The sequence below is a fragment of the uncultured Algoriphagus sp. genome, assembly GCF_963974835.1.
In the GTDB taxonomy this organism is placed as follows: Bacteria; Bacteroidota; Bacteroidia; order Cytophagales; family Cyclobacteriaceae; genus Algoriphagus.
Map to the genome: position 1 here is coordinate 57,672 of NZ_CAXBET010000014.1, position 53,831 is coordinate 111,502.

Annotated in this window: 55 protein-coding genes (1 of these 55 only partly in view); 39 read left to right on the forward strand and 16 right to left on the reverse strand. The window is 39.8% G+C overall.

What is annotated here, in order from left to right; all coding sequences use genetic code 11:
* Positions 1-555: the end of a sugar porter family MFS transporter gene (locus AACZ73_RS19635; RefSeq protein WP_339880531.1), read on the forward strand. It extends 849 nt beyond the left edge of the window; only the last 555 of its 1,404 coding nucleotides appear in the window; its start codon lies beyond the left edge, outside the window; it ends in the stop codon at positions 553-555.
* A gap of 142 nt (positions 556-697) precedes the next feature.
* On the opposite strand, the gene AACZ73_RS19640 is transcribed toward AACZ73_RS19635, so the two are convergent.
* Positions 698-1,891 carry an acetylxylan esterase gene (locus tag AACZ73_RS19640; RefSeq protein WP_339880533.1) on the reverse strand — a complete coding sequence of 398 codons (1,194 nt, stop codon included), beginning with the start codon at positions 1,889-1,891 and terminating at the stop codon, positions 698-700.
* Positions 1,892-1,896: 5 nt separating this feature from the next.
* Positions 1,897-3,336 carry a PhoPQ-activated pathogenicity-related family protein gene (locus AACZ73_RS19645; RefSeq protein ID WP_339880534.1) on the reverse strand — a complete coding sequence of 480 codons (1,440 nt, stop codon included), beginning with the start codon at positions 3,334-3,336 and terminating at the stop codon, positions 1,897-1,899.
* A 167-nt stretch (positions 3,337-3,503) separates the two neighbouring features.
* Between AACZ73_RS19645 and AACZ73_RS19650 the strand changes: the two genes are divergently transcribed.
* Positions 3,504-4,535: an LLM class flavin-dependent oxidoreductase gene (locus AACZ73_RS19650; protein ID WP_339880535.1), complete on the forward strand. Its 1,032-nt coding sequence runs from the start codon at positions 3,504-3,506 to the stop codon at positions 4,533-4,535.
* Positions 4,536-4,784: 249 nt separating this feature from the next.
* Here AACZ73_RS19650 and AACZ73_RS19655 read toward each other — a convergent pair whose 3' ends face one another.
* Together AACZ73_RS19655 and AACZ73_RS19660 are read right to left on the reverse strand one after the other, a co-directional pair.
* Positions 4,785-5,846 (reverse strand): hypothetical protein, encoded by a 1,062-nt coding sequence (locus AACZ73_RS19655; RefSeq protein ID WP_339880536.1) that lies wholly within the window; start codon positions 5,844-5,846, stop codon positions 4,785-4,787.
* Positions 5,839-6,471 (reverse strand): ABC transporter ATP-binding protein, encoded by a 633-nt coding sequence (locus tag AACZ73_RS19660; RefSeq protein ID WP_339880537.1) that lies wholly within the window; start codon positions 6,469-6,471, stop codon positions 5,839-5,841. The genes AACZ73_RS19655 and AACZ73_RS19660 overlap by 8 nt, the downstream gene beginning before the upstream one ends.
* A 230-nt stretch (positions 6,472-6,701) precedes the next feature.
* Here AACZ73_RS19660 and AACZ73_RS19665 point away from each other — a divergent pair, with 230 nt between their 5' ends.
* From AACZ73_RS19665 to AACZ73_RS19690, 6 genes are all read left to right on the forward strand, one after another.
* Entirely contained in the window at positions 6,702-6,953 is a 252-nt protein-coding gene (locus tag AACZ73_RS19665; RefSeq protein ID WP_339880538.1) for a type II toxin-antitoxin system ParD family antitoxin, read from the forward strand.
* Positions 6,946-7,245, forward strand: coding sequence for a type II toxin-antitoxin system RelE/ParE family toxin (locus AACZ73_RS19670; RefSeq protein ID WP_339880540.1), 300 nt, complete (start codon positions 6,946-6,948; stop codon positions 7,243-7,245). Before AACZ73_RS19665 ends, AACZ73_RS19670 begins: the two co-directional genes overlap by 8 nt.
* A 339-nt stretch (positions 7,246-7,584) precedes the next feature.
* A complete protein-coding gene (locus AACZ73_RS19675) occupies positions 7,585-9,114 on the forward strand; it encodes a prolyl oligopeptidase family serine peptidase (protein ID WP_339880541.1) in 1,530 nt (509 codons plus the stop codon).
* A gap of 172 nt (positions 9,115-9,286) precedes the next feature.
* Positions 9,287-10,300: a zinc-binding alcohol dehydrogenase family protein gene (locus AACZ73_RS19680; RefSeq protein WP_339880542.1), complete on the forward strand. Its 1,014-nt coding sequence runs from the start codon at positions 9,287-9,289 to the stop codon at positions 10,298-10,300.
* A 280-nt stretch (positions 10,301-10,580) separates the two neighbouring features.
* Complete coding sequence (locus tag AACZ73_RS19685) at positions 10,581-10,826, forward strand: AbrB/MazE/SpoVT family DNA-binding domain-containing protein (protein WP_339880544.1); 246 nt, start codon at positions 10,581-10,583, stop codon at positions 10,824-10,826.
* Positions 10,817-11,140, forward strand: a complete 324-nt coding sequence (locus AACZ73_RS19690; RefSeq protein ID WP_339880546.1) for a type II toxin-antitoxin system PemK/MazF family toxin — start codon at positions 10,817-10,819, stop codon at positions 11,138-11,140. Before AACZ73_RS19685 ends, AACZ73_RS19690 begins: the two co-directional genes overlap by 10 nt.
* Before the next feature lie 106 nt (positions 11,141-11,246).
* On the opposite strand, the gene AACZ73_RS19695 is transcribed toward AACZ73_RS19690, so the two are convergent.
* From AACZ73_RS19695 to AACZ73_RS19710, 4 genes are all read right to left on the reverse strand, one after another.
* On the reverse strand, positions 11,247-12,590 hold the full coding sequence (locus tag AACZ73_RS19695; RefSeq protein ID WP_339880547.1) for an ammonium transporter: 1,344 nt from the start codon (positions 12,588-12,590) through the stop codon (positions 11,247-11,249).
* A 221-nt stretch (positions 12,591-12,811) separates the two neighbouring features.
* A complete protein-coding gene (locus AACZ73_RS19700) occupies positions 12,812-13,468 on the reverse strand; it encodes an SDR family oxidoreductase (protein WP_339880549.1) in 657 nt (218 codons plus the stop codon).
* 230 nt (positions 13,469-13,698) lie between these two features.
* Positions 13,699-14,550: an N-acetylmuramoyl-L-alanine amidase-like domain-containing protein gene (locus AACZ73_RS19705; RefSeq protein WP_339880550.1), complete on the reverse strand. Its 852-nt coding sequence runs from the start codon at positions 14,548-14,550 to the stop codon at positions 13,699-13,701.
* Between the two features lie 45 nt (positions 14,551-14,595).
* Positions 14,596-15,258 carry a DUF6266 family protein gene (locus tag AACZ73_RS19710; RefSeq protein WP_339880551.1) on the reverse strand — a complete coding sequence of 221 codons (663 nt, stop codon included), beginning with the start codon at positions 15,256-15,258 and terminating at the stop codon, positions 14,596-14,598.
* 671 nt (positions 15,259-15,929) lie between these two features.
* Between AACZ73_RS19710 and AACZ73_RS19715 the strand changes: the two genes are divergently transcribed.
* The 3 genes from AACZ73_RS19715 (at position 15,930) to AACZ73_RS19725 (ending at position 19,723) form a co-directional block, all read left to right on the forward strand.
* Positions 15,930-17,018 (forward strand): DUF3500 domain-containing protein, encoded by a 1,089-nt coding sequence (locus AACZ73_RS19715; RefSeq protein ID WP_339880552.1) that lies wholly within the window; start codon positions 15,930-15,932, stop codon positions 17,016-17,018.
* Positions 17,019-17,816: 798 nt separating this feature from the next.
* Positions 17,817-18,176 carry a cupin domain-containing protein gene (locus AACZ73_RS19720; RefSeq protein WP_339880553.1) on the forward strand — a complete coding sequence of 120 codons (360 nt, stop codon included), beginning with the start codon at positions 17,817-17,819 and terminating at the stop codon, positions 18,174-18,176.
* A 20-nt stretch (positions 18,177-18,196) separates the two neighbouring features.
* On the forward strand, positions 18,197-19,723 hold the full coding sequence (locus tag AACZ73_RS19725; protein WP_339880554.1) for an amidase family protein: 1,527 nt from the start codon (positions 18,197-18,199) through the stop codon (positions 19,721-19,723).
* Between the two features lie 112 nt (positions 19,724-19,835).
* Here AACZ73_RS19725 and AACZ73_RS19730 read toward each other — a convergent pair whose 3' ends face one another.
* Positions 19,836-20,054 carry a DUF3820 family protein gene (locus AACZ73_RS19730; RefSeq protein WP_339880555.1) on the reverse strand — a complete coding sequence of 73 codons (219 nt, stop codon included), beginning with the start codon at positions 20,052-20,054 and terminating at the stop codon, positions 19,836-19,838.
* 484 nt (positions 20,055-20,538) lie between these two features.
* Here AACZ73_RS19730 and AACZ73_RS19735 point away from each other — a divergent pair, with 484 nt between their 5' ends.
* The 15 genes from AACZ73_RS19735 (at position 20,539) to AACZ73_RS19805 (ending at position 32,579) form a co-directional block, all read left to right on the forward strand.
* Complete coding sequence (locus AACZ73_RS19735) at positions 20,539-20,739, forward strand: hypothetical protein (protein WP_339880556.1); 201 nt, start codon at positions 20,539-20,541, stop codon at positions 20,737-20,739.
* Positions 20,740-21,371: 632 nt separating this feature from the next.
* On the forward strand, positions 21,372-21,512 hold the full coding sequence (locus AACZ73_RS19740) for a hypothetical protein (RefSeq protein ID WP_339880557.1): 141 nt from the start codon (positions 21,372-21,374) through the stop codon (positions 21,510-21,512).
* A 36-nt stretch (positions 21,513-21,548) separates the two neighbouring features.
* Positions 21,549-21,935: a hypothetical protein gene (locus AACZ73_RS19745; protein ID WP_339880558.1), complete on the forward strand. Its 387-nt coding sequence runs from the start codon at positions 21,549-21,551 to the stop codon at positions 21,933-21,935.
* Positions 21,936-21,952: 17 nt separating this feature from the next.
* Complete coding sequence (locus tag AACZ73_RS19750) at positions 21,953-22,474, forward strand: hypothetical protein (RefSeq protein WP_339880589.1); 522 nt, start codon at positions 21,953-21,955, stop codon at positions 22,472-22,474.
* A 4-nt stretch (positions 22,475-22,478) separates the two neighbouring features.
* A complete protein-coding gene (locus tag AACZ73_RS19755) occupies positions 22,479-22,697 on the forward strand; it encodes a hypothetical protein (RefSeq protein WP_339880559.1) in 219 nt (72 codons plus the stop codon).
* 1,081 nt (positions 22,698-23,778) lie between these two features.
* Positions 23,779-24,189 (forward strand): hypothetical protein, encoded by a 411-nt coding sequence (locus tag AACZ73_RS19760; protein WP_339880560.1) that lies wholly within the window; start codon positions 23,779-23,781, stop codon positions 24,187-24,189.
* Positions 24,186-24,623 carry a helix-turn-helix domain-containing protein gene (locus tag AACZ73_RS19765; RefSeq protein WP_339880561.1) on the forward strand — a complete coding sequence of 146 codons (438 nt, stop codon included), beginning with the start codon at positions 24,186-24,188 and terminating at the stop codon, positions 24,621-24,623. The genes AACZ73_RS19760 and AACZ73_RS19765 overlap by 4 nt, the downstream gene beginning before the upstream one ends.
* The gene (locus tag AACZ73_RS19770) at positions 24,620-25,072 is read left to right on the forward strand and encodes a preprotein translocase subunit SecB (RefSeq protein ID WP_339880562.1); all 453 of its coding nucleotides are present in this window, start codon (positions 24,620-24,622) and stop codon (positions 25,070-25,072) included. Before AACZ73_RS19765 ends, AACZ73_RS19770 begins: the two co-directional genes overlap by 4 nt.
* Before the next feature lie 1,039 nt (positions 25,073-26,111).
* Positions 26,112-26,942, forward strand: coding sequence for a hypothetical protein (locus AACZ73_RS19775; RefSeq protein WP_339880563.1), 831 nt, complete (start codon positions 26,112-26,114; stop codon positions 26,940-26,942).
* Positions 26,943-27,020: 78 nt separating this feature from the next.
* Positions 27,021-27,542, forward strand: coding sequence for an ATP-binding protein (locus AACZ73_RS19780; protein WP_339880564.1), 522 nt, complete (start codon positions 27,021-27,023; stop codon positions 27,540-27,542).
* Positions 27,543-29,039 (forward strand): PIN domain-containing protein, encoded by a 1,497-nt coding sequence (locus AACZ73_RS19785; protein ID WP_339880565.1) that lies wholly within the window; start codon positions 27,543-27,545, stop codon positions 29,037-29,039.
* Positions 29,036-29,413 carry an ASCH domain-containing protein gene (locus AACZ73_RS19790; RefSeq protein WP_339880566.1) on the forward strand — a complete coding sequence of 126 codons (378 nt, stop codon included), beginning with the start codon at positions 29,036-29,038 and terminating at the stop codon, positions 29,411-29,413. The genes AACZ73_RS19785 and AACZ73_RS19790 overlap by 4 nt, the downstream gene beginning before the upstream one ends.
* 43 nt (positions 29,414-29,456) lie before the next feature.
* Positions 29,457-30,749 carry a hypothetical protein gene (locus tag AACZ73_RS19795; RefSeq protein ID WP_339880567.1) on the forward strand — a complete coding sequence of 431 codons (1,293 nt, stop codon included), beginning with the start codon at positions 29,457-29,459 and terminating at the stop codon, positions 30,747-30,749.
* 4 nt (positions 30,750-30,753) lie between these two features.
* Entirely contained in the window at positions 30,754-31,899 is a 1,146-nt protein-coding gene (locus tag AACZ73_RS19800; protein WP_339880568.1) for a DUF262 domain-containing protein, read from the forward strand.
* A gap of 26 nt (positions 31,900-31,925) precedes the next feature.
* Positions 31,926-32,579, forward strand: coding sequence for an MAE_28990/MAE_18760 family HEPN-like nuclease (locus AACZ73_RS19805; protein ID WP_339880569.1), 654 nt, complete (start codon positions 31,926-31,928; stop codon positions 32,577-32,579).
* 382 nt (positions 32,580-32,961) lie between these two features.
* On the opposite strand, the gene AACZ73_RS19810 is transcribed toward AACZ73_RS19805, so the two are convergent.
* Complete coding sequence (locus tag AACZ73_RS19810; protein ID WP_339880570.1) at positions 32,962-33,420, reverse strand: hypothetical protein; 459 nt, start codon at positions 33,418-33,420, stop codon at positions 32,962-32,964.
* A 300-nt stretch (positions 33,421-33,720) separates the two neighbouring features.
* A complete protein-coding gene (locus AACZ73_RS19815) occupies positions 33,721-34,020 on the reverse strand; it encodes a hypothetical protein (protein ID WP_339880571.1) in 300 nt (99 codons plus the stop codon).
* A 422-nt stretch (positions 34,021-34,442) separates the two neighbouring features.
* Here AACZ73_RS19815 and AACZ73_RS19820 point away from each other — a divergent pair, with 422 nt between their 5' ends.
* The 5 genes from AACZ73_RS19820 to AACZ73_RS19840 all read left to right on the forward strand — a co-directional run bounded on the left by AACZ73_RS19820 (position 34,443) and on the right by AACZ73_RS19840 (position 41,194).
* Positions 34,443-34,643: a hypothetical protein gene (locus AACZ73_RS19820; protein WP_339880572.1), complete on the forward strand. Its 201-nt coding sequence runs from the start codon at positions 34,443-34,445 to the stop codon at positions 34,641-34,643.
* Between the two features lie 49 nt (positions 34,644-34,692).
* Positions 34,693-34,854 (forward strand): hypothetical protein, encoded by a 162-nt coding sequence (locus AACZ73_RS19825; RefSeq protein ID WP_339880573.1) that lies wholly within the window; start codon positions 34,693-34,695, stop codon positions 34,852-34,854.
* A gap of 252 nt (positions 34,855-35,106) precedes the next feature.
* Positions 35,107-36,501, forward strand: coding sequence for a TlpA disulfide reductase family protein (locus AACZ73_RS19830; RefSeq protein ID WP_339880574.1), 1,395 nt, complete (start codon positions 35,107-35,109; stop codon positions 36,499-36,501).
* Positions 36,501-39,722, forward strand: a complete 3,222-nt coding sequence (locus tag AACZ73_RS19835) for a SusC/RagA family TonB-linked outer membrane protein (protein ID WP_339880575.1) — start codon at positions 36,501-36,503, stop codon at positions 39,720-39,722. Before AACZ73_RS19830 ends, AACZ73_RS19835 begins: the two co-directional genes overlap by 1 nt.
* A gap of 122 nt (positions 39,723-39,844) precedes the next feature.
* Positions 39,845-41,194 (forward strand): RagB/SusD family nutrient uptake outer membrane protein, encoded by a 1,350-nt coding sequence (locus AACZ73_RS19840; RefSeq protein ID WP_339880576.1) that lies wholly within the window; start codon positions 39,845-39,847, stop codon positions 41,192-41,194.
* A gap of 47 nt (positions 41,195-41,241) precedes the next feature.
* Here the strand turns inward: AACZ73_RS19840 and AACZ73_RS19845 are convergent, their stop codons facing one another.
* Entirely contained in the window at positions 41,242-41,421 is a 180-nt protein-coding gene (locus AACZ73_RS19845; RefSeq protein WP_339880577.1) for a hypothetical protein, read from the reverse strand.
* A 523-nt stretch (positions 41,422-41,944) separates the two neighbouring features.
* Between AACZ73_RS19845 and AACZ73_RS19850 the strand changes: the two genes are divergently transcribed.
* Positions 41,945-42,541, forward strand: coding sequence for a hypothetical protein (locus AACZ73_RS19850; protein ID WP_339880578.1), 597 nt, complete (start codon positions 41,945-41,947; stop codon positions 42,539-42,541).
* Here AACZ73_RS19850 and AACZ73_RS19855 read toward each other — a convergent pair.
* Together AACZ73_RS19855 and AACZ73_RS19860 are read right to left on the reverse strand one after the other, a co-directional pair.
* Positions 42,538-42,777 (reverse strand): hypothetical protein, encoded by a 240-nt coding sequence (locus AACZ73_RS19855; protein WP_339880579.1) that lies wholly within the window; start codon positions 42,775-42,777, stop codon positions 42,538-42,540. The two genes, AACZ73_RS19850 and AACZ73_RS19855, sit on opposite strands and share 4 nt — an antisense overlap.
* Before the next feature lie 68 nt (positions 42,778-42,845).
* Entirely contained in the window at positions 42,846-43,034 is a 189-nt protein-coding gene (locus tag AACZ73_RS19860; RefSeq protein ID WP_339880580.1) for a hypothetical protein, read from the reverse strand.
* Between the two features lie 793 nt (positions 43,035-43,827).
* Between AACZ73_RS19860 and AACZ73_RS19865 the strand changes: the two genes are divergently transcribed.
* From AACZ73_RS19865 to AACZ73_RS19885, 5 genes are read left to right on the forward strand one after another with little or no spacing between them, the layout of a single operon-like run.
* Positions 43,828-44,823 (forward strand): glycosyltransferase family 2 protein, encoded by a 996-nt coding sequence (locus AACZ73_RS19865; RefSeq protein ID WP_339880581.1) that lies wholly within the window; start codon positions 43,828-43,830, stop codon positions 44,821-44,823.
* Positions 44,824-44,870: 47 nt separating this feature from the next.
* The gene (locus tag AACZ73_RS19870) at positions 44,871-46,703 is read left to right on the forward strand and encodes an ABC transporter ATP-binding protein (protein ID WP_339880590.1); all 1,833 of its coding nucleotides are present in this window, start codon (positions 44,871-44,873) and stop codon (positions 46,701-46,703) included.
* 4 nt (positions 46,704-46,707) lie between these two features.
* Positions 46,708-47,835, forward strand: a complete 1,128-nt coding sequence (locus tag AACZ73_RS19875) for a glycoside hydrolase family 99-like domain-containing protein (RefSeq protein ID WP_339880582.1) — start codon at positions 46,708-46,710, stop codon at positions 47,833-47,835.
* Positions 47,836-48,804, forward strand: a complete 969-nt coding sequence (locus AACZ73_RS19880) for a glycosyltransferase family 2 protein (protein ID WP_339880583.1) — start codon at positions 47,836-47,838, stop codon at positions 48,802-48,804.
* Complete coding sequence (locus AACZ73_RS19885) at positions 48,783-49,517, forward strand: glycosyltransferase (protein ID WP_339880584.1); 735 nt, start codon at positions 48,783-48,785, stop codon at positions 49,515-49,517. The genes AACZ73_RS19880 and AACZ73_RS19885 overlap by 22 nt, the downstream gene beginning before the upstream one ends.
* 196 nt (positions 49,518-49,713) lie before the next feature.
* Here AACZ73_RS19885 and AACZ73_RS19890 read toward each other — a convergent pair whose 3' ends face one another.
* Positions 49,714-51,210: a thiol-activated cytolysin family protein gene (locus AACZ73_RS19890; RefSeq protein ID WP_339880585.1), complete on the reverse strand. Its 1,497-nt coding sequence runs from the start codon at positions 51,208-51,210 to the stop codon at positions 49,714-49,716.
* A 372-nt stretch (positions 51,211-51,582) separates the two neighbouring features.
* On the opposite strand from AACZ73_RS19890, the gene AACZ73_RS19895 reads away from it, so the two are divergent.
* The gene (locus AACZ73_RS19895) at positions 51,583-51,810 is read left to right on the forward strand and encodes a DUF4372 domain-containing protein (RefSeq protein ID WP_339880586.1); all 228 of its coding nucleotides are present in this window, start codon (positions 51,583-51,585) and stop codon (positions 51,808-51,810) included.
* A gap of 562 nt (positions 51,811-52,372) precedes the next feature.
* Here the strand turns inward: AACZ73_RS19895 and AACZ73_RS19900 are convergent.
* Positions 52,373-53,269, reverse strand: coding sequence for a glycosyltransferase (locus AACZ73_RS19900; protein WP_339880587.1), 897 nt, complete (start codon positions 53,267-53,269; stop codon positions 52,373-52,375).
* Between the two features lie 153 nt (positions 53,270-53,422).
* On the opposite strand from AACZ73_RS19900, the gene AACZ73_RS19905 reads away from it, so the two are divergent.
* Positions 53,423-53,794, forward strand: coding sequence for a hypothetical protein (locus tag AACZ73_RS19905; protein WP_339880588.1), 372 nt, complete (start codon positions 53,423-53,425; stop codon positions 53,792-53,794).
* Positions 53,795-53,831 lie beyond the last annotated feature (37 nt).

A 53,831-nucleotide genomic window follows, 5' to 3' on the forward strand; every position in this document is an offset into this window, starting at 1 on the left:
AGCGGAATCAATGTGGTGATCTATTACGCAGCTGATATCTTTCAGGCAGCGGGTTATAATCTCAAGCAGATGATGCTGAATATCGTGGTCATTGGTGGGGTGATGGTGCTATCGGTGTTTATCACCATTTTTACAGTGGATAGATTTGGCAGAAAGAAACTCCTGTTGATCGGTACTTCTGCGATGGCGATTCTCTACGGGTTGATTGGTTACTTTTTCTTTAAAGATCTCGGCGGAAATGCAGTTGTATTTGCTGTATTGGCCAATGTGATGTTTTATTCTTTCACCTTGGCACCCTTGCTTTGGGTGGTGCTTTCGGAGATTTTTCCTACCCGAATACGTGGTGCAGCGATTTCCATAGGAGCGCTTGCGCACTGGGTAGGTAACTTCACCCTGACCTATTTCTTTCCCGCTATCCGTGAGAATCTAGGCTGGGCAAATAACTTCTGGCTCTATGGAGGTATCTGTGCTTTTGGGTTCCTCGTGATTTACTTTGTGCTGCCTGAGACAAAGGGCAAGTCCTTGGAAGAGATTGAAAAGGAACTGGTGGGGTGATAGAGGCAAGCGTTAAATTGTTGAATCCGCCAACCCGAGACCAAAGTGAACTCGTCGGAGGAAATATAAGAGGGGTTGAAGGCTGATTTGATCCTAAAGTCTAGAGTTTACCTGGATTTAAGGAGTCTTCAATTAGCTACTTTTAGTTGAGATTCATTTGGGCAAATTCCAGAAAATGCGACCAATCCTCCCAGGTCAAATTGTGCTCTCCTTCCCGGATATGGTAGCCCACGGCTTCCTGATGAATGGGTGAATTTATTGTTTCGAATTCAGCCGGAAATTCTATCCTCTTTCCATAAATCTCAGAATATACTCTGCTGCCAAGTTTGATTCCCAGAAACTCACCTTTGGGATCTGCCCATTGGTCGCCTTTGGCACTGGAATAATAGATCGCTCTTGGGGCGATCAGACCGGGTAATAGGTGCTGGTCAATCGGGAGCGTTTCCTCTTTTCCATTGTATTTATTGAAATTGTCTGCAAACCAATAGGGAAATCGAGTATTGATAGCTTCCACAGTTTCCCCATATTTCCGGCGGGAAATGGCAGCTCCTCCGCAACCGGATTCATTGGCGTAGGTGATCTCCCATCTGGGATCATTAGCGGAAGCCCAAAGTGCCGCTTTGCCTGTGCGTGAATGTCCTACGAGGATTGATTTTTTGGTGTCGATTTGAGGATGCTGATCGAAATAATCCATTGCCCGCATCGCTCCCCATCCCCAGGCGCCATAGGCTTTCATGCCGTTTGACATTCCGATTTGCTCAGGATAAAGGGTGGAAATAATTCCGGTAGTGTACGTGTCGTTATTATCCGGCGCAACAGTCTCAACGTGGAAAGAAGCGGTAGCATAGCCTCTCTTGATCAATTCCGGAACTGGCCAAAACTCCGCTTTCACGAGTTTCCCATCAGTGTAAGTAGGCTCATAATTAATCAGTAAAACTATAGGGAAGGGACCACTTTGATTTTTTGGTAAAAACAGATTGATTCGCATCGTATGAGATTTGCCATTTCTTGACACCTTAATATTGACTTCTTCAAGGTCTGCCGATTCCGGGTAGGGATTTTCTTTTTCATTGACTTTTTCGAAGGAAATAGAATCAAAATCTTTTGGTAGAATTCCATAGACCTCAGTCTCAAAAAGATTGAAAATCTCCGGCTTTCTGATATTTTCCCAGTCTGCCAAATTAGAAATCAGGAATCCTTTTTCACTTACAAAAGGATCGGGGAGGACCAAAGCTGGTACCTTACTCTCGTCGTAATTTGCCTGAGATTGAGCCTGCACTGTCATGGAAATTGTGATTAGGAGAGGGAAAATAGCGTATTGAATTTTAGTTCTCATATACATTAATTTTGGGGTGTTTCTTGCATTAGCTTGGACTCGTATGCAGGGAAAGGGTAGATTCTCGGCATGACTTCCACGCCGCTGGTGATTTTCAGGGGAGTTTTTCCTGCGAAAGTCGCCTCAATGAAATATGCTTTATATCCTTCTTCCGGATTCTCCAAGGCCAATTCATAAATCCCAGAATCAGTAATCTTCATTTCAGTGGATTTCCAATTTGGACCAAACTCATCCACCCGAAAGTCACGTGCATTTGGATTTGAAGCTGTCCAAGCTTTCACAGAGATCGGCTTATTCGCTGGATCGAGTGTCAGTTGGATTTTATCCTCCAGCATTTTCCAATCATAAACTGGTCTAGGACTGTCATTCAAAACAGAAGCATAAAAAGAAATCATATTCGGTAGCGCATCAGATTCCGATAGATCATGTCCGAAATTTGGGACGTACTGCATGTGCTTTTCCCCGATCAACTCATTCCAGTAAAACTCCCAACTATCAGGTTGGAAAAATTGATCCCCGGCAGCATTGATCAGAAGTTTTGGCATATCGAAATCTGAGCGAAAAGAATAAGGTTCGGTGATTTCCAGCAAGCGGTCAAATTCCGGAGTTCCCATCCAATCCATGACTCCTTCGCTCACATAGTTATCTACGGCAGGAGCCCAAAATCCGTAGTTTCTCCAGTGGTGTTCAAAGGATTCTTCCAGATTGAGCATATCGATCACGACAGGAATAATCGCAACTACCCGATCATCCGTAGCGGCAGTTGTCCAAGTGGTCCAGCCCCGCTTGGATGCACCGCCGACCACGAAAGAATCTAGCTTCTTTTGGTAATTCTTCTCTACCACCTCAGTCACTGCATCCATTCCCAGTTTCACAGCTTTGGTCATTGGCAATCGGGCGAGCCAAATGGCGTCCTCATCCTTTGCACCTCCTTCGAGAAATTTCCTCCAACCATAGGCGATTATTGCATCTTCGGTTCGCTTTCCTACCGAATCATTGACAAAGGTCAACGGCTGAAAAGGAATGTTGTGAATCTCGGCCACGATAGAATTGGTCTGCATCGCTGCAGCTAAAATCAACTCATTCGGTTTTTCAGGCATTTTCGTTCCGGTGCTTCCTCCTCCTATCCACATTAGACTGGTGGTGAATGGGGAGTTTTTTGGCACCACTACCGAGATCCAATGCCACCATTCTGTTTGATCCACCAAATCAGGTGTGAGCCAGTTTTGGGAAACCATCCGCAACACGTGAAAATCATATTCCTCGCCTGGCACTGAGTGGACGATTTCATAAGAAAAATCTGGGCTTGGACCATTTACGTAATCTTTGAGAAGCGTTTCTGATCTTTCCTGTGGAATTTCTTCGGTCGACTTTTCTTGCTGCTTACAGGAAAAACTGAGGATGATAGAGCAAAGAAGTAGACTTGATAAAAAGTGTTTTTTCATAAAACAGGTTAGCTGGGTTAATAGCTAGAAGGTAAGTAATTAGCTTTTTTGCATCAAGGAAAAGTAGCAGCAGATTTCAGGTAAGTGATTTTTTTGTGAAGCATAAAACATAAAATGGAATTGAAAAAGAGCGGTATTGGTTAAGTGAAAAATAATCAGGAAAAATCATGGAAATAGGCATAGATAGTTTTGCTGCGGCAGCACCGGCGGGAACAGATAGTCAAACTGAAAATCGGAGGAAATCGCTGACCGAACTCATAGATAGGATAGTCTATGCAGATGAAATGGGTTTGGATGTTTTTGGTATCGGGGAGCATCACCGTAAGGAATTTCTGGATTCTGCGACTGCAATAATTCTGGCAGCTGCAGCAACACGGACTTCCAGAATCAAACTCACCTCGGCGGTCACCGTCTTGAGTGCTGCAGATCCGGTTCGTGTTTTTCAGGAATTCGCTACACTGGATTTGATATCAAATGGTCGTGCGGAAATCATCGCGGGAAGAGGTTCCTTTACGGAGGCTTTTCCACTTTTTGGCTTGAGGCTGAATGATTACGATGCGCTTTTCTCCGAAAAACTGGATTTACTACTGAAGATTCGGGATGAGGAAATTGTGACTTGGAAAGGTCAGTTTCGTCCAGCACTGAATCAGCAGGCGATCTATCCCAGACCGCTGCAGGATTCTTTGCCGATTTGGCAAGGCGTGGGCGGAACCCCAGCTTCATTTGTGAGAGCTGGCACGCTTGGTTTACCTTTGATGGTGGCAGTGATAGGAGGGGAAACGCATAGGTTCCGTCCATTGGTAGATATGTATCGACAGGCTGGCGCCAAAGCCGGACATGCTCCTGAGAAATTGAAAGTGGGGTTACATTCTCTGGGATATGTGGCAGAATCTACGGATCAAGCAGTGGAAGCCTACTATCCAGGCTACGCTGAGACGTTCACCAAAATTGGCAGAGAGCGGGGATGGCCGCCTGTCACCAGAAATCACTTCAATGCCCAGACCGGTGAGTTGGGTGCTTTGGTAGTTGGTGGTGCAGAAGAAGTAGCTGAGAAAATCCTACGTCACAGCGAGGCACTGGGAGGCATCGACCGATTCACTTTCCAGATGGACAATGCTAATCTTAGCCATGAGCAATTGAAAAATGCGATTGAACTGATAGGGAAGGAAGTGATCCCGTACGTACAAAATCGAAAGTAAGAAGTCTTAAAACTATGTTGCATTGGAGCTGACTCCGCATTTCTGATTAAGTATTTTCTCATAAAGACTTAATCAGAAATGGTCATGTTGTTTGTCTTGTACTAGAAATTTAACTACAAAATGTTCCTTAGCGAAAGTGGTAGCCTTAATAAAGGAATGTTTGAGTAGGGTTATTTAGAGAAATGTCTCAGGCTTTAACTTCAAAAAATTGAAAAGCCACTCCAGATACCTGGAAAGTTGAAAAAGTAGTTAAATCGAATACCTAGACTTCACTGCTACCAAAAAAGGAATCAAGCAAAGCGCAGAAATAATCAGTGGATGAATCCCGAATATCACGAGCAGAAAAAGGAAAAAGAAAACCAAATAGCCTAGTTTCAATGCTCTTTCCTGAGCATTTCTCCACTTGATCAGACCATAAATCCCCATATTGATAGCGATCAAGAGGATAAGCAAAAAGACTAGATCTGGAATGTTTTCGAGGGTACCAAACTTAAAGACCAGCAAGGCAAGTTCTGGGAAAAGAATGAGTAAAATAGGAACTGAATGTTGCCAGATCTTTCTAGAAAAACTCAATGGCATATTGCGGAAATAGCTTAGTTCGGCTGATTCAAACCCATCTTTCTCCAGCCAAATTGGAAGGTGGATGTAAGCGGCGCAAAGCAAGCCAAACTCCAGCCAACGCAGGTCGTAGCCACCACCAAAATAGAAATAGAAAAACCCATTCAGCAGGAAGATGCTGATGATTTTCACTGCCAGAATCAGCAGGGTTCTGTTTTCTCTCAAATGCATCAAAAACCAAAATTCGAAGCTTAGATTCCTAAAAATTGCAGGTCTAACTCGGGTGCTTTCGGGAAAAGGCTTTTTAAGTTTAAAATATAGGAGCGTGATGTCAGCCAAGAAAATCCCGATAAGGAAAAGCCAAAGTATCCCAAGTTTTACTCCAGCATGAATCCCGATTCCTACATAAGTAAGCAAACCCGAATAGGCTAAAATCAGGGCATGATTTGCCAGCCAAACAGACAGAAAGTTTCGGGCAAGTTGTGGCCAGGTAAAAAAGCCAAGTTGATGAAAGATTCTATAATGCTTGTCATTCAGAAGTCGGATCTGAAATCGTTTTTGAACCAAAGTGTAAGCCAGAAAAATTAATAGGATAACATAAAATCCTGTGGAATTCTGAAGCAGTCGATTGGCTATCATGAGGTGTTGCTTCATTTCCATAAAGACACCAAAAATCAGGATGACCAATATGAAAAAGCCTAGAAAAGCCCGGTAGAAGGTGATTACAAAAGTCTTGAAAAACAGCTCATTCATGACTTTGGATCAGGTTGCCATCTGCGATAGTCAGTACAGAATCATAAGCGAAAAACTCTTCAAAATCCGCGATATGGGAGGTGAGAAGGAAGCTTACTCCGCGTTGCATTTTACGTTTTACCAGTTCGGTAAGTCGCTTCTGCGAACCCACATCGATGGTGGTGTAAGGTTCGTCCAGAATGATCAAGCTTGGTTTGCCCAAGAAAGCTAAGATCAATCCTGCTTTTTTCAACATGCCGGAGGAATAGGTAGAAATCGCATTTTTGGAATACTCTGCAATTCCTAGGATCTCTTTCAGAGAATCGATTTGAAAATGATCAGCTCCTTTGGTTTTTGATACAAAAGCGATCAACTCATCCAAACTTAGAAAATCAGGAAATAGGGGTTCTGCTTCAGAGTAATTAACCAGCTTGCGAAAAGAGATAGGTTCTTTCTTCAGTGAAATCCCATCCAACTTAATTTCGCCTTCAAAGTCATGAATCCCAGCAATGGCCTTCAATAGGGTTGATTTCCCCGAACCATTTTCACCCTTGATCAGATGTATGCCTTTTGACAATTGGAGTGAGTCAATCTCCATTTGAAAGCCTGTAGGATAAGTTTTTTTGAAGTGCTGTATTTCTAGCATAAAGTTATAACCGCAAGCAAATTTCACTCAAATGACACAGTTGTCCTGCTTCAACTGAATCTGGACTTGTTTTTTGCTTAAAAAGTCAATTTCAGAAATTCTAGGTTATGGTGGGAGAGGTTTAGGAATTTTAACCCTGCTGTATTCGATTATTATGAATAATTATCAAAAAACTGGAGCTTTAAATAGATATACCAAATTTTGGTATATTTGAACCAAACTGATTCGGGATGAACAAAAACACCTCCATATCTCTGGGAAATCATTTTGACCAATTTGTGCAAAATAGCATAAAGGATGGTCGATTTAATAATGCAAGCGAAGTTATACGCGCTGGGTTAAGGCTTTTGGAAGAGGAAGAAAACAAGGTGGTAGCTTTACGAAATGTCATTCAAGAAGGAATATCCAGCGGCATTAAAGAGGATTTTGACCCGAAAAAACATCTTGAATCCTTAAAAGCCAAAAAGCATACCAATGGCTAACTATAAACTGACAAAAAGAGCAGTTGTTGATTTGGCTAATATCTGGGATTACACATTTGAAATGTGGTCAGAAGACCAGGCCGAAAAGTACTATGAATCCCTGATAGCAACTTGTCAGGATATTGCAGACAATCCAGCTTTAGGTATAAGTTACCAAGGAATCGAACAGGATCTAATTGGAATGAAATCAAATCAACACATAATTTTCTGTAGAAATGTGGAGGAAACTTATGTGGAAATTACCAGGATCATTCATGAAAAAATGGACTTAAGAAACCGGATATTGGGATAAATCTATTTCTTAAAAACTAAAAGTGATACCGGTAACTTTTCAAGATAAGCGGAGTGTATTTTTTTAAATTGCTGGATTTCTAGCATAGGATTTTCAGAGCAAAGGTTCGCAAAGGGTGTACTTATCCTTCTTCCCCAGAAGATGGACTTGATTTTACCATTCTGATAACTAAAATATCATTTGTGATTCCGAATTGGATTTACATCAATTTCCAAACAACAAGGAAAGATTTAGGGATTTTAAGCAAACTTGATGTGAGTACGAAAATTAAAATCCTGAGCTTATCCTTAGTAAACTATCAAATGATTAATTTGACTTTTTAATACTAATTCCAAAACAATGCGATTAGCCATATTAATTGTATCCCTTCTGCTATCAACATTATATTCAGGACAGACATCTATACAAAAAATAAACCTTACTGCCGGAGAGTTCAACGTAGGTTTCAGGCATTATACGATCAATGATAGCACGAGATCCTACCGAATTCATAATGAGTTTAATAACCAACTTATCTACAGACCGATTCCAATAAGTATTTGGTATCCTGCGACAATTGAAGATAGTATTTCCAAGCAGTTGACAGTATTAGATTATTTAGAAGTTTTAAAGGAAGAGGAAGAGTGGGAAAATTTACCTGACTATTTTTTATTGGATTGGTTTCCTTATTTGTGGAATACCCCCGAAAACAAGGCTCATCTTTCTGAAAGAGTAAATGCTTTTGCTGACCCGGAATTTATAGACGGGCATTTTCCAGTAGTAGTTTATGCACCAAGTTATCAAGCCTCTTCAATCGAGAATTTCGCGCTTTTCGAGTATCTAGCCAGTAAAGGTTTCGTCGTGATATCAAGCCCTTCTAGGGGAACAGATACGCGTCTGTTAGAAGGTGGAACTACAAAAGATATGGAGACACAATCAAGGGATGTAGAATTCCTTCTCAATGAAATTCACAGCTATAAGAATATCGATTCGGAAAAAGTGGCCTTAATGGGATATAGTTTTGGCGGTTTGGCCAACGCTGTAACTGTAATGAAAAACAAGAATATAAGAGCAATTGTAAGTTTGGATGGAACTGAAAGGTACAAATACGCAGTTTTGGAAAAATCACCCTACTTTGATTTGGATAAGTTTACCATTCCTTATGTCCATTTTGCGCAAAAAGAAATTCCGGAAGAAATTTTGAACATCGATAATATTCCTGCCGAATTGAATTACAAGTTCCAATTCTATGATTCTTTAAAATATAGCAATGCTTACAGTTATAAATTTCATGATTTAACGCATTCCTATTTTAGTTCATTCGGTGTTTTATTTGCCAATAGGGATAAGAGACAAGACAAAAGCGATGATGAAATCATGACTTCTTATAACTTACTTTCTGAGCATGCCTTACAGTTTTTAAATGCTACTTTAAAAAATGATGAGAATTCTAATGCGTACATAGAAAACAGCCCTGATAAAAATGGCTTTTCAGAAAACCTGATTTCTAAAAAAGAGAAAAAAGCCAATACAATTGAATTTAATTATAAGTATTTCAATGATTTAGCTTTCAATCAAGATTACCAGGATTTAATTCCCTTATACGAAAAAACACTTGCGAAATATCCAAATCTTCAGCTAGAAGAAGGTATGTTAAATACACTAGGTTTGAGATTTTCATTTGACCCATTAAAATTCCAACAAGGTATAAATGTGTTTTTATTGGCCTTACATATTTATCCAGACTCTTCGAATTTATACGATAGTTTAGCCGAAGCTTATTTTTATAATAAGGATTTTAAAAATGCTATTTCTAATTACAAAATGTCTTTGGAGTTAAATCCTGAAAACCAGAATGCAATTGACAGATTGAAACAACTTGATAAATAAAGCCAGGAGAATTTATTCAAAAAATGGTGGAATAGTAAGAGATAGAGCCTTGGTTGATGCCAAACATTGTATATAGTAAATTATTAGCGATTCCATACCGACCCAAGGCCATATCCAAAAGCTGGCTGCCACCCTTTTAATAAACTGTGTATTAATTACAAAAAAATAAAAAATGAAATCAATAGGATTTAGAACATCATTGCCGATTACCGAACAAGACAGTTTTCTGCTTTTCGAAAAAGAAATACCAACACCTGCAGGAAGCGATCTGTTGGTAAAGGTGGAAGCTGTATCTGTAAACCCGGTTGACTATAAGATACGTCAAAATAGTTTGAAGAATAAGGAACAAGACACACCTAAAATCATTGGTTGGGATGCTGTAGGAACAGTTGAGGCGGTAGGCCCAAATGTTTCTTTATTCAAAAAAGGGGACGTAGTATTTTACGCAGGAGACATTACAAAAGACGGTGCTTACCAGGAATATCAATTGGTAGACGAGAAGATTGTAGGTTTTGCTCCAGACAATTTTTCCTATGAAATGGCGGCAGCAATGCCTTTGACATCACTTACGGCTTATGAAATTTTGTTTGACAGGATGCGTCTAAGTGCCGAGAGGGATAAGGGTAAATCCATTCTGATAATCGGCGGTGCAGGCGGAGTAGGATCTATTGCTATTCAGATTGCCAAAAAGATAGTAGGACTTACAGTAATTGCCACAGCATCGAGAGAGAATTCTGAAGAATGGTGCAAAAAAATGGGGGCAGACTTTGTAGTTAACCACAAAAATTTAGTGCAGGAAATGGAAGACATTGGCTTTGGAACAGTAGACTTCATTCTTGATTTTGTAGATCTCAATCAATACTGGGATGCAATACCGAAATTAATAAAACCGCAAGGGCAAGTTGGATCTATCAGCGATCCTACGGAACCAGTAAATCTGCGCCAGTTAAAAAGTAAAAGTGTAAGTTTTCATTGGGAATTGATGTTCACCCGTTCTATGTTCCAGACTGAGGATATGATACAGCAACATCACATTTTAAATCAAGTATCCAAATGGCTGTCTGATGGGACTTTGCAGTCTACATTAACTACCACATTGGATGGCTTGTCAGTTGAAAATTTCAAGGAGGCACATGCGCAACTGGAAAGCGGAACCACGATAGGAAAGTTGGTGATAAAATATTAATGCGTGCGGTTTATATAGTTAAAGCGAATGGCTGAGACTGTATTGGCGATTTCGTATTAGATAATAGTCAACTCCTTTGGCCTGCTTCTCCAGAAGCTGGACTTGGTTGGAAATTCTCATTTCTAAACAATACTCCTGTCAAGTTGTGAGTTTCTATGCAATAGAAGAACGGATTAAGGGATTTTAACCTGTATCCGACTAATAATTCTTATTTTAGGGTAAGAAAGTAGATTAAAATACTGGCAATATGTGTTTACTTTGTAATAACAATTCGTGAATTATGGAAACAGCAATAATCAAAATTGGGAATTCAAAAGGACTTCGCTTGAGCAAGACGATTTTAGAGAAATACGACATAAAGGATAAAGTCGATCTGATTCTAGAAAAGGGACAAATCATTATTAAACCTATATCTTCTCCACGAAAAAACTGGGAAGAGGAGTTTAGAAAAATGAGCGAAAACGGTGATGATAAATTACTCATGAATGATGTTTTTGAGGATGAAAACTTGGAGGAATGGACCTGAAACAGTACAGCATCGTACTAGTTAATCTTGACCCAACTGTAGGAAGTGAAATAAAAAAGACTAGACCATGTGTTATCATTTCGCCAAACGAAATGAATAAGTATTTGAACACTATTGTGGTTGCTCCAATGACAACCAATCTAAAAAAGTATCCAACGAGAATTTCTGTCAAGCATAATGGGAAAACTGGAATGATCGCCATCGATCAAATTAGGACTGTTGACAAAACTCGAATTATTAAAGTTTTTAGTCTACTGATAGATAATGAAATTGAAAACTGTAAACAGGTAATAAAGGAAACCTTTGTAGATTGAAAAAGTAAAAATTCCAATAATTACGTGAGCCAGAAAAGACTATAATCCTTTTAAGTAAGAAGCCCCTGATTTCTCAGAGGCTTTTTTTCGTAGAGTGGTAAAATAATTATATCGACTCTCCATGCTGCGACATATCCAAACCCACTTCTTCATATTCCTCACGTACCCGAAGAGTTACGAATTTGTTTAGGAAAAAGAAAATCAAATAAGCCATAGCAAAAGAAAAAACACATACTCCAACTAATACCAGCATATGGGATGCGAATACTCCAACACCCCCGTGAAGTAGGCTAGAGCCTTCCTTTCCCGCGAAAATAGCAGTAAGGATCATTCCCATAATTCCGCCAATACCATGGCAGGCAAAGACGTCAAGGGTGTCATCAATCTTCTTTAGAAACTTAGCATTCATAGCCATATTAGAAACAATTGCACCAGCTGCGCCAAAGAAGAAGCTCTCTGGAACGGTGATATATCCAGCTGCCGGGGTGATCACTACCAGGCCTACCACTGCGCCAATACAAGCTTGAAGTGCAGAGATTTTCCTTCCCTGAATTCTATCAAAAAGTACCCAAGTCATCATCGCTGTCGCTGAACTGATCGTCGTGGTAGCAAAGGCCAGAGCGGCAGTGGCATTTGCCCCAAATGAAGAACCTGCATTGAACCCAAACCAGCCAAACCAGAGCATCCCGGTTCCTAGCAGCACATAGGTAATATTCGAAGGTTCGTGGTGAGGTTTATTTCTTTTGCCCAGGAACAAGGCTCCTGCGAGTGCTGCCATACCTGCACTGATATGCACAACCGTTCCCCCTGCAAAATCCAGCACGCCAAAATAGGAGCCTATCAGACCGTTTGGATGCCAGACCATGTGGCAAAGTGGCGCATAAACTAAGATGGAGAAGATTCCGATAAAGAATAGATATCCGATAAATCGTACCCGCTCGGCAAATGAACCGGTGATGATGGCAGGGGTAATCACTGCGAATTTCATCTGGAATAAAGCAAAAAGAATAAAAGGAATAGAAGTTCCCAAAGCTTTATGTGGCAATTCTGCAACTTGGTCGAAGAAAAGGTATTGAAAAGGATTGCCAATAAGGCCATACTTCACCCCGTCAATCGTAATTCCAATAGGATCACCGAAGGCAAGACTGAATCCCACGACCACCCAGAGCATGGTAATTACACCCAATGATATGAAACTCTGAAGCATGGTGGAAATCAGATTTTTCTTGTTGACCATGCCTCCGTAAAATAATGAAAGTCCCGGCGTCATCAAGAGCACCAGACAGGAGGCAGTTAAAAGCCAGGCTATATCGGCAAATACCAAGTCATTCTCTGTTCCAAAATTCTCAATTATAGGCTGGCTTTGCTTCCAAAATAAGCCCACCACCGGAGCCGCGATAGTAATCAGAAAAGCTACTTTCCACTTAAATTTCATTCCACTTTTTTTCATGCCCCAAAAGTAGAAAAATTTATGTTTTATTCTGTTTTATTTAATGATTACAAAATAAAAAATTAACCTTTTGAAATTTACGACTATAAAGTAGGGTAATTAATTTTTTTGTTTGGTTGTAACAAAGTAAAATACAGGCATTTATAGGGATATGTTTAGAACTTGCAGAAAATAGAAAAGCCCCTTTGGACATGGGCTATTGTTAGTGAAATTTTATACTACTATAGTTTTTTCAAGGCATCTTTTATTCTATCCTTTCCTTCTATTATTTCAAAGGAAATAACTGAAGCTATTTTGGAATCCAATACGTCCACTAAAGTCTGAGCCACATCTTCGCGTGCGATTTTCCCTTGTTTGCCAAGTTTTTTGGCAGCTTCGATCATTCCTGTACCACTGTCATTTGTCAGTCTTCCCGGACGAACTATCGCGTAATTTAAGTCAGTCTTAATCAAATGCTCATCGGCTTTGTTCTTTGCTAGTAGGTATTCGTATAATTCAGAGTCCTCAAAGTCCTCCGGATTTCCAGCTCCCATAGAACTAAGCAAAACAAACTTTTCTATTTTGTGTTTTTGGGCAAGATCTACACTTTTTATGGCTCCTTCCTGGTCAACTGCCTTGGTTTTGTCTGATCCTGTATCACCTCCCGATCCCGCTGCAAAAATAACTTTTGAAACACCTTTATATGCTTGCTCAAAATCCTTTTCTAGATCACCGAGTACCGTTTCTATACCTTTATTCTCAAAATACTTTTTCTGGGATTCTTCTCTGATCATAGCGACAGGAAGATAGGTAGAAGAGTCATTGAGTAGTGAGCTAACTAGTTTACCTGTGCTTCCATTAGCACCGATAATCAATACTTTTTGTTTTTCGGTATTCATGAGTTTTTTTATTACCCAAAACCCAATAAGCAAGCCATATCAAGTAGCCGTTTTACTCTAAGCTTATATGATCAAAAACGTAAGTTGGCTGAGAAGATATACATACAGAATCTGAGGTCTGTTGAAGTCCCAAGTGAAGGGAGCAAATGGTGCGATTGTAAAAACAATATTTACTTATTCAGAACTGCCTAATCCAGCCAAAAATTAGGAAAATGGGGCTATTCAGCTTATCAATCCTTGGATATTAGGCGACTTACCATGATGCCGGATTGGGTTTTATTTCCTTTCAAGTAATCGGCTAAGGGCAGCTCTGATATCTCCACTTCTCCATTTTTTGAACTTGCATGCATCAAATGAATTCTTTCATTTTTCTCTATTGCGAAGCCCGTATGTACAATATCCAAATTGGACATGCTGGTAGTAATGGCAATAATGTCCCCAGATTGAATATTTTTTTCAAGGGATTGGATTTCACCCTTGGGAATATAGAAATACCCACGTTTTTCTATTTTTGACTCAATCTCTTGGATTGCGCTAAGATTTTCGGATTCACTTAGCTGCCTGTAAAACTGAGGTTTTTCAGACATAAATGATGGCGCATTTGCATAAGGTGATCCCCCAACTTCCTTAGTAACATCCTTCAAAATTCCCTTTTGTTCATTTTCAAAAATCCAATCCGAAAAGTAATGTAAACGTGATGAGTACCCTTCATTCATCCCGTTTCGATACCTGAGTTTTTCCAGTTCTTTTTCAAAAGCTTCGAAATTAAATTTGCCGTTTTCTTCAAGACGGGTCATCGATACTACGGTTTCTACGAAAGTGGTACAGTCCACACCTTGTAGATTTATAACAAGCTTTTCGGATCCAGGAAGCTCCAGCGTTTTTTCCACATAGGGAGTCTCAAGAAACCACTTCCCGATTTCTATGTTAAGTTCATTGGGAGATTTGTCGGAATAGTTGCCCTCAGCAAGTTTGGCTAGAAAGCCTTCCAGTTTTTCACGACTTTCCAGTGTGCAAACGGTTTGGGCATAGGAAAAGAAAGAGATAAGAAGAAAAAGGCCTAGGCCAATAATTTTCTGCATAAAGAGAAGTAGTCAATCGGGAGCTTAATATTGCGTAGATAGAAATTAAATAACTCCCAAATAAACAGAATCAGACAGTTTCCTTTTTTTGGTTCTGCGGTTTTCTTGGCTAAATGCCAAATAAGCATGCCAATCACCACCAGAGGTTCCAAATGTATGCTTGAGCAGATACTCTTTCTTATTTCTAAAGCTACCCAGTTCCTTCCATACAGCTGCTTTTTGGGTAGGATTATGGATCACCAAGAAGGCTTCGTCCCAGGCCTGTGCGCTGGAAGTTCCGGAATTATCTTTCCAAGTAAATAAAATTCCTTCTTCAGTCCGCACGGCCTTTGCTTCTTCAGCACCCATGAGCGTGCCCGTACTTATTTTAAAAAGTGCAGGATCAATATGATAATCCGCTCCATTTTCCCTAAAACAATTTAAACGAGTGTGAGAGCCACAGGCATGGTAGGCATGTCTAGCGCCTTTGACTTGCTCCTGAAACCCAAATCGGATTGCGAATTTCAGCCCTTTTAAATGGGTGTGTACCATTGAGAATTTCCCTTGAGATCGTTCATTGATCGGCGACTTTCTCATTCGCTTTTTCTGGGTATTACTTCTCTTGGAGGGTTTACGTCTGGCATAAGTCACTCCATTGATTTGATAAAAAACCATATCTCCCATATGACCATTTAGGCCTGATAGGGAGCTGTTTGCTATTCGCGCCATATCTACTTGCATTTAAAGTCCTAGTTGAATATATGTATTCCATCTATAATTAGCTATAATTCAGCACTATAAATTTTATTATTAACTAATAAAAAGCATGGTAAAACCATTTTATAAATGTTTTTAATAAGCAATGAATTAGGTTTAGCTATGGTTTTAGTATGGTTTAATAGAAGATTATATGAAGCAACTTTATAATTGAAAGGAAGTGAAACCAGCGGTTAGCCAGAGGGTAACCTTAAAGGAAAGTGAGTGATAAATCAAATCTTCTTAGAAAAGGTCAGAGAATTGTCTGGGAACAGGAGGCTATCAACTAATTTTGATGCCATGGCATTTTTAAGAAGGGATATTCTGCAAGTAGAACCGTCTATAAAGATTTGGTAGTTTATTAGTTGACTGGAAGGGGAGATAATAGGGAATTTGTATTTAGATTAGGTGATAGTAGCCAAGGTGAGCTTTTTCAAAATGGAGAAAACTTTGTATAAAAAATGAAGTATTTGGAAATTCTTATGAGTATCTAGGGGACAATATTTTAGAGTATCCAGGTTTTCATGATTGCTCCTATATGAGAATCCATTTTATACCTGAATCTGCCCACGGGAAAAGGAAGATCCACTTTATCCAGGGAGGCTCAGAATTCAAACCAAAACATACATCAAAAAGTCCTGATAATGCAGCCTCGAATAATTTTAGCCAAGAAAGCGCTTTTAACTGTTTCTATTATTTTTCTTTTTGGTCAAGCAGCCATTTCCCAAACAGCAGAAAAACTACTCTCCACTACCCAATCCTTCATAGAGACACTTGATCCCGATCAAAAAAATCAAGTTATGCTATCTATGGAGGATAGCTTGAGAACTAAATGGACAAATCTTCCTCTGGGCCTCGCTCCACGAGCTGGACTTAGATACGGGGATCTTTCGGAGGAATCCATGATCGAATTCCATAAGATTCTCAGTGCAATTTTCAGCTCACAGGGATATTTGAAAACCTTCAGCATCATGCAGGTGGATGATATTTTGCATGAACTTTTTGAGATCAAATTTAAGAAAGGGGAGATGCCAGAGAGTTCAATGGAGATGATCCGTGGACTTAATTGGGACTATGGGAATTATTATGTGGCAATTTGGGGAGAACCTAAGGCTGATGGGGCTTGGGGACTTAAATTCGAAGGGCACCACATCTCCATCAACGTAACTGCAACGGGCTCGGAGTACGCTTTAACTCCACTGTTTTTTGGATCGGATCCTGCGGTAGTTGAAGATACTCAATATGCTGGCTTAAGGCCTTTGAGCAAGGAAGAGGATTATGGGTTTTGGTTTGTAAACTTGCTCGATGAGGGGCAAAAGGCTAAAGCTGTTTTTGAAGATGAAGTGCCTGGAGATATTATTACCAGTCCTGATAGACCGCAGTGGATTTCTGAATATAGAGGGATAAAAGGTTCTGAACTTACTCCCGACCAGCAAAAAATTCTTCATTACCTCATTGAGGAATATGTCAGAAACCTGGAAACTCTGAAAGCTGAAGAATACATGGCTATTCTGCATGAAAGAGGATTAGGGGAAGTTTATTTCTCTTGGATTGGGAGCTTGGAGCCTATGAAGCCTCATTACTACTTGATCCATAGTCCGGATTTTATCATAGAATATGACAATGTTGGATTCCTGGATAATGCCAATCATATCCACTCCATTTTAAGACAAAACAACCATGATTTTGGTGCGGACATTCTAAGAAAGCATAGAATGGATCATCAGCATTAATGGTACTACTACGATTTTAATGGATGTGTATGCTGATTAGTTGATTATGATGGATTCTGGAGGCTATCATCCGGATGGGTGAGCCTTACGGTATTTTCGGTTTTGTACTGTATTGAACGCCGTTAAGAAAATGACTTAGCTCCCGAGGTACGAGAGGACAAGTCGAAAAGAAAATGCCAGGTGGGCATTTTTAGAGTTGGGCCAGGTTTTGGGAGGGAGTCATTTTTAGGTGTGAAATGCAGTACAAAATTCCGCTGTGTTGCTGTTTAAAATGAATAAGAAAAGGTGTCAGCGGAAAGAAAAGACCGAGGCTCAGGGCTTTTTGGTTACTTTTTGGCCGCCAAAAAGTGACAAAGATAAAACCTATATAAAATGGAGGAAGGTGTAGGAGATGTTGATTCTCTCAAGAAAAATTATTCAATAATAAACAGAATCTATACTTTCTTCTGGTGAAATTAGTTTATAGCCCGACTTGCTTTTCCTATTAAATTTAGGGCATAACACCTTTAATAATACCGCAATAAAAGTCCAAAAGATGCCTTATATTATTGTTAATCAACCTATATCTCCGTTTCCGAGCGAAGTCGAGGGGTGAGTCTTTAGAATATTTTTTAGCTAACAAGTAAATTCTATATCGGTATTATTTTCACTTGACAGGGAGTGGTTTTTTATGAATTGACAAATAGATCTAGGATAAAGCGTGATAGTTAGGACTTCCATGAAATTTTTATCCTAAATTTTGAAAAGAAAAACTCGGTACTTGGGTTTGGAATATTCATTTACATATCACGCGCTATCATGAACAAAGTCAATCTGAACGAAAAATTTGACCTGATCAAGGAACATTGGAGTCCTAAAATTATTGGAGAACTCAATGGTCAGGATGTAAAGCTTGCCAAGGTAAAAGGCAAATTTGTATGGCATGATCATAAAGGCGAGGATGAACTTTTCCTGATTATCAAAGGCACGCTCAGAATAGAGTTTCGCGATAGAAGTGTGACGTTGAATGAAGGGGAAATGCTGATTGTTCCCAGAGGTGTGGAGCATTACCCAATTGCAGAGGAGGAAGTTTGGCTGTTGCTATTCGAGCCACAAAACACCAAACATACAGGAGATGTATTGCACGATCTAACGGTGCATAAATTCGAGAAGATTTAATTCCAGTTAAACTTACTGCAATGCATAGACTACTCCCGTTTTTTGTTTTTCTACTACTTTTTTCAGCTTGCCTTCCAGAAAAGAAAACTCAGGTTCTAGATCTTGAGCAACTTTCCATAGAATCTATTCATCAGAAATATTCTTCTGGAGAATTGACAGCGGTGGAATTGGTGGAGGCCTACCTCGCTCGTATTGACTCGGTAAACCCTAAAATCAACGCGTTGACAATCGTTAATCCAAAGGCAATGGAGATTGCCAAAGCTTTGGACAAAGAGTACAAGGAAACTGGAGTTCTCAGACCGCTTCATGGCATTCCTATGATTGTGAAGGATAATATCAATACGATTGGTATGCCTACAACGGCAGGTTCATTGGCCTTGGCAGATTTCTACCCGGAGACAGATGCCTTTATCATTCAGCAACTGGAAGGAGCAGGTGCAATTATCATTGCCAAGTCAAACATGGCAGAATGGGCTTTTTCACCTATGCATTCCGAGAGTTCCACGGCCGGTACCACTAGAAATCCTTACAATTTGGATTATGTGCCTGCGGGATCCAGTGGAGGAACAGGTGCTGGAATAGCGGCTAATCTGGGATTAATAGGATTGGGCACAGATACAGGCAATTCGATTCGGGGACCTTCCTCGCATAATGCCTTGGTTGGGTTCAGGAGTACACTTGGATTGGTCAGCCGGGAGGGAATAGTACCACTTTATCTGAGAAATGACGTAGTTGGACCAATGTGCAAAACAGTTGCGGATGCGACTAGAACCTTGCAAGTGATGGCTGGAATCGATCCAAAAGACCCATTGACTGCCTATTCCGAAGGAAAGGCTGAAAAGGATTACGTCCAATACCTCGATAAAGATGGGTTGAATGGAGCGCGAATTGGTGTGTTTAGAACTTTGAGTGAGAACGACCCAGACCCTGAAATCTCTACACTTTTTAATCAAGCGTTGAAAGATATGGAGGGGTTAGGTGCCATACTTGTGGACTCTGTTGCCGTTCCGAATTTTGATGAATTAAGACAAAACCAATGGTGTCCAGCCTTCCGTGCTGATTTGGAAGACTTTCTTCAAACCTATGTGAAGCGAGATACGATGAGCAGCTTAGAAGATGTGATTCGAGTAGGCACCAAGTCAGACTTTGCCCGCGGACGAATAGCCTCTTTTTCTGAGAATTCTTTGAGAAGAGGCAATCCAGAGATTCCTTGTGGAAATGCATACGAAGATGAGCGAAGAATAGCCTTTCTTGAGGCAATAGAGCATACCATGGATTCCTTGCAATTGGATGTTTTGGTATATCCTTCTTGGAATAATAGACCAGCACTAATTGATAACTTTCAGGAAGAATACAAAGGCGACAACTCTCAGATCATTGCTCCGGCTACCGGGCAGCCTGCCTTTACTATTCCCATGGGTTTCAGTTCTGGTAATTTGCCCGCAGGGCTTCAGTTCCTCGGAAGAATGTATGCTGAGCCTACCTTGATCCGCTTGACTTATAGCTATGAACAAGGGACGAAGCATAGAGTGGCTCCGAAATTATAGCCTTTATTCATTCAGATTTAATTGTTATAAAAGCTTCAGCTTATGGGGTGATTAAAGAATTTCCGAAGAAGTTGCATTAGCTTAAAGTGAAAAGCCTTGAAAAATGATGCTTCTAAGAATATCGCCTTTTCAGCTCTGATAAAATGCCCTCTAGCCCATTAAGTCTAATCTCATATAAGGTGTGCAGCCACATGCCAAGTTTACCCTCTGGAAATCCCTGACCATGCATCCATACCAAATAATGCTCAGGCACATCACAGAGTAATCTGCCCTTATACTTTCCATAAGGCATTTTTTTGGTCACCAGATCGATAAGAATTTGTTGGTCCATGCGGCAAAGGTAGGGTGAACTACCAATGATTTGTATTCTTTCCTACTATTCTATCCAGTAATAACGGATATAAAAAAGCCCATTGAAAAACTGATAAAAAGATACATTCACGTTCAAATCGAGAATGACTAATTTTAAACACTAGGTAAAATACCATCTGTTTGAACCAGCTTATCTGACAATTAATAGACAACTATATGCAGATGAAAATACCAAAGAAAAAGACTATATCCACTTAATAGATAGTTGGGTATAAACTTTTGATTTCATGTGTTTTCCATTTTTAGATAAGTAATGTAATGTATTTGATCTATGATGGAGCTGATTGATAAACGGTTGGTGAATGATAAGGTATAGCCAATCTCTGGTAAAAGTGTGGATCGGCATCTGGCAAATCAACTTGGGGAATTAGAAGATATTCCTTTACATTTGGATCACTTCGATATTTATACAAATAATCTTGGAGGTTTTTAACTAAATAGCTATGAATCAAGATTTTAATTCTGCAAAAGAATACTTCGAAAGAATGAGACAGCAGGGAAGGATCAAACTAACACACGATTCCACTGCTTCACAAGAGATGCTAGTCGAAATGAATGAAGAGCTGGAAAAAATGAGACAGGACTTCCTGATGAAGGAAGGAAGATCAATTAACGAGGCAAAGTCCATTGTGATCAAAGCATAACAGATTTTGAAAATTAACCTATAACTGAGCCAAGTGCTCTGTTTTTTTTGCCTAGTTTCTCTAGTTGGATTTGTGAGAAATTGGCTTTCTCCTCAATTCTCTGCCATTTCCTCAAAAAATACCCTGTACATTGTATAAAAATCTTTAAAATTTCCCCTTCTTGTGGTTGTTCTTTGTTACCCAAACCTCTCATTCCCGAGACTGGAAAGGGTCTTGAACTGCGCCAATTTTTATTACCTATCCGGGCTTAAATCCGGAAACCATCAAACACCATTTGATACTGATATCTTGATGATAGCACAAAACGATCGCCCTCTCTCTTCAGAGCCTGTGCCGAGAATCGGCAAGATGGCAGGGGGTGAGGTAGAAAGCCAATTTCAAATTGGTAAGAATATTCGGATAGGACAGGGCGTGAAGAAATCTTGCAGAGCAAGATTTTAGCCTTGGGCCAGGTTGTAGGGCAGGCAAATCCCACCCAGTACCGACTAGTTATGTGACTACACCCAGAGGGGGGAGGTAGGTAGAACAGCCAACTTTTATCATCTTTCTACAATTAAATTCGAAATCTGTTTATTAACTTTTAAAGGAAATCAGATAAGCTGATGTTAAATACCTAATTAAATTAAGGCACCATGGCTAAGAAAAATGAACAAACATCAAAGAAGGCAGCGACTGCTGCTTCAAAGGTCTTGCAAGACCCAAAATCTTCAAAGAATGCTAAAACTGCAGCCGGGTCAGCATTAACTCAAGCTCCGGATAAAAAGAAAAAATAGGTCTGGTTTTTATAGAACTTAAAAAGAAATAAGATTATGCACCCGTTTTCAAGAAGACTAGACGATAATAATCTAATTGCACACTTTCTTATAAAAGTTCTTAAATTTAAACCAGATGATTTAGATAGAGTTATTCGGAGAATAAAAGAAGGTGAGTTCCAAATCAGTCATTATCCTAAACATGATACTACTCTCTATTCAAGCAAGCATAGGATTAGGGCTTATCAAGATGAAGATATAAGATGGGAATTGAGAACACGTATTGTCGAAGAGCTGTTTACGAACATCAGACTAGTTGATGATGAGGATATTTCATTAGGAAATGGAGGAGCTCTACCGAATACTGAGATAAGGAATGATAATCAAGCAATAGTTGTACAGGCCTACCTGCCTCAGGAAAATCGGGGATTTGTAACGAATTAGCAGAACAGATAGGAGCAATAATCTTAGATTCAGATTATGCGAAAAGAAAAATCCCTGAATTCTACGACGGTGCTGGCTCAGCTTCGCTAGTCCATGATGAATCTGATTTAATAATATTTGGCTCATCAGATGTTGAGACTCCTGAAGATTTCCAAACACTTTTTCAGATTGCATTAAGAGAAAATCTGAATTTGGTCATTCCAAAAATTGGTCATAACTTAAAGAGTGTTTATCAGTTAGGCAGCACACTCAAGCAAATGGGATATGAAACTCACCTTGTTTGTGTAAATTTAGATCGGAAAAAGGCAACTATCCGTGCGATTGGAAGGTTTATGAAAACAGGTAGGTATGTTCCACTTGGGTTGATATTTGATGGGTATGCAAATGATCCATTAGGGACGTATTTTCTTCTGAAAGATGGCATCGATGTTGATCACGTTCCGTATGATTCTTTTGGGTTAGTAGGAACAGACGTAGCTATTGGAGAAAAGCCAAGAATTTTACAGGCATCTATCAATAGCCCAATCTTTAAATCTTAAAATAATGAAAAAAGGACATAGCTCTTTAATTACAAAAGTGAAATCAGGAAAGGTGGTAAAGCAAAGAGTAGCTTCAAGGCCTAGGCAATTAAGAAAATATAGAGGAGTTCACCCTAGAATTGGCGAGCCTACTTATTCTGATGCCCTAATTCAAATTTACGATCAAGAAGAAGAGGATATAAATAGATTTGCTGCCTTCGCAAGAACATTGATTTCTAAGTAATTTAAACTAGGGGCATTCGTCCCTAATGCTTTTTTTCACTGAACGCTTAAAGTTTCAGTACCTCCCAAATCCAATCCTAAAGACTTTTCTTCTATCTATTCGTGTCACTTGAAGATTCTTTCTTCTCATTTCTTTTATTTCGGGGATAACCGTATAGACATTACCATACACCTGTCTGGAATAATTAAGTAAGGTCAGGGACATAAATCCCAATCCAATAGACATCATTTTAATTTAATGAATTTGTCAACTGGATTACTTCTATTGGATACGCCAAAAAACTTAATTCATTCGGAGCCTAAAGACCGGAGTTTCTTCACCTCAGAGAAGGACTATTTGGCACGTTGTGCTTAGTTTGATAAAGAATACGATGACATTGATGAAATATTAAAAGGAGTAGATCAGAAATAGAATATTATTGGAAGCGGATCTTCGGGCTAGTTAGGTAAGTCATTTGATATAGTATCGGTAAAGCTCAACTGAGTACCATTTACTTATATAGTGATGGGTAAGTTTGTCGATAGCCTGAAATAGACCGCATTTCCTCCACATTTCCGCCCATTTCCGCAATAAATACCCTGTACATGGTATGTTTTCCTGTCATTTTATTCCTTTTCTTGCCTAAGGCTTTTATTTATTGAGAACGAGGATCTAGTTTTTTCAATCCCGAGATTTCAGTTCCGAGAGCAAAGTGATTCGGGGAGCGAAGCGATTCGGGAACAACCAACCTACTTCTTATCCTTAAATTCCATCAGGAGCAGAGCCAATCGCCCTCTCTAAGAGAAGAGAGCCTGTCCCGATAGTGAAGCGTATCGGGAGAGGGGTGAGGTAAGAAAGGCAATTGCAAATTGGGATGGATATCAGGGTAGGACAAGGCCTCGAAAAATGATTCACAAATCATTTTAGCCTTGTGCCAGCTTTTAGGGTTGGCAAATCCCACCCAGTGCCACAAGAGTGATTTGACTACATCCAGATGGGGGTAGTAGAGTTGGGGATGGTGTTGGAGGAGTTAAAAACTTACGAAAAGAGTTAGAATTTTTATGAATGGTTTGATTAAATTAACCTATTGCTTAATTTTGACGTGAAAAGAAAAGCGGAACTAATCAAAATCTCCCAGGATGGCAAGAAGGCTTTCTACCTGGACGCTGAGAATTCAGGTGAGATAATGGCTTTTTTGAAATCAGATCCAGCGAATTTGAAGAAGTTCCAGACTACTTTGGAGTTGATATTGCATCATAGAGCTCCCAGAGATTTGTATGATAAAGAAAATTTTGAAAAAGGATGTGAGCAGGTTACTGCCATTAAATTGTTTAAAGGGAAGAAGAATCCCAGAATCTATTGCCAACAATTTACAGATGGCGATACGGAGCGTTTTGTAATTATTGGGATAGAACTTCTAGAAAAGAAGAAATCCCAAAAATTAACAGCAAAGGAAAAAAGTATCATTAGAAGAGTATCAAAATACGAATACGATCTTAACCCAAAACCATGACGAACTCAATTAAAAACGAATGGGATGCACTTATGAACGAGATGTCCTATGAAGATCAAGTTGCTTCCAAGGCTGATTTATTCGCTTTGCAGTTCCTCGGTCTAGTAGATCAGAAAATGGAGTCCCTTAAAATGAATAAAAAGGAGTTGGCTGAAAAAATTGGGACCTCTGCTTCATTTATTACTCAGTTATTCCGTGGAGATCGCAAGCCCAATTGGAATATTCTGGCGAAGATGTCTTTAGAATTGGAGTTAGATTTCAAAGTATTTACAGAGGAGCTTTTGCAAGAAAAAGTTCAGGAGGAATTATTGGCTTACCATCAAAGATGGTCCAAAACACAAGAATATTTAAAATTGAAAAATCAAGTTACCAATCCTTTATCCGTTATGGCTGTAAGTCAAGCTACTGAGGATGAATATGCTATGGCAGGATGAAAGCGAAATTTTCTCCCTTACAATTATTAGACTTTAAACTATTGGAGTCTCATTATGAATTCATTGTTCCAGAGGAGGACGATGTGAATGTCAAAGAGCTTTTTCATGCCTATTTGGTTGATATTGATTTTGGAATTGGCAAAACCGAAGTGGAAGGAGAGATCCAGCTATTTACCAAAATCGAGGTAAATATGGAGGCTAAGAAGCCTGTTGCCGGATATAGGTTAATGGTAGAAGGCGGGGGTACTTTCCAGATTCAAGATCCAGATAATTTAGAGGAAGGGCTAAAGAATAATTTGACCCAGTTCTCTACTTTAAATATGATGATTAATAACCTTCGGAATATCATGTACCAGATTACCAATTTGGGGCCTATGGGTGGGTATTTATTACCTCCGATCGATATTTCTCATTTGTTGAGGGATAAGGTAAATGCGGTAGAAAAGTAAATTTTCCAGAATTAATAAAATGGAAGAATTTAAGTATAAAAGTTTTAGATATTTTGCTAACTACGAAAAAGGCGCACTTCCAAAGATTGAGCACAATAGGGAAGGATCAAACTAACACACGATTCTACTGCTTCACAAGAGATGCTAGTCGAAATGAATGAAGAGCTGGAAAAAATGAGACAGGACTTCCTGATGAAGGAAGGAAGATCAATTAACGAGGCAAAGTCCATTGTGATCAAAGCATAACAGATTTTGAAAATTAACCTATAACTGAGCCAAGTGCTCTGTTTTTTTTGCCTAGTTTCTCTAGTTGGATTTGTGAGAAATTGGCTTTCTCCTCAATTCTCTGCCATTTCCTCAAAAAATACCCTGTACATTGTATAAAAATCTTTAAAAATTTCCCCTTCTTGTGGTTGTTCTTTATTACCCAAACCTCTCATTCCCGAGACTGGAAAGGGTCTTGAACTGCGCCAACTTTTAGCATCCAGCCGGGCCTAAACCTGGAAATCATAAAACAGCTTGTGATTCTGATATCTTGATGATAGCACAAAACGATCGCCCTCTCTCTTAAGTGCCTGTCCCGAAAAGCAAAGCGATTCGGGAAGAGGGAAGGGTGAGGTAATAAGGCAATTGCAAATTGGCAAGGATATAAGGGTGGAATTATAAATCCCACCCAGTTACGATGATAATCCGACTACGCCCAGGTGGGGGTTTTAATAAGGTATGTGCCTATTTAAAATTTAATATATAAAATATATAGTATGATGACTGATAAGGAATTTAAACAAATTATTAATAACCAAATAATTTTGGATAATAAACTAGACAGAATTTTAAACGAATTGAAAGTGATTAGGCAAGATGTTAATGTTTCAATAGACAATCAAAGATTGCTAGAAGGTTATGAGATTGATGTTAGGAACAGATTAATTTCTATAGAAAGTAAAATCAAATAGATGATGAATAAGTAGTATTTCAATTCCCACCCAGTCACCACTAACAATATGACTACACCTAGCGGGGATCTAATTATAAATAAATGATTTCAAAAGTAAGGTTTTCTGAAATAAATGAAGAGGTTGAAAAGGCAGTAATAGATGTCTTTGAATATATTAAAAATAATTGTAGGGAGGATAAGTATATTTTGCTATTAGCAAATGGAGAATTTGATGATGATTTATATTCAAGTACTTCAAGATTTAATCCTAATACAATAGATTACCGACTAGATGGATATAAGGATGAATCGAGATTGAAATTTTTCATTCAATTTATTAATTCTTTTTATTCCTTTTCAAGTGGAGTTACATCTGTTAATGATGACGAATATCGAATTACCCTTGAATTAATGGTGTATTCTCACGTATGGGAATCAAAAAATCTTCTAAAGCAATTGTTTAGACTTTCTGAGTTAGTTCAAGATAGACCTTATCCTTGGGCCGTTTTTGTACCGGAGATGAGTAAACATGAGTTTATTAGATTTAAAATAAGAGATGGGTTTAAAACTAAAAAGTTGTTAGTTTCAGAGGTTATAACAAAAGGATTTCATACATCGCTGAGAAATGCCTTTGCTCATTCAGAATATAGCTTAAATAATGATGCTAATAAAATAATTTTGCATACTTACAAAGGTAATGATAAATGGGATATCCCCTCAGTTTCTTATGATGGGTGGAGTGAGAAATTTGTGTATTCTGCTTTGCTATCTTACTACTTGATTCTTTACAAGCAAAAAAGAAGAGAAAGTTTAAAGAAAGATTTTGGAAAGTTGGAGTTTATTATTTCGCATCCAATAAATAAAAAGTTAACTAAATATAGAACGATTTATTATAATCCAGATCAAGATATTTTCAGGTTCCGCCAGCGATGAGATAAAATAATATTTTATAGATTTATTCTCAGTAAGATTCTAATATTTTTTCCATTAAAAAAAATTTGTTTAGACAGTATGAGTAGTAGTATAATTTTCATCGGTGGAATCCATGGAGTCGGCAAAGGAACCCTGTGTTCCAAAATAAAAGATCAACTTGATGTCGAGCATCTGATAGCCAGTGAACTATTGAAGTGGACAGAAGTGAATAAGGATCCAAAGAATAAGCTGGTTGCGGATATTCAGGATATGCAAGATAGATTGATTCATGAATTGAAACTGAGGATGGAGCAGGGGCGAAAATATCTGCTGGACGGCCATTTTTGCTTGTTTGATAGTCAAGGCATTGTGAACCGTGTTCCTTTTGCCACTTTTTCAGGAATCAACCCGGTTTTGGTTTCGGTGCTAATAACAGACCCTGAAATTATTGTTAAAAGGTTAACCGCAAGAGACGGCAAACCTTACGAATTAAAAGTTATTCAACAAATGCAGCAAGAGGAAGTCACTTATGGGAAGTGTGTTGCAGATCAATTGGGCAAGCCTTTTTTGTTAGTTGAGAAAGATGTTCAACCTCTGGTAAATGCAATAAGTCAACTATAGATGAGAGTACTATTAGATACCAATATTGTGATACATCGGGAGACAGACAAAGTCTCCAATCAGAACATCGGTGTGCTGTTTAATTGGTTAGATAGGCTTCATATCACCAAATGTGTGCATCCATTGACCTTGACGGAATTACAAAAGCATGCCAGTGAGCAGGTTGTAAAATCCATGTCCGTCAAATTGGAAAACTATCAAGAGCTAAAGACTCCTGCCCCAATCAAGAAAGAGGTTCAAGAGATGAGCGACAAATACGACTCCAAGCCAAACGACTTGGAAGATACCAAGTTGCTAAACGAAGTGTTTTCGGATCGAGTAGATTACTTGATCACCGAAGACAAGAAAATCAGAATGAAGGCCAGTTATCTAAATATCGATGATCGGGTATTTGGAATTGAGAGTTTTTTGGAGAAGGTAATAGCTGATAATCCTGATTTTGTAGACTATTCAGTTCTTTCAGTTAGGAAAGAGTATTTCGGCAACATTAACCTTGAGGATGAGTTTTTTGATGGATTTAGAAATGATTACAATGGATTTGACAAATGGTACAATGGGAAAGCAGGAGATAATGCCATGGCTTATGTGTGTTATGAAGCTGATGCAATCAAAGCATTTTTATTTTTGAAAGTTGAGGATGAGAAAGAGAATTATTCTCAGATCTCCCCTGTGTTTGTGTCAAGAAAGCGGCTTAAAATCGGAACTTTCAAGGTAGTCAGTAATGGTCTCAGAATTGGAGAGCGATTTTTAAAAATTGTTTTTGACAATGCCCGTCATTATGGTGTAGAAGAAATTTATGTCACTATTTTTGACCATAGACCAGAATTGAAGAGCTTGATCAGTCTTTTGGGGAAATTTGGTTTTGAAGATTATGGAAAAAAAACTACCTCATCCGGGGTCGAACGAGTACTTCTAAGAGATTTCTCTGTGAGGTTTGATGAAGATCATCCTTCGAAAACATTTCCTTGGCTTTCCAAAACCAGTGATATTTATATTGTGCCGATCAAGCCTGATTACCATACCGAGTTGTTTCCTGACTCTATTTTGAAGACCGAGAGGCCTTTAGATTTCATAGATAATAAGCCCCATAGAAATTCCATTTCAAAATCCTATATTTCACATTCAGGCACAAGGAAGCTGAAGCGTGGAGATATTGTGGTTTTTTATCGTTCTGGAGGCAGTATCTACAAGGGAGTAGCCACCACCATAGGAATAGTGGAAGATGTTATCGATGGGATGAAAAACTTGGATGAGTTGCTTCAAATCTGTAAAAAGCGCTCGGTGCTGAGTGAAGAAGAATTGGCTGAGTATTGGAGTAGATATCCCAAATGGAGACCATTTGTATTTAATTTCCTTTATGCCTTTTCATTCAAGAAAAGGATTAACTTGAAACAGATGCTGGATGAAGGTATTTTACCTTCAATGGAAAGTGTAAAAACAATTACAAAAATGACAAGAGATCAATTTACTCAGCTCATATTAAGAGCAAGAATATGAAAGTACTATTATCGATCAAACCGGAATTTGCCGAAAAAATTTTTGACGGCACCAAGAGATTCGAGTTTCGAAGGAGAATCTATAAAAATGAAGCAGTAAAATCGGTTATCGTATATGCTTCAGCACCGATAAGCAAAGTTATCGGCGAATTTGATATTGAGATGGTACACCACGACAACCTGAATTCCCTTTGGAAATCTACAGTTGAATTTGCAGGGATATCAGAAGATTTTTATCGCGAATACTTCAGTGGTAAGGATAAAGGGTATGCGATTGAAGTAAAAAAGGCTGAGAAGTATCGAGAGCCATTAGGTATTAGGGAATCTTTTGGGATTGCTCCACCGCAGTCTTTTGCTTATGTTGATGGAATGTAAGTTTTGATTAATTATTACTGTTTTATAGATCTGTCGAAGTAATATGATCGAATCCGCTAAAATTATTAATCCAAAAAGGACTTCACTTAACTCAGGGAAAGCAAGTTGGTATCCATATTATGCTGGATATTCAGATCATTTCGTTACTGGTATTTTAAATAGTGTAAATTTAAATAGGGATTCTGTTGTACTGGATCCCTGGAATGGTAGCGGTACAACGACAACAATCGCGAATAATCGTGGATTTCAAGCTGTTGGTTATGATCTAAATCCTGTAATGATTATTGCATCAAAAGCGTGCTTGTTGAACAAGAATGACTACACGAGCATTGAACCAATATGTAAACAGATAATTGGTCGGGCAAACTCAGACAAAATAACTATTAAGGAAGATGAACCATTAAATCTTTGGTTATACCCCAAAAGCGCTATTTATATAAGAAAGTTGGAAAGAGCAATACAACGAGTACTTATTAATGACACAAGATATTCTGAAATCGCAGACGCTGGCTTTGTGAATCATATTTCTAGCATAGCGTCATTTTTTTATGTAGCTCTTTTTCGAAGTCTCAATGGGTTTCTTGAGAGATTCCGACCTACTAACCCTACTTGGATTAAATTGCCTAAATCTGACACCGAGCGAATTTTGATATGTAGGGAGTTGATTAATACATCTTTTCTAAATGAAGTGAAGTTGATGATTGCTTCGGTCATGTCGGAAAATATCACATTGCCAAGTCGGTCGGTTTCTAACATATCATTGGCATCTTCATGTGATATGCCAATCAGTCCAGCTTCTGTTGACCTGATCATTAGCTCTCCTCCATATTGTACAAGAATTGATTATGCTGTGGCAACAATGCCAGAACTAACATTGCTTGGTTACCACTATAGTTCATCATTTGATACACTAAGGCGAAAATTAATAGGGGCATCGACAATTTCTAAAATGCAAGTAAAACCACTTGATCAATGGGGTGATACATGTCTAAACTTTCTTGATGCCGTTTTTCATCATGATTCTAAAGCTAGTAAGTCGTATTATTATAAAAGTCATCTTCAATACTTTGATTCTATACATAATTCTATATTAGAAATAGAGAGAGCACTAAAAATAGGAGGTGGTTGTATCCTAGTTGTACAGGATTCTCATTATAAAGACGTTTATAATAATTTGCCTATGATTTTTCGTGAAATGGCTGAACAGGTCGGATTGAAACATGTTAAAACTGAGCATTTTGATTCAGCGCGAAATATGGCCAAAAGAAATCCAGGAGTAAAAAAATACAGATCGCACGCAACAGCGACTGAGTCGGTTCTTTGTTTAAAAAAATAGTCTTATGAGTACTCAAATAAATGTTGTTGATCTAATAGGAGCTATTGATAAAAAGCTTCAAAAGGTTCATACCCAAAGCCTTGACCTATCCTTTAATGAGTTATTGGATATGAGAAGAGAGGGAGAGCTCAAAATTAATCCTGAATATCAAAGAGTATTTCGATGGAGTGAGGGGGCAAGGTCCAGATTTATCGAATCTCTTTTACTGGAAATGCCTGTCCCACCCATTTATGTCATTGAAGAAGAGGATGGGAAATATTTATTAATAGACGGATTACAAAGAATTTCATCCTATTTACATCTCAGAGGGTATCTAGATGGACCACACCTCGAACCTCCTGTTAAATTAGGTGATAAACTCAAATTGATCGATTGTGATATCGTTGAAGAACTGAACGGAAAAACATATGAAGATCTTGGTTCTGCATTACAAATCCGCTTAAAAAGAGCGTTTATTAGGGTTGAGGTTGTTAGAAAAGGTAGTGATCCAAGGTTTAAATATCATATGTTCAAGAGATTAAATACTGGTGGTGAGAATCTTTCCCCTCAACAAATTCGAAATTCAAGCATTAGGTTACTTAATGCTGATTTTAATGATTTTATTATTCGGATGAGCAAAGATTTAAATTATAAAAATTGTACTCAGTATTTGTCATATGAGCAGCAGCTAGAAGCTTACAATGAGGAATTAGTTTTACGCTTTTTTGCATTAAAAAATGATAGGGAAAATTTCGTGCATGGCGTCTCCGACTTTCTTACGGAATATATGGAATCTGTTTCTGATCAAGAGCTAGGGAGAAATAAACACTTTAATTATAGTTTAGAAGAGGTCACATTTAAAAAGACTTTCGAAGTATTATCACTGTCTATAGGCGAATATGCTTTTGGTTACGCTAATAGGAGTAAAAATCTAGTTAGAGGTTTTGGTATCTACCAGTATGAGGCATTCACTATCGGGATACAATGTGTGTTAGATAAATTGAATAGTTCCGATCACGTGCAAATGAAAAAACTACAAGCAGAAATTACTTCAATTAAAAAGGAATTAGCTTTTATTGCACTCACCACAGGAGGGGGGAAGAATTCCCGGGGGCAATTAAAACAGAGGGTTGAATTTGTTGAAGAGAAACTAAGATTGGGATTCTTGTGATAAATCTCGATTCGATTTGGGCTCAAATGGAGCAAGAACAACAATGGAGGACTGATGAAATTCGCTTCTTTGATAATCAAGCTTCCAGAATGGAGGGTATTTCTAATCAAGATCGATTTAGGAGAGCTAACATCTTGCTCCTATATTCCCATTATGAAGGATTCTGCAAGTTTGCTTTTAATTTATATATTAATTCAGTAAACAGTGCTGGATTATTTCTTGCTGATGTTAATTATTCTCTCGTAGCTGCTTCATTAAGCACTGTTTTTAAGGAACTTAGGAATCAAGCAGCCAAAGCTGTGGAGTTTCGAAATACATTACCGGATGATTCAAAACTTCATGTTTTTGCTCGTGACAAAGCTTTTTTGGAAAATATTTCCCAATACGAAGGAAGGGGGGTATCAATCCAAGATACGGTCGTAGATACCGAATCCAATTTGAAACCGGCAGTTTTACGAAAAAATCTATTTCGACTGGGTTTTAGGTATGATGGTTTGCGCCCAATTGAAGGCGATATACATACCCTAATAGGGATTAGAAACGAAATAGCTCATGGTGCTAGTAGTCGCGGGATTCCAGCCGATGAATATTTAAAATTCAGGGAAGCTGCGTTCAATGTTATGAATGAGATTAAAAGGTACGTTATGAACGCTCTTCAAAATGAGGAATACCGCCGATGATATTTTATGCAAATGTATGAAGTAATTATGCTTTTGTAGATTCACTAAATTCTGGATCTATTATGTTATTATCATATTTCAACAGGACTTTTTCGCTACAGCAGACTGTTCAAATATTGGGAGGCTTCCTTATCTCTCGGCTGTTCATCTGTAAAACCTTCCCTTCTCACTTTACGAGAATCTACGCCAATTTGCCGGATCTTTTTCTGCTTTTCAATTTTTAACTGAAACTGAAAAATATCATAATATAAAAGCTTGTAAATTATGTAGGAGCTAGCCCTTATCTAGTCAGTAGGTTTATAGGAACAGCGACCCATATATTTCTATCTGATAATTGTTGATCCAATTTACCCGACTAAAGTTTAATTGTTTGAATAAGCAATTATTTTCTTCCAATGCCTGGTGCATGATGAGCAATTTGATCTTCATTCAGATTACCCGCCTTAGTTTTTAACAGCATTTTTCTTACAGCAATAATGACAGTTAATGCATTATTATCTTGATTTGGATTGACAATTGCTCCAACCATTTGGCCATAGATTTCGGCAGGTAACCACATTGCTAATTCCCACGAAAGCCTATTTGCTTTTCTGTAGTCATCTTCCGACGAGCTTTCTTTTAGACTTTTTGCCAACGAAATATATTCAGCTACACGTTCGGCTCTTTCTCTAACTTTTACTTCCCATTGAAGATCTGTGTTAAATTGGGTATGTTCTTTCTGAAGGGCAAGCTTGATTCGCTCCACAATCCACGTCTTCGCCATTAATGAAACCCCCGCAAATAAGCCAGTTGTGAGGAGGGATGATCCAATAATAATTTTTAGAAGCTCACTTGTCGTCATTGTGTCATTTTATAGTTACCACCATATTTCTCATTGTTACTTGTAGTGACTATCCAACTGGATTTGGTCGGATAGTTACACTTCTTATCACACCTATAAATCACCGAAATGCGATCCGACGGCTCGCTTGCTAATGACATTTTTTTCTAAAATAAAGGAAAACTTATTTGCTTCCGAGAAAACCTATATGAAAATCAAACCTCCCTTTTGCCCTCCTAAGTAATCACTCACCTCTGCTCAGGACTATTAATACTTTCAGATTCGGCAATATCTAGCTCGGAAATTTAGATTTATTTATTACTAAACTTTGAATTTTTCTTTGATCTCTTTCTGAATGACTTCAAGAATCTTCCTATAGTCAGTTCCGGTCACTATAGAAATTTTGATAATGTCTTCTAAAGAAAAGCGCTCTGGATTTCTCAATTTATCGGTATAGGTATTGTAGCCCATTTGCAGGGCTTTGCATAGGTTCGTTGGCTTATGTTCTTGTAACCGTGATAAGCTATTAATGGAACCTTGGTTGAAAAGTGCACCAATTTCTTCAAACTCTTGAATTAGCTTGAGTTGTTTTATTGAATTTTTTGTTTCCCTAGACTTCATTGTGAACGAAACTGGGGCTATAGCTTTATTTTCAGAAGAAATATTTTCAAAATAGAATTATAAATTTGCAAAATGATAATTTAGGTATATATTTGACTTTATATCAATTAGTTAAAAATCGACAATAATATTTACTAATTTATATGCAGATCTTCTTTTGAAGGACTGCTCAGTGAGTCTCGCCACTAAATCTGGTAAATTTTCCGCGCGAGGGTTCAAAGAGTGGTCCCGTTACCTATTTTGCAAAGAAATAGGGCGGGCACTCCTTTTTGAAATGCGCGGACTGTCTTTGACAGATGGCTTACCAGAGCCTAGTGGCATTAGAATTTGGAGTTTAGCTCGCCCTTCCAATTTTTGGAGAAGCTCGCCCTTCGATTCTATAAGACTCGTTTTACCATTTTTCATTTCTAATGAAAACGAGCATGAGTAATTTACTTCCTTTTCTGTTGCAGACAGTGGCCTGTAGGATCCATAGGCTGGGAGGTTATGCTCAGTTGGTAAGCGGGTCATCTTGTTCTCTTCCTATTCCGATTCCTATCGGAGCCTATTACACGTTACCAGAGGAGCACGGCATCACCGCGGTAGATCGCCTGTACCCTCTGAAGCCCAAGAATCCGATTTAAGGATCAGGGCACTTTTTCTTCTCTCTGATTGCTTCCGAATGGGCTTTGTATGTTCGTCGGGCCTGCCCACACAGATCAGGGAGTTACGTTACACGATGATGGAGATCATCTGCTGCAGCAGGTCAACAGCTCCATTACTTCAGTTTATTTCTTATTCATTAGTGCTGGTTGCCTGAGAAAGGCAGAGTGGAAGAGGTATGTCTTGGTTTAGGTACAAAGTATCAAGCCTGCCTGCCTTAGGAGGGTACAAAGTACCAAGTATCGAGTACCAAGTAGCTGGAGATAGGAGGTTAGGGAAAAGAGGCTTCGACTCCGCTCAGCCTGACACACATTGATCTTCTCACTTCTGAATACTGCGACTGCTCACTGCTCTCTGCCCACTGACTGCTGTTGACCGTGGTCTGTGGACTGTGGACTCACTTCCGTCTTCTGTCTCCCGTCTTCCAGCTTAAAAATTTAAAGCATGAAAAAAACACTACTCATCTGCTTCCTGGCATCGCTTTGCCTATACGGAAGCACACTCCCAGCACAAGTTGCTGATTCACCCGGGGCGGATTTTCTTCATAGGTCGCGCCACAGTGTTCCGTTTGGATTGCGGGACACCCATCGGGGCGGGGAGACCCGCTCCGATACTTTATCCATCGGCGATCAGATTCCTGAGGGCATTGAGTTCCCGGATGTCCTGCAGTATAATTCGGATAAGCTCAAACTGGAGGACTTCGAAGGAAAGTATCTGGTATTTCAGTTCTGGGCTACCTGGTGTACGGCCAGTTCAGGCTTTCTCCCCGAGCTGGATAAGCTGCAGCAGCAATTTGGAGATGACCTGCAGATCCTGCCTATTACTTACCAGCCAAGGGAGGAGGTAGTGGAATCCATAGCGTTACGTCCAGTTCTTCAGAATCTGGACTTTCCACTGATCGTAGCAGATAATAGGCTCAGAAAGTTATTTCCGCATGTCACCTTTCCACATCTGCTGATCATTGACCCACAGGGAGAAGTAGTGGCCATTACCGGTTCACAGGATTTCACCGAGGAGCATATCAGTGAACTGCTAGCAGGCGGTCACTCTGATTTCCGTATCAAGGTGGACCATCAAGTTTCGGTAGATATGGATGAAAGACTGATCAGCGGAAACAGCCATATCCCCAATAAAAATATCCGCTACCAATCTGCCCTCACCTCCTATATACCGGGAGTGCCTGGCTCCAGCATGGATTCCCGCAAGGACGGTGCACATATCCTGATGGTAAATTCACCGCTGATCAAACTCTATCGATTAGCCTACTCGGGTAGGGACTTGGTGAATTTCTTTTCCAGCAACAGGGTCATTGCCGAAGGTTTTGATGAAGAGGAGCTCGACAGCAGAAAATCCGGGCTGGACTATATCGCCTGGATGGAGGAGGGGGATAAGGTCTTTGGCTATGAACTCATCGCTCCACCGGGAGTGGACCAATACGCGCTTATGCGTCAGGATCTGAAGCGTTACTTCCCACATATCAAAGCGGAAGTGGCCCTGAGGAAAAGGACAGTGCTAGCCCTGGTGCAACCGGATGGGTTCCGCTACCCGCCGTCGGAAGCGGATGAAAAGCACTACCGGGTAAGGCCCTATGAAGCCGACCTTCAAAAGTCCCTGCTTACCGGGCTCATCTACCAGATGAACCTCTACTTTCTCCAGCGTTCTCCTTATCCGCTGATCGATAAGACGGGCATAGACTATCCAATCGATATCCGGCTGGAGGGCAATTTCTCCAAGGTGGAGGAACTTACTGCCGCTTTCCGCAAAGTCGGACTCGATCTGGTGCAGCGGGAGGAGGAGATTCCGGTATTGATTCTCACTAAAATTAACCCCCAACACTAATGCAAAGAACTATACTACTATTGCTGATTCTCCTAGGGATGGGGAGTCAGCAGCTAAAAGCACAGACCCGTTTGGAAGTTTCGGGCAAGGTACTCGATACAGAATCTGAGATAGGGCTACCCGGAGTTGCGGTACGGGTAGCCGGAAAGACAAATGGAATCGTAACGGACAATGAAGGAGAATTCAGGTTGCAGCTTGATCCCGGAGACTATACCCTGGAGTTTAGTTTTATGGGGTATGGGAAGACGTCGGTGGATATCGTTGTTCCCGTCTCAGCCCCATTGCTGATTCGAATGGCTCCGGCAGACCTGGAACTGGGAGCAGTGGAAATCCTGGCAACAGGCTATCAGGAAATCCCGAAGTCCAGGGCATCTGGTTCCTTTGTGCAGGTGGATCAGGAGCTGGTGGAGCGTAAGGTGAGTTCCAATATCCTGGACAGGCTGGAGGATGTGACCTCGGGTCTGATATTCAACCGGACGGGGGATTCGGGAAGGGATCCTATTTCCATCCGGGGGAGAAGCACACTGGGCAGGTTCAACCAACCACTGATTGTGATCGACAACTTCCCTTTTGACGGAAGTCTGGAAGACATCAACCCCAACGATGTGGCATCAATCACCGTCCTTAAAGATGCAGCAGCCGCTTCCATCTGGGGCGCACAGGCAGGAAACGGGGTGATTGTGATCACCACCAAATCTGGGAGAGCGCAAGAGCCCATGCGGGTGAGCCTGATGGCGAATACCAATTGGATTGAGCCCACTGACCCTTTTCTTGCCCCAAACCTGGCTGTAACTGATTACATAGCTGTGGAAACCCAGCTTTTTGAAAGTGGTTTTTACAACAGTACCCTGACCAATGCCAACCGTCCGGTGGTGACTCCTGTAGTGGAGACGCTTTTCTTGGAAAGGGAGGGGATGATTTCAGAGCAGGAATCGCAAAGCAGACTGGCGCAGTTTCGGGGCTATGATCTGAGAAATGACCTGAAACGCTATCTATACCAGCCCCAGCTGAATCAGCAGTACAGCCTGGGAATTTCCGGAGGGAGTAAGATCCACGGATACCGTGTGGGACTGGGCTATGACCGAAACAGGGAAGAGATTCAGGGCAATTCAAATCAGCGTTTTACCCTGGATCTGAAAAACAACTTTTCACTCCTGAAGGACAAGCTTACGGTGGATTTGGGCTTTTACGGTACTAGGGCGACCAGGTCAGATGCACAGCTAAGTCCAAGTGACTTGGTTTTTTCTACCACCACGGCCATGTATCCCTATGCCAGACTCGCTGATGAAGCAGGGAATCCCCTGGAAGTTTACCGGGAGTACAATTCCATTTTCAAACGGGAGGCTGAAGCCGAAGGGTTATTGGATTGGGCTTTCCGACCATTAGAAGAGTATGGAAAAAGTGTGGCTGAGTCCGCCAGAAATGACTGGAGGATCAATCTGGCGAGCAAGTACAAGCTGAGCAATGCGCTGGGGATTTCGGCCTTATATCAGTATTGGGAAAATCAGGGCTTGAACGAAACAGTCAATATAGAAGACAGTTACTTTGCCCGTAACCTGATCAATCTATATACGCAGGCAGATGAAGAAGGAAATCTAAGCTATGTTATCCCCAAAGGGGCTGTTTATGATGTACGGAAAAGCAGGTCACAGAGTCATTCGGCCAGGGTATTGCTGGATTACAACGAGAAGCTGGGTGAACATGTCAGGGTAGATGGCCTGCTTGGAGCGGAACTGAAGTCCCTGCATGCGATGAACTTTTCCAACCGCTACTACGGCTATAATCCCGACCTGTCCGCAGTACAGCCTGTTGATTACATCAATCCTTTTCCCCGCTATACCAATCCGAGAAGCACCGCCAGAGTGCCTTATGTGGACAATGTATCGGAACTGACGGATCGCTTTTATTCCGGTTTTGCCAATGCCTCGGTGACGTACCGGAACAGGTATTTGCTGACGGCAAGTGTGAGAAGGGATGCCTCGAATTTGTTTGGGGTACAGACCAATCAGCGTGCAGTGCCCTTGTGGTCTGCCGGGGCAGGATGGACGCTGTCTGAAGAGGATTTTTACAGTTGGGATAAACTTGCTTTTCTGAAGTTTAGACTCAGTTACGGGTACAACGGAAATGTAGACAGAAGCCTGACCGCGTTTACCACGGCACAGTTAATATCCTTTAACTCCTTTATCCCTGCCAGCTATGCATTGATCAGGAATGCTCCCAATGCAGATCTGCGCTGGGAGAGGATCAGGATATCCAACCTGGGGATGGATTTTGAGTCTAAGGGAGGCCGAATAGCAGGAAGTCTGGAATTGTATAACAAAGAAGGTCTTGATCTGATTGGGGAATCGCCTTATGCTCCTTCATCGGGGATCACTACGTTTCGGGGGAACAATGCCTCTACCCGGACTATGGGATATGATCTGACACTGAGTACCAAAAACTTACAGGGAGCATTCGCCTGGTCAACCACCTTTTTGATATCAGGAATGAAGGAAGAGGTGACCCGCTATGAATCCGAGGTGTCTATCAACAACCTGATCAATTACAGTATTTCGGGTCAGGGAGGTACTTATTTTCCGATAGAGGGAAGGCCGCTTTTCGGTGTTTACAGCCTGGAATGGGCTGGACTCAACCCGGAGAACGGCAATCCAATGGGGATGCTGGATGGACAGCCGAGTGAGGATTACAGGGAGTTGATCAACTCGGCGGATTTGGAGAGTGTGATCTACCATGGACCGGCAAGGCCTACCTCCTTTGGAGCAATCAGAAATGATTTTGCATGCAAGGGATTTAGCCTGTCGGTGAATATCAGTTACAGGTTTGGCTATTTCTTCCGTAGGGAATCAGTGCAATACGATCCCATTTTACAGGGCAGGGGAGGTCACAGTGATTATGCCTTGAGGTGGAAAAATCCGGGAGACGAACAGATCACCCAAATTCCGTCCATGCCATCTGCAAGAAATTCTTTCCGGGATCAATTCTATCGAAACAGTTCATTATTGGTCGAAAAAGGAGATCATATCCGGCTTCAGGATATCCGGTTAGGCTATCAGGTTGGGAAGTCGCAGGCATTTCTTTCCGGTATCCGAAATGCAGAGGTATTCTTATATGCCAATAACCTGGGAATGATTTGGAAGGCTACAGAAAGCGGACTGGATCCTGATTTCGGTTTTTCCGGGCCCTTGAGAAGTATAGCGGCAGGGCTTCAATTTGATTTCTAACTATAAACTGGAATAAAGGGAAAAGGCCATAAGCTTTCTTCATAAGGGGAGGGGTGGTTCCCTCTGATAATTACCGGCCTGCCGGAGGTTTACTCCGGCCCCTTTTTTTAAATCAAGCAAACATGAAAAAATATAGCATTTTACTACTGACGGTATTTAGCGGGATGTTTTGTTCCTGCGACAGTTACCTAGACCCCAAGCCGGATCAAAGCCTGTTAGTGCCGCGAACCTTGGAAGATGTGCAATACCTCTTGGACAACAACGTGGTGTTTAATTTTCAGGGATTTATTCCCTTGCTGGCTGCGGATGAATTCAGCATGACAGAGGAGGCATTTAATGGAGCAAGTGTTACCGAACAGGGAGCCTACACTTGGTCAGAAGATCTGTTTCCTACAGGAACATCCACAGATTGGAATTATCCCTATGAGGCTGTTTTTTACAGCAATGTGGCGTTGGACGCCTTGGGAAAATACACTGGCGAGAAGGATCAACAATACTATGAGCTGGAAGGAGCTGCTCTTTTCTACAGATCAATGGCTTATTATGAGTTGTTGCAGACATTTGCCCCTGCTTATCAGCTGGAGGGAGGAAATGAACAGCTTCTTGGGATAGTACTGAGAAACGATCCGGATATAAACCTGCCATCAGAACGGGCAACCCTCGAGGATAGCTATATTAGGGTAATTCAGGATTTGGAAACTGCATTAAATCTTTTGCCTGATTATGTGGAGTATAAAACCCGTCCTAATAAAGCTGCTGCAGCAAGCCTATTGGCAAGGGTTCAACTGTCCGTATTTAATTATGCCGAGGCAGCAAGGTCTGCAGAAGCTGCGCTGGGTCTCTATACCGAACGGATGGATTTCAATGACATTGACTCCGGTACCTCCAGACCTTTTCCACTCTTTAATTCCGAGACCATTTATTATACTCAGCTTCAGAGTACATCAGTGATGTTTTCCCAATTGTTTACCGTGGATAATGGGCTAATTGAAAGTTATGATTCGGCTGACTTAAGATTGCGGTATTATTTTCAGACCAATGCTGATGAAAACCATCGGATGACCGGGCATCATACTGGTTCATCTACATTCTTTGGAGGGCTTACGGTGGGAGAGAATCTTTTGATTGCTTCAGAGTCAAACCTACGCTTAGGGAATGAGGGTAAGGCAAAATCTTGGTTGGGTGAATTGTTATCCCTCAGATATGAAGACGATTCATATAGGGAAATACTGGACTTGGAAGGGGAAGAATTACTCGCAAGGATTCTTTTGGAGAGAAGAAAGGAACTGGTAGGGAGAGGGACACGATGGACTGATCTAAGGAGACTGAATCAGGAAGCCGAGTGGGAGAAAACTATTAAAAGGGATTTAGGGGGCGAAATTTATCAGCTAACTCCAATGAGTCCAGCTTACGTTTTTCCTATCCCAGACCAGGAAATTTTACGAAGCGGAATAGTACAAAACCAGCGTTAAAAAAATAAATACCCAAGGTCTCTTGACCTTGGGTAAGTTTACTTGGGTTAAAGTTCTACAAACTCACCGGCTTGTAAAACGGTTTTTTCTCCATTGATGGGGTCATCATCTGTAAATGCTACTCTACATTCCAGAGAAGAGGCTTCACATCGATACTGGTTTTGATTCACAATATCTGTGACATCAATATAGGTATCTGGATTTGAAGGGTCCTCTGCCCAGACCATGGTAGAATTACCAGGCAGTTAATTTGGAGAGGTAAAAGCAACTGCCGCGAAGGCAGCTACTACAAACGCTATTAGGGGCAACTTGCCCTCTAGATTCTTCATATAGTATCCTGTTTTTTGACAGATCAAAAACAGGGAAAACGTTTAGGGTTTCCGGATTGAGCTACATGCTGTTTACCGGAAGTGGTTAAAATGCCTACTCTGTTCAAGGGTTTTGGGCGTCTCCCGTTTTTATCCGTCCAGATGCGGCTGTATTCCTTTCTGCCAGCCTAAAGAATGACGGATGTACTGTCCCCGGATACTCCTTGCAAGTGATCAAAGTAATCCGGAGATGATGGATTGAACTTACACGCTCAAGTGGCAAAATGCAAATCACTGGCTCTGATATGGTTATGTAAATCTTATTTTGATAACTAAGGTTATGAAAATAGAAATTACACACCTATCTTATTGGCTATTAAATGAATTTAGTATCGAGGATTTTGTCGGAATTTTCGGCAGATTCCATTAATGTGCAGTTGGAATGGTTAGCGACATTAGGATCAAAAAGGGCATTCTTGATTACGCCCTTAAATATGAAATTTATGTACCAGAGCTTTTTCCTTATCTATTCGAAAAATCTGGAACCCTTTTTTTCAAAAGGGGAGAAACCATCAAATTGAGGATGGATGATTTGCTGTGCCTGATTCATTCCGGAGCTGTCATGGGGGATATTCTTACGCAGGATGGACATAGGGAGCACCACATTTCTCTTCGGGAGCAGGTATTTTTCGCAGGATTGGAACTGAATTCTATAAAAAGGAAAGTATGTACCTGGACAGCCGTAATGCCTACCGAATTGACATTTATCCGTTTGTCAATTATTCGCAGTCATATAAGTGATGAGCAGGAATATTGGGATTCATTACTGGAGCATATAGTCAAATCCACACAGGAGCAAAGCAGAAAATTTCATCATATACAAAATCAGCCCACTTTGGTAGCTAAGGTGTCCGAAATGCTCAGTCTATACCCAAGGATTTTGGATATCAAACAGACGCATCTGGCAGAATACCTGATGGTGCGTCCACCCTCATTTAGTCGGGCTCTGAAAGAGTGGGAGCGAAGAAACCTGCCTTAGGAACTGTGATGAAGCCTGATTTTTTTGTTGCTCTTACCCAAGTGATAGGTGCCGCAGTACGGGCAGCGATAAGCTTCCAATAAGTAGGAATCCGTGATGTGGTTTCTGATCTGATGCCGCCGGTTATAGTCCAAAACATACCAGGCAGTTTCCGGAGAGGGGAATCTGGTTTTTCCCAGGCACATGGCACGGATGTGGGATAAGGAAGGGGACGATATGACCAGTGGCTTATTCATAGATAAATCAATGAGTATAATTTACTGAGAATTGCAATTCCCTGCCAGTTTGGTTATCAAACTGGGATTTAGATAACATTTACTTGTGTGTTCCTCAGGCCACTTTCATGTATGGATTCGTTTCCATCCTCCTGCATTACTTCTTGTTTCCAAATGATGATCTTAGGCAGGTGGCAATGGGATTTGTTATCTTTTACCATGGGTGACATCCGCTCACTTCGTGTCGCTCTCTCACCCATGGCTATTATAGGTTTCACCCCTTCAGGGTTATCTTCCGCCACCGTTCGTGTCTCACGAACGGCTCATTGCCACATTTTATTCTGTATTTCATGGACCATTTTCATGTATGGATTCGTTTCCATCTTGCTGGCAAAACGCCACGTCTTCGCTAGACGATTCCGGGCCAGCGCTGGTTGTCTATTATATTCCTATACACCGGGTTAAAACCCGGCGCTACCCACCTTGCATACCTACGGCATGCTCTATTCATCCCCAATCTCTTTCCATTTTAAATTCTCAATTCCTTCATTTTAAATTGTAGATAACTAACAACCAACAACCAACAAACCTCCCACCTCCCACTTCCCACTTCCCACTTCCCAAACTCCCAACCTCCAGCTTCCGCCCATTTTAAATTCTCAATTCCTTCAATTTAAATTCTTAAAACCAACTAACAACAAATAACTGTTATAAGACTTCGACTCCTGTCACACTGAGCAAGGTCGAAGCGTCAAGCCTGAGACAACCTTTCACCCATTTCAAATTTCTCCAACCCAATCGTGAGGCTTTAATAGTAGGGGGATAGCGTCCGGATTTGCGCGGGATAGAATTAGTTTGACCGCTCAAGAAATTAGCCGTGTCTGTAGCGTTTTCGCTTTACTTCCGTATTGGATTGGATAGAAAACCAAATCCACGGTTAACTTTGCATTCGAAATCTCCTCTTTTGGTTTCTTTTAGCTTGTTGATCCGGAGATTTTTGCAAGGCTAACCATTTCTCGTTTTCTGACAAAAAGACTCAATCGTACCACCACTAGCAATTCCGATTCTACCTTGATTCATATTTCAGACAAGAAAAGCGTGTCCATCGTGATTCCAAATTACAATGGAGTGACGTTACTGGAAAAGTACCTCCCGCATACTTTCCGTGCTATCGAAAATGCAGCAGTAGAATATGAGGTGATAGTGGTAGATGATTTTTCCACTGATGACTCTGTAGTTTGGCTGAGATCCAATTATCCTGAAATTACTGTGCTGGTAAACTCTGCTAACCTGGGTTTCTCGCTCACCTGCAACCGTGGAATTAATGTAGCTAAGAAAGAGTTGGTGTTATTGCTGAATTCGGATGTGTCGCTAAATGAGGATTATTTCGAGAGACTTTGGCCCTATTTCAAGGAGAAGGATGCCTTTGGGGTGATGGGAAGGATAGTGAATCAGCAGGGAGAAATTGAAGATGCAGCACGTTTATTGACATTCAGCGGGATGAAGTTTAAAGGAACCAACTTTTATTTCTGTGAGGAGAAGGGAAAACTGACTCCAACAGCTTACCTATCGGGGGCCAATGCCTTAGTGCGCAGAGCAATGCTGGTAAAACTGGGAGGATTTGATGGAATCTTCTCTCCCTACTATAGTGAAGACGTGGATTTAAGTTTCAGGGCATGGAAGCTGGGCTGGAAATGTTATTATGAGCATGATGCTGTCTGTCATCACGAGGTCTCAAAAACCATCCGTTCCTCATCTTCAAAAAAACAACGGCTCACCATAGTTTACCGTAATAAGTTTATTCTTCACAGCATCCATCTCAATGGATTTAGATTAATGGCTTGGTTTCTACAGTTGATCTTTATTGAAGTTCTTTTCCGGGTTCTCGTAGGCAAAATATGGGTTCTAAAGTCACTGGATGGATTATTTGAAAATCGTAAGGCAATCCTCGAATCCAGAAGAAATCTTAAAAATTTGATGAAAGAAGAAAGTAAAGGCCAAAGTCTTCATGATGTTAAAAGAATGCATTTCGACCAGGTTCATTCCTGGAGAATCAAAATGGTCTGAGTCTATTCTTTCTAAAAAGTAAATTATAATCTGTGCAAAATTCCGCAATTAAAACTTATTTCCGATTACTGGCTTTCGCCAAACCTATAGAGAAATTTGCCCTGCCATACCTGCTATTTACTGTGTTGGCGGTGATATTCAATACCCTAAATCTGGCCATGCTTGCGCCACTTCTCAGCACACTTTTCAATAATAAAGATGGTGTGGCTGATACGGTGGCTAAGCCCGATAACTGGACTGATGTTTTCGGCTACCTCAACTATTATGCGCAGCAGGCTAATCTGGAATATGGCCCCCTAGGCGCTTTGAAAGTAGTCTGTGGAGTTATTATAGTGTCCGTGCTGTTAGGGAATTTATTTCGGTATTTTTCCGAACGTGTGATGGAAAATATGCGGATTCATACCCTTCTCAACATGCGTAAGCGGGTGTTTGATAATGTGATGAATCTGCACGTGGGCTATTTCAGTAATCAGCGTAAGGGCGATATTATCTCTAAAATATCCTCGGATGTACAGGTAGTTCAGTATTCGGTTACTGCTACCCTGCAGGTGATTTTCAAAGAACCACTGCAGCTTCTTGCGTATGTTTTTATGTTATTTGCGATCTCCTATAAGTTGACCGTTTTTTCGCTTTTGGTCATTCCTGTTTCAGCATTTTTTATAGCCAAAATTGTAAAGAGGTTAAAGACGCAGGCTACGCAAGCGCAGCATCTCTATGGAGTAATGATTAGCTACCTGGACGAAGCTCTTTCAGGAATCAAGATAATTAAGGCCTTTAATGCGACTGAACTGATTAAGGATAAATTTCACAACGAAAATGTGAAGTACTCCCAATTGGGTAAAAAGATGGCAAAAAGGCAGCAACTGAGTTCGCCGGTGTCAGAGTTTCTAGGGGTGATGATGGTCACTGGGATTGTATTGTATGGAGGTTCCTTGATCATTAATAATGAATCCGAACTCAGTCCTTCTGACTTTATCGCTTATATCGCGCTTTTTAGTCAGGTGATGCGTCCTGCGAAAGCGCTGACCAATTCTTTCAGTACTATACATTCCGGATTGGCTGCGGGGGAGCGTGTTCTGGAATTAATTGATGAAAAGCCTGATATAGCCGATGTACCAAATGCAATGGAACTCGGCGAGTTTAGGGAGAAGATTGAGATCAAAAACCTGTCATTTTCTTATCCTGGAAGACCTGTGCTTGATTCCGTAAATCTGGTGATTCCTAAAGGCAAGACCGTGGCTTTGGTAGGTCCATCCGGAGGAGGTAAATCTACCCTGATGGATTTGTTGCCTAGGTTTATAGAACCGCAGCTAGGTGAAATCAGCATTGATGGCCATGATATCAGGAATGTGACCATGGATTCACTTCGAGGAATGATGGGTTTGGTGAATCAGGAGTCAATTCTTTTCAATGATACCATTTACAATAATATCGCTTTTGGAAATCTGACAGCAACTCAGGAACAAGTAGAGGAAGCAGCGAGAATTGCGAATGCGCATGAATTTATTCTTCAGACAGAAAACGGCTATCAGTCCAACATGGGGGATAGAGGACTTAAGCTTTCCGGTGGACAAAAGCAACGGATTTGCATCGCTAGAGCAGTATTGAAAAATCCTCCCATTATGTTATTGGATGAGGCAACTTCTGCGCTGGACACAGAATCTGAGAAGCTTGTTCAGGAAGCACTGAATAATCTGATGAAAAACAGGACTACGCTGGTCATTGCCCACCGTTTGAGCACCATTCAAAATGCGGATATAATTGTCGTCCTGGAAGCAGGAAAGATCATTGAGCAAGGAAATCATCAGGAATTGATAGCACAGGATGGTCTGTATAACAGGCTGGTGAGTATGCAGCAGTTCAGTGAAATAGAAGCATAAACTAATGGCAAATCAAGTAAAACCCATCGCTATTTATTTACCCCAGTTCCATGCGATTCCTGAAAATGATGCATGGTGGGGAGAAGGATTTACAGAGTGGACTAATGTAAGAAAAGCGACTCCTAGATTTAAGGGACACTACCAGCCTCATGTGCCTCTCAACGAGGATTACTACGACCTGAATGATGTGGAGGTGATGCGGAGACAGGCTGATATGGCTAAGTCACATGGGGTGTACGGCTTTTGTTTTTACCACTATTGGTTCAATGGAAAATTGCTATTGGAAAAACCATTGCATCAATGGCTGGAGGCTAAGGATATTGACTTTCCGTTTTGCCTTTCCTGGGCCAATGAAAACTGGACCAGAAGATGGGATGGCAAGGATAAAGAGCAATTGATAGGTCAGGAATACAGCCTGGAGGATGACAGGAAGCATATTCAGTACCTCATGCAGTTTTTCAAAGATGAGCGCTATATCAAAGTCGATAATAAGCCAATGTTATTGATGTATAGGTCAGAATCCCATCCTAATATCAAAGAGGCAACAGACATATGGCGGGAAGAGGCAATCAAAGCCGGGTTTGATGGGCTGTTTTTGATTCGTATGGAGAATTTTGTGCAGGGAATTGATCCTGGCTCTCAAGGTTTTGATGCAGGGATGGAGTTTGCTCCGGAAAGAGCATTTTCAGGTGGGAAAATTCTCAAGGACAATAAGTCAAGCTATTTGTTTCGCAAAGCACTTCATAATCTGGGTATTAGACCTGATCTGCGTTATGAAAATGGAATTTATGATTATAATCGATTGGCGGACGGAATGAGTGGTAAAAAAACTTCTGACTATACTTATTTCCGGTGTACATGCCCTTCCTGGGACAATACTTCACGCAGGAACAGCAATGCCGTTATTTATACTAATTCAACTCCTAGGAAGTTCGAAGAATGGTTAAACTTCACAAAGGAATGGACGGAAGAAAATCTTCCCGGAGAGCTCCAGTATACTTTTATCAATGCATGGAATGAATGGGCGGAGGGATGTCATTTGGAGTCGGATTCTATGTGGCAAGATCAGTATCTTTTGGCTGTAAAGAAGACATTTTGCTATTATATGCATAGCATAAAAGTGGATAGGTAAATGAATAAAGTTTCCATAATAATTCCTGTGTTCAATTACGCTTTTGTAATTGCCGAGACCTTGAGAAACCTGCTTGATCAGTCGCATCAAAATTGGGAGGCTATAATTGTAGATGATGGTTCTACGGACAATTCCCGGGAAATAATTGAAGGATTTACTCAAGTAGATTCTAGATTTCACTATTTCTACCAAGAGAATCAAGGTGTTTCCATAGCCCGCAATTTTGGACTAGCTCAAGCCACCGGAGATTTTTATCAGTTTTTGGATGGAGATGATCTGCTAAGTGAAAAAAAACTTTCGCTTCAGCTGGAGCATTTTAAAAGCAATCCCCAGATCGATATCAGTTATACGGATAGTTACTACTTTCATACTGAAAATCCTAAATTGCTTTCCCCCAATATGGAAATGGATGGAAGGGAGTGGATGCATAAGCTTCAAGGAAGGGGTTATAAAACAGTTCGGTCTTTGATTGACCAGAACATTGCGGTGATCAGCAGTCCTCTTATCAAAGCTAGTGTAGTGCTCAACTCAGGCGCAAGATTCAGGGAGGGAAAAGCATTTTTAGAAGACTGGGAATTTTGGTTGAAGTTGGCATTTGCGGATTATTCTTATCACTATTTGAAAAACCCGGATGCTTTTACATCTATTCGGCTGCATAGCAAAAGTGTATCAAATAGGTATTTGAAAGAGATGAAGGAAGAGGTTCTTGCTATCAGATTGAAGATGAATGAACTCCTGAGTATTTCCAGTTTTAGTAGTGATGAAAAAGAAGAGTTGCTTGGATTCAACAAAGTCCTCTATAAAGGGAATTTCAAACGTCTGATGTATCATGTAGGGCTCTGGGATTTCATAGAACTGAGAAGATTAAAACAACACCTAAGTACAGGGGAATTTCTGAAGTATTACTTTAAATCTATCAATCACCAACGAAAGGAATTATTCAAATTATGGATAAAGCAATTGAGATAGATATTATCATTTTGAGCTACGCCAAAGATGAAACGCTAAGACAGGTCACTGAGAAAGGACTTGAAACTTTACTGGCTTCCGAATCAGTTGATAAAATCAAGTTTAATGTCTTTGTTCTAGAGTCCAATAAATCAGCTGACCCTTATGACTTTCCGCAGGTAAAGACAGTTTTTCCTAAGGAGAAATTTGGTTATCATAAGTATATGAATCTTGGGATAGCAATGGGAGACAGTCCTTATGTCTGTATATGCAACAATGATTTATTATTCCATCCTGGCTGGGCTACGGCTATTTTAAATGCATTTAAGCAAGATCCAGCGTTGAGTAGTGCTTCTCCAGCATGCTCTGTCCATCATCCAGCAGAGGGTATGAGACTATATGATGGGGTGAAATATGGATATAAAGTCCGGGGAGAATTGATCGGATGGTGCCTCTTTTTTAAGCGAGAGATGCTGAAAATCACGGGTAAGTTGGATCCAAAATTTACTTTCTGGTATGCTGATAATGATTACAGTATGATGTTGCAAAAACATGGACTTATCCATGCATTGGTCACTGACTCAATTGTGGATCATTTGGAAAGTCAGACATTGAATACAAAATCTGAAAAGGAAAGAAAAAAATTGACTACACGTGAGCAATTCTACTATGAATACAAATGGGAGGGAAGGAGTTATTTTTCTTACTTGAATAGATTGAGAAAGTTTAAGTAATGTTAAATCTATTGTGCTTAATAGTTGTTTTGATTATTATATTGTTTGATCATAGTTTTTTTAAGTTTAAAAATTTTATGATGATTTTTATTTAATCTAATTTCGAGAATTTTAAATTGGTATTTTGAGGAGTTGGTTGTGGTAATAAATGCATGTCATCTAATAATTAGATGACATGCCTAGTATTTGTTTATGGTTAAAATTTCAATGGATCGTCTAGTAAATTGTACTGAGAGATGTTGCTAACAGTTGTAGTTCCATTCCAATTAAATCTATATTTATTGAAAGCGTTTTCATCTAATATTCTACGCAGGGTGTTTCCTTCCTTTAAATATATGATTCCTGATGAAGCATGACGAATTAAATCTAAATCAGAGGCAAACATATTCCCTATAGGAATTGAATTTATTTCTGAGGAACTTAAATGAATGAGCATTGAGCTATGGAATGAATAAACCTTTTGAAGCATAGGGAAATGCGGTATATGTCTGATTTTACCCTTAAAAACCTGGTATATTTTTTCAGTTGAGTTATCTCTCAAAAATTCTCCATCTTTATATGCGGTTGTGACACAATCATAATCATTGTATTTTGCTGAGAAACTTATAACAGAGTTTGTGTGATTGCTGAGGTTTCTTAAGCTGTATGAAATGATTTCACCTCTTGAGCTATTTGTCATTTCTCCTCCTTGTTTAATGTAATTTACAAACTCATCGTACCCGCTAACAGACTTCACACCATCTGAACCTGAACCACCCTTAATTAAAACTCTCATTTTGGAAGAATTAAGAATGTTTTTTTGCTCTAAACTTACACTTCCAGAGCCTTTTACTACAAATTTTATAGTCGCTTCAAGTGCAAGTTTAGTATCTTGTTCTGAATAGGAAGATTCCATAAAGAACATAGCTAGTCTTCCATAGTTTAAAGATGAAATATACATTGGTGAATAGGTACCGAATTTTTCCTTGTTCGGGTATTCTTCTATATAGATTCCATCTTCAGGTATTGCTACATCTACAGTGAAGTATGATTGTATAAATTTGGCAATAATTCTTGTTTTGTTATTTTGACTGTTGAAGTTAAATTCGGCGCTTATGTCTGCAAGAGAACTTAATTTAAAATTTGCCGCCACTGCAATTTTAAGCTGCTCTTCTGATTTTATACTTTCTACAGAGTAGCTTATATTGGCTGGTTGTGTCCCATTAATAGGAGTATTTAGTATTTCTGTGTATGCTTTAAAGTAATTAGGGTTTGTAGGTACTATTGTCTTATTAGGATTTCCTTGTAGACCCTCTAGGGTAAAAGTTAAAGTCATTGGACGTTTAGTTACTCCCGTTATAGTTTGGTATTTCCCTGAAATGACACTTTGAGCATTAAATAGTGATCCAGGGTATATGATTCCATCTGTCCCCTCTAATAGTGTTAAATTTTCAATACCCCTTGTTTCTACAAGTGTGGTACTTGTACAGTTAGATCTTGAATTTTCACTGCGAAATACTTGTGTTGATTTTTTTTTAATAAGCTCCTCAATATTTTGAGGGACAATTTCCATTGAGTTGAAGGGATTTTTAGAATTATCAAACTGTTGAATTTTACTTGATTGAATTGGGCTAATATCTCCGTCTTCTTTACAAGAGAATATAATCGCAATGAAGCAACAGAGGATAATTGTTTTTGTGAATTTAATCGTCATTATTTAATTTTTATGATATGATGATGCAATAGTAATTTGATTTAACTATAAATACAAGAATTGTTTTTACGCCTATTTATATCCCCTTGATTGTTAGTGTGTAATATTATTTTAATTTTTTCTTATTATTAGAATATTCATAATTACATCTTCTATTACACTTTATTACTGATTAATTATAAATATAATTTTTTTTGTATTTTTAGTATTTATTTTAGTTTGAAGAGAAGATTTGTAATTACTGTCATCCGATAAAAAATGCTGTATAAAACACCTTTCTTGCAATAGTAAATAACAGAAAAAGTGAAACAACCGATTTGGTAAATTCCGCTATAAAAGAGATGTTGTGGTTACCTAATTGCAATCAAATCTATGCAACCTAGAAAACTATCCGGTCATCCGATAATCAGACGGCTACTTTCTTCTTTACCCCGTGAGATTGTGGACAAGGCCTCTGAAACAGTTCAGTCAGACCGTTATTATAAGACGATGGACGCCTGGAAACAGCTTGTATTTATGCTTTACGGAGTTGTTGACATCCTGCTTCCAGTGGCAAATCAGCACTTTTTGGAGGTTCTCCCATTCACAGTGCTTTTCTAGGTAAGCCCTGATTCTTGTCATGAGCCACTACTTTTCCGAAGAAATACTGTAAAGACCTGTCTGTGTTATAACGCTCCCACAATTGCCTGTCAATGATGTTAAGGCAAGACTTCAAAAATATCAGGGTTAACATGCCTTTGCTTCTAAATCAGCTTGGGGGCTCGCCTTCCTGTCCGTTCTTCGGGAAGGCAGGCGACCAATGCATCCCAGAGGTTAAATCATGTACCTGACTTAACAATAAATTCTTTAAAAGTGATATTTTGGAAAATATCCGTCGAGATCCTTGAAAAGAGGAAGCTGGATTTTATATTATTTTACTTTGTAACCTTAAAATACAAAAAAGGAAACCCCGGAAAAGCTAATTTAGGGTTTTTTATATTATTATTTTGTTATAAAAATAGATGAATATCAGTGGGTTATAAAAATCCCTAGAAGCCCTAAATTGATCACAGAACAAAACGACGATAGTCCACAATCTGATCGAAAGAATGTTAATGGCGGGAAAATTATATGTTCAAAATATAGTATGATAATAAATGAGTACCTCTATAGGTTGATTCTATTATTCAGGGTTTGTATAGAGTTTGTGTACATACCAGCGTAATTTTAAATATAGATACACACTCATAGCAGATGAAGCTCTAGCGGACTGAATAATGTCAGTTAAACTTGCTTTGCTAATCCCCATGTGTTTGGCATATTTAAGGAAGTTTCTGAAGTAGTATTTTTCATATGGCAAACAATCTTTGAGAGGAGAGCCGGTTAGATTTATTGGAAGAATGCTACTCCATTTTTTATGAATTTTAGCCTGAGCTTCTACCCATTCCTTCGTGCTCCCTCCTTCGGAAAAGTGATGTAATAATATCTCAAAAGTAACTCCAACCTTATAGTTCTGACCTACGGCAATAGAGTAATCGATATCATAGCCATGAAAGCCTTTAAGGAGCTTCTCATCAAATTTGAATGAAGGGAAGATTGTTTTTTTAGTACACATCCAGAATCCATCAACACATGCTACCTCGGCTAGCTTTTGGTCTTTTGGATTACAAAACTCATGCACGGGTTCTTTATGAATAGATTTGAACCCTTGAATGAGATTTACATATTTTTTTCCCGGGAATGATGCTGCAGCTTCAAAGTTGAACCAACTCGATGGAGCAAGCGATTTATAATCTCCACCAGCTACTCCCAATAAACCAAGAGAAGGATTTTCGGAGAAAATCCTTAAAACAATTTTACCCCAATCCTTGGTTTTGTATTCTATGTCTTCATGCATAAAGCATAGTATGTCATACCTTGCTTCATCAGCACCCTGGTTATAAATTTCACAAATGCCGCGCTCACCTTTAGCGTTTTCATAAGCCAAAAACTCATACTCACAACCAATGGTTTTGGCAATGCTTCCTTTCACTGCTTCCAGATAATTTTTATTAGCTGAAGAAATAATAATTGAGATCATTTTACTTTCGTTTTTATGAAATAAATAGTTATCTGAGTGGAAATGACAATTTTTGCTATTATTTTCTCCAATTAATAGATTTATTTTGTTGAATACGCCACAGTGAATACATTACCTTTCTGGAGAGAGTTTTCTATCCACAATCTACCATTCATGAAATTTGACTTTCTGTTTTCAAGCCAAAATAAGAACAAACAAGCTAAATCCGCTGCAAAAGAGATGGCAAGGATCTGGCATTTGCCGCCTGATGCCTCAGGATATACATATATATTCGGTACACCATTTCGGTTTCACCACGCAGCAAGTTTTGCAGTCACCTATAAGGAGCTATTTCAGGATGAGCTATATAAATTTAATCCTGCAATCTCTGAAAGTGGAGTGATTCTGGATTGTGGGGCAAATATGGGACTGAGCGTACTCTATTTTTCCTTGCATTACCCTAATCATCAGATCTTTGCTTTTGAGCCTGAAGAGGCCGTTTTCGAGATCTTGAAGGAAAATGTTCATAACTGCAAAAAACGATGAAGTTGACCCCCGGCTGACGATTTAAACTGACCCCTCG

Bases quoted from the DNA above. Each gene is read 5' to 3' on its own strand.
- AACZ73_RS19640 (WP_339880533.1), bottom strand. From the start codon at position 1,891: ATGAGAACTAAAATTCAATACGCTATTTTCCCTCTCCTAATCACAATT.
- AACZ73_RS19645 (WP_339880534.1), bottom strand. From the start codon at position 3,336: ATGAAAAAACACTTTTTATCAAGTCTACTTCTTTGCTCTATCATCCTC.
- AACZ73_RS19650 (WP_339880535.1), top strand. From the start codon at position 3,504: ATGGAAATAGGCATAGATAGTTTTGCTGCGGCAGCACCGGCGGGAACA.
- AACZ73_RS19655 (WP_339880536.1), bottom strand. From the start codon at position 5,846: ATGAATGAGCTGTTTTTCAAGACTTTTGTAATCACCTTCTACCGGGCT.
- AACZ73_RS19660 (WP_339880537.1), bottom strand. From the start codon at position 6,471: ATGCTAGAAATACAGCACTTCAAAAAAACTTATCCTACAGGCTTTCAA.
- AACZ73_RS19665 (WP_339880538.1), top strand. From the start codon at position 6,702: ATGAACAAAAACACCTCCATATCTCTGGGAAATCATTTTGACCAATTT.
- AACZ73_RS19670 (WP_339880540.1), top strand. From the start codon at position 6,946: ATGGCTAACTATAAACTGACAAAAAGAGCAGTTGTTGATTTGGCTAAT.
- AACZ73_RS19675 (WP_339880541.1), top strand. From the start codon at position 7,585: ATGCGATTAGCCATATTAATTGTATCCCTTCTGCTATCAACATTATAT.
- AACZ73_RS19680 (WP_339880542.1), top strand. From the start codon at position 9,287: ATGAAATCAATAGGATTTAGAACATCATTGCCGATTACCGAACAAGAC.
- AACZ73_RS19685 (WP_339880544.1), top strand. From the start codon at position 10,581: ATGGAAACAGCAATAATCAAAATTGGGAATTCAAAAGGACTTCGCTTG.
- AACZ73_RS19690 (WP_339880546.1), top strand. From the start codon at position 10,817: ATGGACCTGAAACAGTACAGCATCGTACTAGTTAATCTTGACCCAACT.
- AACZ73_RS19695 (WP_339880547.1), bottom strand. From the start codon at position 12,590: ATGAAAAAAAGTGGAATGAAATTTAAGTGGAAAGTAGCTTTTCTGATT.
- AACZ73_RS19700 (WP_339880549.1), bottom strand. From the start codon at position 13,468: ATGAATACCGAAAAACAAAAAGTATTGATTATCGGTGCTAATGGAAGC.
- AACZ73_RS19705 (WP_339880550.1), bottom strand. From the start codon at position 14,550: ATGCAGAAAATTATTGGCCTAGGCCTTTTTCTTCTTATCTCTTTCTTT.
- AACZ73_RS19710 (WP_339880551.1), bottom strand. From the start codon at position 15,258: ATGGCGCGAATAGCAAACAGCTCCCTATCAGGCCTAAATGGTCATATG.
- AACZ73_RS19715 (WP_339880552.1), top strand. From the start codon at position 15,930: ATGCAGCCTCGAATAATTTTAGCCAAGAAAGCGCTTTTAACTGTTTCT.
- AACZ73_RS19720 (WP_339880553.1), top strand. From the start codon at position 17,817: ATGAACAAAGTCAATCTGAACGAAAAATTTGACCTGATCAAGGAACAT.
- AACZ73_RS19725 (WP_339880554.1), top strand. From the start codon at position 18,197: ATGCATAGACTACTCCCGTTTTTTGTTTTTCTACTACTTTTTTCAGCT.
- AACZ73_RS19730 (WP_339880555.1), bottom strand. From the start codon at position 20,054: ATGGACCAACAAATTCTTATCGATCTGGTGACCAAAAAAATGCCTTAT.
- AACZ73_RS19735 (WP_339880556.1), top strand. From the start codon at position 20,539: ATGAATCAAGATTTTAATTCTGCAAAAGAATACTTCGAAAGAATGAGA.
- AACZ73_RS19740 (WP_339880557.1), top strand. From the start codon at position 21,372: ATGGCTAAGAAAAATGAACAAACATCAAAGAAGGCAGCGACTGCTGCT.
- AACZ73_RS19745 (WP_339880558.1), top strand. From the start codon at position 21,549: ATGCACCCGTTTTCAAGAAGACTAGACGATAATAATCTAATTGCACAC.
- AACZ73_RS19755 (WP_339880559.1), top strand. From the start codon at position 22,479: ATGAAAAAAGGACATAGCTCTTTAATTACAAAAGTGAAATCAGGAAAG.
- AACZ73_RS19765 (WP_339880561.1), top strand. From the start codon at position 24,186: ATGACGAACTCAATTAAAAACGAATGGGATGCACTTATGAACGAGATG.
- AACZ73_RS19770 (WP_339880562.1), top strand. From the start codon at position 24,620: ATGAAAGCGAAATTTTCTCCCTTACAATTATTAGACTTTAAACTATTG.
- AACZ73_RS19775 (WP_339880563.1), top strand. From the start codon at position 26,112: ATGATTTCAAAAGTAAGGTTTTCTGAAATAAATGAAGAGGTTGAAAAG.
- AACZ73_RS19780 (WP_339880564.1), top strand. From the start codon at position 27,021: ATGAGTAGTAGTATAATTTTCATCGGTGGAATCCATGGAGTCGGCAAA.
- AACZ73_RS19785 (WP_339880565.1), top strand. From the start codon at position 27,543: ATGAGAGTACTATTAGATACCAATATTGTGATACATCGGGAGACAGAC.
- AACZ73_RS19790 (WP_339880566.1), top strand. From the start codon at position 29,036: ATGAAAGTACTATTATCGATCAAACCGGAATTTGCCGAAAAAATTTTT.
- AACZ73_RS19795 (WP_339880567.1), top strand. From the start codon at position 29,457: ATGATCGAATCCGCTAAAATTATTAATCCAAAAAGGACTTCACTTAAC.
- AACZ73_RS19800 (WP_339880568.1), top strand. From the start codon at position 30,754: ATGAGTACTCAAATAAATGTTGTTGATCTAATAGGAGCTATTGATAAA.
- AACZ73_RS19805 (WP_339880569.1), top strand. From the start codon at position 31,926: ATGGAGCAAGAACAACAATGGAGGACTGATGAAATTCGCTTCTTTGAT.
- AACZ73_RS19810 (WP_339880570.1), bottom strand. From the start codon at position 33,420: ATGACGACAAGTGAGCTTCTAAAAATTATTATTGGATCATCCCTCCTC.
- AACZ73_RS19815 (WP_339880571.1), bottom strand. From the start codon at position 34,020: ATGAAGTCTAGGGAAACAAAAAATTCAATAAAACAACTCAAGCTAATT.
- AACZ73_RS19820 (WP_339880572.1), top strand. From the start codon at position 34,443: ATGAGTAATTTACTTCCTTTTCTGTTGCAGACAGTGGCCTGTAGGATC.
- AACZ73_RS19825 (WP_339880573.1), top strand. From the start codon at position 34,693: ATGTTCGTCGGGCCTGCCCACACAGATCAGGGAGTTACGTTACACGAT.
- AACZ73_RS19830 (WP_339880574.1), top strand. From the start codon at position 35,107: ATGAAAAAAACACTACTCATCTGCTTCCTGGCATCGCTTTGCCTATAC.
- AACZ73_RS19835 (WP_339880575.1), top strand. From the start codon at position 36,501: ATGCAAAGAACTATACTACTATTGCTGATTCTCCTAGGGATGGGGAGT.
- AACZ73_RS19840 (WP_339880576.1), top strand. From the start codon at position 39,845: ATGAAAAAATATAGCATTTTACTACTGACGGTATTTAGCGGGATGTTT.
- AACZ73_RS19845 (WP_339880577.1), bottom strand. From the start codon at position 41,421: ATGGTCTGGGCAGAGGACCCTTCAAATCCAGATACCTATATTGATGTC.
- AACZ73_RS19850 (WP_339880578.1), top strand. From the start codon at position 41,945: ATGGTTAGCGACATTAGGATCAAAAAGGGCATTCTTGATTACGCCCTT.
- AACZ73_RS19855 (WP_339880579.1), bottom strand. From the start codon at position 42,777: ATGAATAAGCCACTGGTCATATCGTCCCCTTCCTTATCCCACATCCGT.
- AACZ73_RS19875 (WP_339880582.1), top strand. From the start codon at position 46,708: ATGGCAAATCAAGTAAAACCCATCGCTATTTATTTACCCCAGTTCCAT.
- AACZ73_RS19880 (WP_339880583.1), top strand. From the start codon at position 47,836: ATGAATAAAGTTTCCATAATAATTCCTGTGTTCAATTACGCTTTTGTA.
- AACZ73_RS19885 (WP_339880584.1), top strand. From the start codon at position 48,783: ATGGATAAAGCAATTGAGATAGATATTATCATTTTGAGCTACGCCAAA.
- AACZ73_RS19890 (WP_339880585.1), bottom strand. From the start codon at position 51,210: ATGACGATTAAATTCACAAAAACAATTATCCTCTGTTGCTTCATTGCG.
- AACZ73_RS19895 (WP_339880586.1), top strand. From the start codon at position 51,583: ATGCAACCTAGAAAACTATCCGGTCATCCGATAATCAGACGGCTACTT.
- AACZ73_RS19900 (WP_339880587.1), bottom strand. From the start codon at position 53,269: ATGATCTCAATTATTATTTCTTCAGCTAATAAAAATTATCTGGAAGCA.
- AACZ73_RS19905 (WP_339880588.1), top strand. From the start codon at position 53,423: ATGAAATTTGACTTTCTGTTTTCAAGCCAAAATAAGAACAAACAAGCT.